Origin of the sequence: Serratia marcescens subsp. marcescens ATCC 13880 (assembly GCF_017299535.1) — a bacterium.
GTDB classification, from domain to species: domain Bacteria; phylum Pseudomonadota; class Gammaproteobacteria; order Enterobacterales; family Enterobacteriaceae; genus Serratia; species Serratia marcescens.
On record NZ_CP071238.1, the window covers coordinates 3577245 to 3633583 of the forward strand.

Genomic DNA, 56339 nt, shown 5'->3' on the forward strand with positions numbered 1-56339 from the left:
GCCCGCTGCTGCCCGCAGAGCATCAAAGCCTGCAGCAGCAGATCACCAAACTCAGCGCCGCGACCGGCGAAGCGCCGGCTAAAATCTGGCAAACACTGTTCGATCTGGCGGGCGTGAAAACCAACGATCCGCTGCCGGCGCGCCACTTCCAGCTGCTGAACCAGTTTTTACAGGTGAAGGTGGCGCTCAGCCCGCAGAACGCGCCGACGCTGAACAACCTGCTGGCGGCGCTCAAACAGCCGGCGGATAAGCAAGAACTGCAGCAGATGAACGACTATTGCCAGGCGCGCTTCAACTGCGGCGCTAATGCGCCGCTGACGCACCCGCAAATGAGCGACGCCATTCATCAGCTGTTTGCCCGCCGTCTGGATAAAGCCGGCCAGACGCAGCCGATCGCCAGCCACCCTGTCGAACCGCAGCCGCTGCTCAACCCGCTGATCGCCGCTCTGCCTCTGCCGCTGCAAAAAGCGCTCAGCAAGCCGGCCGTGGCGCTGATCCTGCTGCTGTTGGCGTTGGCGGTCGTGCTGGCGCTGGTGTTTTAACGCCTCAGGCGCAGCCGCAGTCCTCAGCAGCCGCCCGATCGCGCAGCGATCCCGGCTGTTCTCCGATGGCCAATGGATGGCCATCGCGCAGCCAGAAGTCCAGCCCGCCGATCAATTCCTTCACCCTGAATCCCAGTTTCGCCAGCTTGTAAGCGCCTTTGGTGGATCCGTTGCAGCCAATGCCGTCGCAGTAGGTCACATACACCTTTTGACGATCCAGATGCGCCGTGCCGGCTTCATCCATCAGGCGATGCGGCAAGCTGAACGCGCCGGGAATATGCCCGGCGGCGTACAGCGCCTCCGCGCGGGTATCGATCACCACTATCCCGTCCACGCCATTGCGCAGATCTTCCGCCACATCCCAGGCATCCGCATAGCGGCTCAGTTTGGCCGCCAGGTAGGCCAAACTCTCTTCCGGCGACGCCGGCGGAAAAGCCAGCACCAATGATTCTTTCGACATATCACTTACTCCCGTGCATCAAGACAGATGACAATAGTGCCCCATTTTGGTCTTATGATTGATACCCATTATCCACAGATGATAAGACCCATTATGCGGCACACGCTGATCACGCTGTTTCAGCAATCGCCCCAGGCCGTCGGCACACTGCGCGATCGTTTGTGCGCGGCATTGCGGCAAGCCATCCACCACGGCGCATTGAGCATTGGGCAACGCCTGCCCTCCAGCCGAGTGCTGGCTGGGGATCTGAGCCTCTCAAGGGTGACCGTCGAAGCAGCCTACGGCCAGTTGGAGGCGGAAGGATATTTGCAGCGCCGCGTCGGCCAGGGCACCTTTGTGGCGATTACCATCGCCAAATCACCGCCGCCGGCAGCCGGCTCCGGCTTGCCGCGCCTTTCGCAGCGCGGCCAACAGATCGTGCAAACCGGCGGCTGCCGCGATCCGCAGCAGCCACAGGCGTTTGCCGCCGGCTCGCCGGATCTGCGCGCGTTTCCGCTGGCCTTGTGGAAGCAGCTGACCGCGCAGCGCCTGCGGCTACAGGGGGAAAGCCTGCTGCGCTACGGCGACCCACAGGGCTATTTGCCGCTGCGTGAAGCGATTGCCGCCCACGTCAACCAAACGCGCGGCGTAATCTGCGATGCAAACCAGGTTATCGTGCTGACCAGTTCGCAGCAGGCGCTGCAGCTGATCGCCACGTTGCTGCTGGACAGCGGCGACAGCGTCTGGATGGAAGAACCGGGTTACGCCGGGGCGAGAAACGCCTTTATCAGCGCCGGCGCCGCCCTGACGCCGGTGGCGGTAGACGGCGACGGCCTGCGCGCTGAGCCCTCCTTGCCCAAGCCGCGTTTGATTTATCTGACGCCCTCGCACCAATACCCAACCGGCGCAGCGCTCAGCCTGGCGCGCCGATTGGCATTGCTGACGCTGGCGGAAAGACAGCAGGCCTGGATCATTGAGGACGATTACGACAGCGAGTTTCATTACGACGGCCTGCCGATACCGGCGATGCAGGGCCTGGATCGCCGTGGCCGGGTACTGTACCTCGGCACCTTCTCCAAATCGCTGTTCCCTTCGTTGCGGTTGGCGTACCTGATCGTACCGCCCACGCTGGTTGAAGCGTTCGTCACCGCGCGCACGGTGTATGACGGCCACAGCGCGCAGCTGATGCAGGCGGTCACCGCCGAATTCATCCGCCAGGGGCACTTCGCCGCGCATATCCGCTACATGCGCCAACTCTACCATAGCCGGCGCGATGTGTTGCTGGCGGCAGTGCGCGAAAAACTCGGCCACTTCGCCACACCCGCTCCCGCTGCCGTCGGCCTGCAGCTCAGCGTCTGGCTGCCGCCCGGCCAGGAGGCGGCGCTCAGCCGGCAGGCGCGGCGGCTCGGCGTCCTTACGCCCGGGTTAACTACGCAATACCAAACGGTTCAGGCCCAGCGCGACGGATGGCTGCTGGGCTTTTCGGCCCTGACGCCGGGCGAGATCCGCAGCGCCGTCGAGCGGCTGGCGCGGATCGCCGCGGCTTAGCCCTGCCCCGGAGAGACGCCGGCCGGCTTATTGCTCGGTCAGGCGCATCTCCGCCACCAGCGGCAGGTGATCGCTCACCGCCGGCCAGTGCACGCCGTTCCAATCGCCGCTGGCGTTCGGCACCGTCAGGCTGTCCAGATGCCAACGCTGCGCATTGCCGCTAAAGATGTAATCCACCTTGATTTCGGCGTTTTCCGCTGGCCAGCTGCGGCCGTCCTGCCCGTTGGGCATGATATCGTTCCAATAGCGGCTCAGCTCCAGCCAGGTGACGCTGCCCGGCACGTCGTTCATGTCGCCGAACAGCAGTTTGATGCCGCGCACTTCGATGGTGCGATCGTTCAGCTCCCGTACCTGATCCAGACGCATCGTCGGATCTTCCTTGGTATCGAGGTGGGTGTTGAACAGGGTGATCGGCGTCGGGAACTCCGGCACATCGACCTTGGCGCTGAAGGCGATGCGCTGCTCGCGCTGGCCGGACGGCAACGGATAGATCACGGCGTCGTGCAGCGGATACTTCGAGAGAAACGCCAGGCCGTATTCACCGCCGTCGAAATCGATCGCCCGGCCGAACACCGCCTGCATGCCGGTCAGCTTCGCCAGTTCCGCCGCCTGATCAACCCGCCCGCTGCGGGCGGTGAGTTTATCCACCTCCTGCAGCGCCACCACGTCGACGTTCATCGCGCGAATCGCCTTGGCGATGGCGGTCATGTCGCTGACCTTGCCGGCGGCGATATTGAAGCTGGCGACGCGGATCTTCGGCGCCTGTTCCAGTTCGTAGGTTTTGTTCTTCAGGCCGCCCAACGCGCTGGCCACCTCGCGGCTGTTGGCGTTGCTGTTGGCGTGCCCGGTATCGGCAGACGACCAGGCGCTGTGAGAGATACCCAGGGACAGTAAGGTGATAAGCAGAGCGTGACCGGTGTGCATGAATTCTCCTTGAGGGACAGATAAGTGTTATGTGGGCGCATCCCGGCCCACAGCTAACACCGATTTTGCCGCAGAAACCTGCGACTATTTCCTAGTTGCACCGCTATTTTTCGTTTCTGCGCGATACTTCGCATTCTGGCGGTTTACGCATTGCACCGTTGGACAAACGGCTGATTTCGTTTTAAAACCGGTAGATTGCCAACCGCGAGGAGTTCCAATGACCAGCCCGATTGCCGAACAGCTTACCGAACGTTTCTTCCGCTATCTGGCGGTGACCAGCCAGAGTAACGCCGCCGCAGCCACCCTGCCCAGCACGCCGGGGCAGCATGAGATGGCGCAACTGTTGGCGGACGAGCTGAGCCGGCTCGGCCTGGCCGACGTGCAAATCGACGAGCACGCCACCGTGAGCGCGCGCAAGCCCGGCACCCAACCCGGCGCGCCGCGCATCGGCTTCATCACGCATATCGACACCGTGGACGTTTGCCTCTCGCCCGAGATTCGCCCGCAGCGCCTGCGCTTCACCGGCGAAGATTTATGTCTGAACGCCGAGCAAGACATCTGGCTGCGGGTCGCCGAGCATCCGGAGATCCTGCCCTACCGGAACGAAGAGATCCTGTTCAGCGACGGCACCAGCGTGCTGGGTGCCGACAATAAGGCGGCGGTCACCGTGGTGATGACGCTGCTGGCCAACCTGACCGCGGCCGATCGCCACGGCGATATCGTGGTGGCGTTCGTGCCGGACGAAGAAATCGGCCTGCGCGGCGCCAAGGCGCTGGATCTGCAGCGCTTCCCCGTCGATTTCGCCTACACCATCGACTGCTGCGAACTGGGTGAAGTGGTATACGAGAATTTCAACGCGGCGGCGGCGGAGATCCGCATCGAGGGAGTGACCGCCCACCCGATGTCGGCGAAAAACGTGTTAATCAACCCGATACGCATCGCCAACGACATCATAAACCGATTCGACGTGCAGGATACCCCGGAGCACACCGAGGGGCGCGAGGGTTATTTCTGGTTCACCGATCTGGCCGCCAACGCCAATCAGGCGACGCTGAAGGTGTCGATTCGCGACTTCGATCGCGCGGCGTTCGAGACGCGCAAGGCCCGCCTTGAGGAGACGGTGCGCCAGGTGGCGGCCAACTATCCGCGCGCCAACGTCAGCTGCAGCGTCAGCGACATCTACAGCAACATCAGCAACGCCATCGGCGAGGACCGGCGCGCTATCGATCTGATCTTCGGCGCCCTCGCCGCCCACGGCATCCCGCCGAAGGTGATCCCGATGCGCGGCGGCACCGACGGCGCGGCGCTCTCCAGCCGCGGCATCCTGACGCCCAATTACTTCACCGGCGCGCATAACTTCCACTCGCGCTTCGAGTTTTTACCCGTCAGCGCCTTCGTGAAATCCTATCAGGTGACCCGCAGCATTTGCCTGCTGGCCGCGCGGCAAAGCGGCCAACCGGCTTAGCTCATCACCCAACCGAGCAACGCGGCCCATACCAACAACGGCAGCGAATAATAGTGGAAGCGCAACCAGATCATGCGCTCCCCCGCCATGCGCAGCGCAATCAGGTTGGCGAGCGATCCGATCGCCAACCCGAAGCCGCCGGCGTTGACCGCATAGGCCAGCTGAGCGCTGGAAGGCACATAGTTGAGCAACAGTATGGTGGCCGGCACGTTGCTGACGATCTGCGACAGCCCAACGCCCAACGCATACACGCCGCCCTCGCTCAGCCCGGCGATGGCGGCGAACGCCGGCTGAAGCGGCGGCAAACGGGTAAACAGGCCGACATCGATGAACATGGCGGCGAACACGAAAATCAGGCTCCAGTCGATCTGCAACAGCACCCGGCGCGCCAGCAGCAAGAAACCGGCGAACACCGCCAACAGCCCATACAACGGCAGATCGAAATCGAGACTCAGCAGGAAAACCGCATACAGCCCTACACAGCTCAGCAACAGCGGCCGCTGGTAGGGATACCCCTCGGTATTCGGCGCTTTCACAATGTCGCGCGCCGGGAAGCTTAACCAGGTCAGCGCCAGCAAGCTCAACATCATTGCGGCGCCAAACGGCGCCATCTGGCCGATGAAACCGAGGAAAGAGAGGCCGGAGCGGCTCCACAGCAGGATATTTTGCGGGTTGCCGATCGGCGTCAGCAACGAACCGGCGTTCACCGCCAGCGCCTGGAAGATGATCAAGCGGCCAACCGGCAGCGCCGACAGCTTTTTCAGCGTGATGGTGAGCGGAATGACGATAAACAGCGCCACATCGTTGGTAAGAAACGACGACAGCAGCGCGGCGGAAAACACCAGGAACAGCGCCAGCCGCCGTTCGCTGAGCAAGCGGTTGATAATCTTGCGGCCGACAAAATCGAAGTAGCCGCTGACCTCCACGCCTTTGGTCAGCAGCATCAGCCCCAACAGGGTGATGAGGGTACGGCCGTCGATGAAACCACCCAGCGCTGTCAGCGGTTGCGGATGAAAAGCGAACATCGCCACGCCGGCCAGCAACAATGCATGCAAGAAGCGATCTTTGATAAAGGGGTGGATAAACCGAGAAATGGCGGTTGAACTCATGGTGGCTGCGTGAACCTCACCGAAAAGAATGGGCAGACGTTAGCTCAGACGCGGCTTCAGCGCCAGCAAAATGCTATTTTACCTTTATCCGCTTTTCATTTGCCGCGCTTTACTTTATTTGTAGCGGCTTTCTCGTTTTCAAAGGACATGTTATGGCTTCCCTGTTCGCCAAAGGGGCGTTGCTGAGCGCCTTATGCGCCCTGCTCGCCGCCTGCGACGATGCCTCCTCCCGCCCGCAAATCGATATCGACGGCAAGACCATGGGCACCTTCTACAGCGTTAAGGTCAGCGGTGACGTCGCGATCGGCAAACAAGAGCTGCAGCGGCAGATCGACACGGTGCTCGAACGGGCCAACGACGATATCTCTACCTACCGCGCCGATTCGGTGCTGTCTCGGTTTAACCGCAGCGCCAGCCTCGGGCCGCAGCCGATCCCGCGCGGCATGGCGGACATCGTGTTGATGGCTCAACGCATCGGCCGCGATACCGGCGGCGCCATGGATATCACCGTCGGCCCGCTGGTGAACCTGTGGGGATTCGGCCCAGACAAACATCCGGTCAAGGTGCCGGAACAGGCGCAGATCGACGCGGCGAAGCAGCGCACCGGCCTGCAGCACCTGAAGCTGATCAGCGACAACCGCGGGGAGTGGCTGCAAAAAGATCTGCCGGACATGTATGTCGATCTCTCGACGCTGGGCGAAGGTTATGGCGCGGATGAGTTGGTGCGCCTGATGAACCGCAACGGCATTACCAACTACCTGGTATCGGTCGGCGGCGCGGTCTCTTCACGCGGCGTCAACGGCCAGGGCAAACCCTGGCGGGTGGCGATCCAAAAGCCGACCGATCGTGAAAATGCGGTGCAGGCGCTGGTTGATCTGCACGGTTACGGCATCAGCACCGCCGGCAGCTACCGCAACTACTTTGAACAAAACGGCCAGCGCTACTCCCATGTCATCGATCCGATCACCGGCACGCCGATCAACCACCGGCTGGTTTCCGCCACGGTGATCGCCCCGACCGCGCTCGAGGCCGACGGCTGGGATACCGGTCTGATGGTGCTGGGCACGGAGAAAGCGTTGCAGCTCGCGGAAGAGAAAGGGCTGGCGGTCTACCTGATCAGTAAAACCGACGACGGTTTCAGCGCCGTGATGACGCCGCAGTTCAAAGCGTTTTTGGTGCAGTGAGATAAAAAAAGCCCGGCACGCAATGGCCGGGCTTAGTCCTGTTCCGCGCCGATCACTTGGTCAGCGCGATGATGCCGAGGGTCAGACCGGCAACCGCCGCCGCGCCGCCGGCGATCGCGCCCGCGGTTTCCCAGTTATCCTGAGTGGTGCCCTTCATGCAGGTGTTGGTGTGCACCAGACGCCCCTGGTCATCGTAGACCGGCACGCAGGGAGAATCGGTGGCGCATCCGGCCAATACGGCCGACAGTAACCCAACCGCAATTAACTTTTTCATACTTCTTGCCTCAATGTTCGATCACTTTATAAAGCTACGCCGAGCGATAATCACGCTACCAGGCTATTGTATGCCCAACGCGTGTAATGGCGAGGTAATGATGTGTCAGGGGATGTGATTTGGGAAAACTCCGAGCGCCCGGCAAGTGGGCTTTGAGCAATAAAAAGCCCGCGAAAACGCGGGCTTGATGGCGAGGTGAGGCTCAGGCGGGATTATTTCGCCAGTTTGCGCATCACCAGGGTGGCGTTGGTGCCGCCGAAGCCGAAGCTGTTGGACATCACGGTGGTCAGCTCGCGCTGAGTCGGTTGAGTCACGATGTTCATGCCGACCGCCTGCTCATCCAGGGTTTCGATGTTGATGCTCGGTGCGATAAAGCCGTGCTCCAGCATCAACAGGCTGTAGATCGCTTCCTGCACGCCCGCGGCACCCAGCGAGTGACCGGTCATCGCCTTGGTGGAGGAGATAGCCGGGGTATTGTCGCCGAATACTTCGCGAATGGCGCCCAGTTCTTTCACGTCGCCCACCGGTGTGGAGGTGCCGTGCACGTTGATGTAGTCGATCGGCGCGTCCAGATCCTGCATCGCCATCTTCATGCAGCGCACTGCGCCTTCGCCCGAAGGCGCAACCATGTCGGCGCCGTCGGAAGTCGCGCCGTAGCCGACGATTTCTGCGTAGATATGTGCACCGCGCGCCAGCGCGTGCTCCAGTTCTTCAACCACCACCATGCCGCCGCCGCCGGCGATGACGAAACCGTCACGATCGGCGTCGTAGGTGCGGGAGGCTTTTTCCGGCGTGTCGTTGTACTTGGTGGACAGCGCGCCCATCGCATCGAACTCGCAGGCCATTTCCCAGCACAGCTCTTCGCCGCCGCCGGCGAACACGATGTCCTGTTTGCCCAGCTGGATTTGCTCAACCGCGTTGCCGATGCAGTGTGCGGAGGTCGCGCAAGCGGAGCTGATGGAGTAGTTCACGCCGTGGATTTTGAATGGCGTCGCCAGGCAGGCGGAAACGCCGGAAGCCATGGCTTTGGTGACCACGTACGGGCCAACCGCTTTCAAGCCGCGCGGGCTGCGCATCGCATCGGCGCCGAACACCTGGAAACGCGGAGAACCGCCGCCGGAACCGGCGATCAGGCCTACGCGCGGGTTGTTTTGATACTCTTCTTCCTTCAGGCCGGAAGACGCGATCGCTTCTTGCATCGCCAGGAAGGCATAAATGGAAGCGTCGCTCATGAAACGCACCGCCTTGCGGTCGATCAGGCCGGTCGTGTCGAGCTTAACTTGCCCCCATACGTGACTACGCATGCCGGAATCTTTCAGCTCCTGGGAGAAAGTGATCCCAGAACGTCCTTCCTGCAGGCTTGCCAGGACCTCCTGCTGGTTATTACCAATGCTGGAGACAACTCCCAGGCCAGTAATCACTGCACGTTTCATTCAATACCTCTTCCACTATTAACCTACGGGATTTTGCATCGCACTTTAGCGTACAGATGTAAGCCGAACAAGTCCGATCAGCGTTTTTCAGCTTTATTGTTGTCCAGTTTGCGCCGGGGCGCCAGCGCCGTTAGAATTCGCGGCATCCCTTGAATTTCGAGCCATTGACCGTGAACCACGCCCCCATCCAAACCGCAACGCTAACCTGGAACGAACAGGGTACACCTGTTTCGAAACAGTTTGATGACGTCTATTTTTCCAATCAGGATGGGCTGGAAGAAACCCGTTATGTCTTCCTGCACGGCAATCGGCTGCCGCAGCGTTTCGCCGTCCACCCGCGCTCGCTGTTTGTCGTGGCGGAAACCGGGTTTGGCACCGGGCTCAATTTCCTCACGCTGTGGCAGGCCTTCGCCGGCTTCCGTCAGGCCGAGCCGGACGCGACGCTGCAGCGTCTGCACTTTATCAGCTTCGAAAAATTCCCCCTGCAGCAGGCTGACCTGGCGGCGGCGCATGCGCGCTGGCCGGAGCTGGCGCCTTACGCCGACGAACTACGCGCCCAATGGCCGCTGCCGTTGCCGGGTTGCCATCGCCTGCTGTTAGCCGAAGGCCGCATTACGCTCGATCTGTGGTTCGGCGACGTCAACGATCTGCTGCCGCAGTTTGACGCCAGCATGAATAACCAGGTGGATGCCTGGTTCCTCGACGGCTTCGCGCCGGCAAAGAATCCCGACATGTGGACCGATCAACTGTTCGCCGCCATGGCGCGTTTCGCCCGGCCGGGAGGCAGCTTCGCCACCTTTACCGCCGCCGGCTTCGTGCGCCGCGGCTTGCAACAGGCCGGTTTTCAGGTCAACCGCTGCAAAGGCTTCGGCCAAAAGCGTGAGATGCTCGCCGGCGAGCTCCCGGCCGATGCGCAGCCTGCCGCACACCCAGCGCCCTGGTATCGACGCCCGGCGGCGGACAACACCGCCGACATCGCCCTGATCGGCGGCGGCGTCGCCAGCGCGCTCACTGCGCTGGCCTTGCTGCGGCGCGGCGCCACCGTCACGCTGTACTGCGCCGATGAACAGGCGGCCGAAGGCGCATCCGGCAACCGCCAGGGCGCGATTTATCCTTTGCTGAACGGCAGCGGCGACGCGCTGGAGAGTTTCTTCAGCGCCGCGTTTCCCTTCGCCCGCCGCCAATACGACGCCCTGTTGCAACAAGGCGTCGCCTTCGATCACCAGTGGTGCGGCGTCAGCCAGTTGGCCTATGACGAAAAGAGCAGCGCCAAGATCGCCAATATGCTGAAAACCGACTGGCCGCAGGCCTTGGCGATGGCGGCCGACCGCGAGACGCTCAGCGAACGCTGCGGCGTCGATACCGGCTTTGGCGGCATCACCTACCCGCTAGGCGGCTGGCTGTGCCCGGCCGAGCTGACGCGCGGCGCTATCGCGCTGGCGCAGCGCCAGGGCTTGGTCTGCCGCTACCGGCACGATGCAAAGATGCTGACGCAGGAAGAAAACGGCTGGCGCATCGATTTCGCCAACGGCGACTGCCGGCGCCATGCGACGGTGATCCTGGCCAACGGCCATCGGTTGGCCGAGCTGGCGCCGACGGAAGCCCTGCCGCTGTATTCGGTACGCGGGCAGGTGTCGCATATCCCGACCTCGCCGGCCCTCGGTCAACTGAAGCAGGTCTTGTGCTACGACGGCTACCTGACGCCGATTAATGCCAACAACGGCCAGCACTGCATTGGCGCCAGCTATCAGCGCGGCGACATCGCCACCGACTACCGCGAGCAGGAGCAACAGGAAAACCGCGAGCGCCTGCTGCGCTGCCTGCCGGAGCAGGCCTGGCCGCAGCAGGTGGACGTCAGCGCACGCCAGGCGCGCTGCGGCGTGCGCAGCGCCACCCGAGATCATCTGCCGATGGTCGGCGCGCTGCCGGACTATCAGGCCACGCTGACGCAGTATCAGGATTTGCAGCGGCAAAATCAGCGCGGCGAAACCGTCGCCGATGCGCCGGTCTATCCCGGCCTGTTCGCTATCGGCGGATTAGGCTCGCGCGGGCTGAGCTCGGCGCCGCTGGCGGCGGAAATTTTGGCGGCGCAGCTGTTCGGCGAGCCGTTGCCGGGCGATGCGCGCCTGCTGGCGGCGTTGAATCCGAATCGGATGTGGGTGCGGAAATTACTGAAGGGACGTGCGGTTTAATCAACCCGGAGGGGCGCGGCGATCGCGCCCCGGCATGGCGGTCAGGCGGCAGGGGTGGCAGCCTGATAGAGGTTTTCCCACATGCCGCGCACCAGGATCTGATCCGGCGGCGAAAGTTCACCGGCGGCGATCGCCTTGTGCAGGCTCTCCTCCACCCGCGCTTTCAGCGCTTCAGCGGTGTGTTCGCCCTGCTCTTCCGCTTCGGCCACCGCCAGCGTCAGATGACCGCGCAGGTAGCCACCGGCAAACAGTTCATCATCGCTGGCGTGCTCTACCATGTCATCAATCAGCGCCAAAATGCGCGCTTCAAATTCTGCGATCATCAAATTTCCTCATTAAATAACGGACTGTGGCGTCAGTTGAGATCTTCCGGGTACGGAAAATGCTCGGCCGCCAACGGTGGCGTATTGTAGAACGATTGCAGCGCCTGAATAAAGCGCGCAGGCCTTGTGGGTATTCCCTGCTCCAGCAGCGTCAATACCCGGTCGCGCACCTTGCGTTGGAACGCAATGCGATCCGGCTCGCAGTCGCCATTCAGGTTGTCGCAGCTGACGTTAAACGGGAAACCGGCCGCCACGCAGAACATCCATTCCAGCGCCTGCGGTTTTATCTCCACGGCTTCGAATTCGCTCTGGGTCTGCGCGTCGCGCCCGTCCGGGCAATACCAATAACCGAAGTCCACCAATTGACGGCGCGCTTCACCGGCGATGCACCAGTGCGAGATTTCGTGCAGGCCGCTGGCGTAGAAACCGTGGGCGAACACGATTCGGTGATACGGCAGTTCATCGTCGGCCGGCAGGTAAATGGGTTCGTCGTCGCCCTTCACCAGGCGAGTGTTGTAGTCATCGCTGAAGCAGCGATTGAAGATCTCGATCAGCTGTTCATAGCGATGACGGGTCTGCGTGTCTGACATAAAAACTCTATAACCACAAAAATAAAGAGGCCATTATACCCGATAAGACAGGGCGCGTAAGCAGCGCCCCCTTTTCATCTTTAACCGTGCATCAAGGCGGTCAACCACTGCTGAATTTCCGCGCCGTGATTGTCGTACAGCAACTTGAGGCTCATCACCAGCGAAACGATCACGATCATCGGCCGAATCAATTTCTGGCCGCGGGTCAGCACCATGTGCGCGCCCAGACGCGCCCCCAGCACCTGCCCCACCAACATCACCAGACCGATGCTCCACACCACCTTGCCGCCGATGATGAACAGCGCCAACCCGCCGACGTTGGAGGTAAAGTTCAGCACTTTGGCGTGCGCCGTGGACTTGGCGAGGTTGAAACCGCACAGCGTCACGTAGGCCAACGCGTAGAATGAACCGGCGCCGGGGCCGAAAAAGCCGTCGTAAAACCCGACGCAACCACCGGCCACCAGCCCGAACGGCAAGGCGCCAAGGCGGCGTTGACGATCTTCCTCCCCCAGTCGCGGCATCAACAAGAAATAGAGACCGATGCCGATCACCAGCAGCGGCAACATCTGCCGCAGCAAATCGGCGCGCATATGCTGCACCAAAATGGCGCCGGCGATCGAGCCGATCAGCGTCAGAAAAATCGTCAGCTTCTGGTCGTTGAGATTCACCGCTCGCCGACGAATGAAGTACAGACTGGCGGAGAAGGAGCCGCCGACCGACTGCAACTTATTGGTCGCCAGCGCCTGCGCCGGAGGAACCCCCACCGCCAGCAGGGCCGGCACCGTCAGCAACCCGCCGCCGCCGGCGATGGAGTCGATAAACCCCGCCAGCAGCGCTACCGCAAACAACACCCCGAGCATCTCGGGGCCAATGACGAACCAGTCCATGTGTTATTCCGCTGAGAAATGGTGATCCAGCAATGCCTGACAGGTCGGCGGTAACGGCGGCGGCACGGGTTTGCCCGGCTTCGCGTTCGGCTGATGCGGTACGAACCAGCTCGCCAGTTCGGCGCCGCAGCCGTCGCCCGGCGGCGGCGTATCCTGCTCCTGGCACTCCAGGCTGCCGGCCGGACAACGCAGACGCACGTGCATGTGCGCACGGTGGCCGAACCACGGCCGCACCTTGTGCAACCAGGCCCGATCGGCGCCGGCATCCAGGCACAGGCGCTGCTTGATCGCCGGATTGACGAAGATGCGCGTCACCTCCGCATCCTGTGCCGCCAGCTTAATCAGCGACTCAATTTGCGGTTGCCATTGGCGCGCCACCACCTGCTTGCCGTCGCCCGACACCAGGTCGATCGGCTGCGGCTTCAGCAATTGCTGCGCGCTCCAGCGTTGGCGCGGCAACTGCAGCCAGATGTCAACATCGAGCCCCGACTGGTGGCTGGCGTGGCCGCTGCTGAAGCGCCCGCCGGCCGGCATCGCCATGTCGCCGATCAGCACCGTGCCCAGCGCTTTCTGATTCGCCTGGCTGCTGAGACGCTGAATGAACGCCAGCAGATCCGGGTGGCCGAAATAGCGGCGCTGGTCGGTACGCATCACCTGGTAGTTCGGTGAGTTCAGCGGCAGCGGCTGCGCGCCGATGACGCAACCGTTGGCGAAACCGCCCACCGCCTGCGGCGCGCCGGCCACCGGATGGTCGATTTTCTGCCACGGCGTCAGCGCCATGGCGGAAGCAGAGGCCGTCAGGGCCAGCAGGCCCAACATCCAGTTTTTCATGGCGATTACCAGCGCGGCACGTCGGAAACCACATCACCGTTTTGCGCACGCTGGCGCAGCAGGTGATCCATCAACACGATCGCCATCATCGCTTCGGCGATCGGCACGGCGCGGATGCCCACGCACGGATCGTGGCGACCGCGGGTCACCATTTCCACCGCTTCGCCCTGGCGATTGATGGTGCGCCCCGGCACCATGATGCTGGAGGTCGGTTTCAGCGCCAGATGCGCGATCACCGGTTGGCCGCTGCTGATGCCGCCGAGAATGCCGCCGGCATGGTTGCTCTGGAAGCCTTCCGGGGTGATTTCATCGCGGTTTTCGCTGCCGCGTTTGGTCACCACGGCGAACCCGTCGCCGATCTCCACGCCTTTCACCGCGTTGATGCTCATCAGCGCGTGCGCCAGATCGGCGTCGAGGCGGTCAAACACCGGCTCACCCAGGCCAACCGGCACGTTTTCAGCGATCACGCTGACCTTGGCGCCGATGGAGTCGCCCTCTTTTTTCAGCGCGCGCATCAGTTCGTCCAGCGCTTCCAGCTTGTCCGGATCCGGGCAGAAGAACGGGTTCTGCTCGACCTGATCCCAGTCTTTCAGCTCACAGGTCACGTCGCCGATCTGCGCCAGATAGCCGCGCACCTGCACGCCGAACTTCTGCTGCAGGTATTTCTTGGCGATAGCGCCCGCCGCAACGCGCATGGCGGTTTCACGCGCCGAAGAGCGGCCGCCGCCGCGATAGTCGCGCAGACCGTATTTCTGTTCGTAGGTGTAGTCGGCATGCCCCGGACGGAACACGTCTTTGATGGCGCTGTAGTCTTGCGAGCGCTGATCGGTGTTTTCAATGATCAGACCGATGCTGGTGCCGGTGGTCACGCCTTCGAATACGCCGGAGAGAATGCGCACCTGATCCGGTTCGCGACGCTGGGTGGTGTAACGCGAGGTGCCCGGACGACGGCGGTCCAGATCGTGTTGCAAATCGGCTTCGGTAAGCGGGATGCCTGGCGGCACGCCGTCGACGATACAACCCAGCGCCACCCCGTGAGATTCACCGAAGGTGGTGACGCGGAAAATCTGCCCAATACTGTTTCCTGCCATCACGGCTCCTTACCGTTAGTCTTTTATCGTTATGAGGCCCGCCATACGGGCCTTGGAAATGCGGCTTAGCTGCGATAGAGGCTGAAGTGTTCCTTGCAATCCACCAGTTGCTGCTTGGTCAGCATGAACACGCCGTCGCCGCCGTTTTCGAATTCCAGCCAGGTGAACGGGATGTCCGGATATTGTTCCATCAGATGTACCATGCTGTTGCCCACTTCACAAATCAGCACGCCGTCGTCGGTCAGGTAGTCCGGCGCGCAGGCCAGAATGCGGCGCACCAGCTTCAGGCCATCGCTGCCCGCCGCCAGGCCCAGTTCCGGCTCGAAGCGGAACTCCTGCGGCAGATCCGACATGTCTTCCGCATCGACGTACGGCGGGTTGGTGACGATCAGATCGTACTGGATCGCGGGAACGTCGCGGAACAGATCGGAACGGATCGGGATCACCTGATGTTCGACGCCGTGCGCCTGAATATTGCGCTCGGTTACCGCCAGCACTTCGCTGGAGATGTCCACCGCGTCCACTTCCGCTTCCGGGAAAGCGTAGCCGCAGGCGATGGCGATGCAGCCGCTGCCGGTGCACATGTCGAGGATATGGCGCGGCGGGTGCGGGATCAGCGCGCTGAAACGATCGTTGATCAGCTCGCCGATCGGCGAACGCGGCACCAGCACGCGCTCGTCGACGTAGAATTCCATGCCGCAGAACCAGGCCTTGTTGGTCAGGTAAGCGACCGGGATGCGTTCGTTGACGCGGCGGATCACGCGCTCAACGATGCGATGGCGCTCGCTGGAAGTCAGACGGGCGGTGTGCATGTCCTCCGGAATGTCCAACGGCAGGAACAGGCTTGGCAGCACCAATTGCACCGCTTCGTCCCACGGATTATCGGTTCCGTGACCATAATAGATATTGGCGGCGTTGAAGCGGCTTACCGTCCAGCGCAGCATATCTTGAATGGTGTGCAGTTCGTTCACTGCTTCGTCGACGAAAATTTTGTCCAATTTGCCCTCCGGCAGGCGCTGTGTTTCATGATTTAGCCGCATAGTTTGCCATGAAGCCCGCGACAAATCACGCTTGCCCCTCGCGCTTTTCACTCTGGCCCGAGTTTTGCGTCGACAGCGCTCATTCACAAGGTAAACTAGCGAAATAAACGATTTCCGGTGAATGAAGCATGAAGAACAAGCCCCCTCTGAGCAAAGACGAACAACAGCTCTTCAGAGAGTCGGTGGCGGGCGCGAAAAAGCTGCGCCAGGACACCATCGTCCACCGCCCGCCGAAGCCCAAGGTCAAACAGATTGCGCCGCAGCGATTGCTGCAGGAGCAGGTCGATGCCAGCTATTATTTTTCAGATGAATACCAGCCGCAACTGGAAGAGGAAGGCCCGACGCGCTACGTGCGCCCCGGCAGCAGCCCGTATGAGCTGAAGAAGCTGCGACGCGGCGATTATTCGCCGGAACTGTTTCTTGATTTGCACGGCCTGACCCAGCTGCAGGCCAAGCAGGAGCTGGGGGCGCTGATCGCCGCCTGCAAACGCGAGCACGTGCACTGCGCCTGCGTGATGCACGGGCACGGCAAGCACATCCTCAAACAGCAAACGCCGCTGTGGCTGGCGCAGCATCCCGACGTGCTGGCGTTCCACCAGGCGCCGAAGGAATGGGGCGGCAACGCCGCCATCCTGCTGTTGGTGGAACTGGCCGAGTAGTTCCTGCAAAAACGACTCAGGGCGATGTCAGACATCGCCCTGAGTTTATTCCGCACCGCATCCGCGGTTCACACTTTGGCCATCACCTGCGACGGGCTGACCTGCCATTCAAACTTGCCGTAGCTGCCGTCGGCCGGCAGATCGACGTTGGCAATCGCCGAGGTCGCGAACATCGGCGGGCACTCGCCCGGGCACAGTTCAGCCACCAGATACCCCACCAGCGGCAGGTGCGACACGATCAGCACCGAGTTCACCCCTTGCATCGCCAGCGCCTGCAGATAGCTGCCGACCTGTTCGGCGTTGCCGCCCGGCGTCAGCTCGGGCAGCACTTCTTCGCCCTCCGGCAGCGTCAAGGCTTCACGCACCGTCGCCAGCGTCTGTTCGGCCCGCAGATAGGGGCTGACCAGCACGCGTTCAATATCCACAGACTTGGTGTTCAACCAGGCCGCCATCTGACGGGACTCGTCGCGGCCGCACAGGGTAAGGGGCCTTACCGCATCGCTGGCTGCCTCGAGCGCCGCCTCTCCGTGACGCATAATCAAAACTTGCATATTGCACCGCTGTTGTTGACAAAGTAACGCTATACAGAAACGCCGTGCGTGCTGTACCGCCGAGTTTTCCAACCCAAAGCCAAAGCTTTAAAACGATAACGCGCCGTCTCTTTATGGCGGCCGGGCATTTTGCCTGAAAGTTTGCCTAAAGAAAATGCTGTTTTTTACAGCAACCCTCCCCGGGCAAACCTCGATTGCTCACAGAACAATCAATTCAACGGGTTAAATTTTAACCTTGCCGCCATGAAATTTATTGATGACGGTCAAGCTAACTTACCGCTGCCTGCGCCTTGCTGTACAGCCTCACCGGCTGACGCTGTTGCAAGGAGTGATGGCGATCACAACGCGGCCCTGTTGCAACTATAGTGCAAATCGGGCCGTCCTGCGTTCAGCTCCCCTGCGGGTAAAAACGCTCGCCCTGCTGCGCCATGCGCTGCAAGCGTTCGCACGGCGCAAAGTGCTCGCCGTGCTGCTGGCGCAGGTATTCCAACGTTTTCACCACTTTTTCGGCGCCGAGCTCGTCCATATAGCGGAACGGGCCGCCGAGGAACGGCGGGAAGCCGATGCCGAACACCGCACCGATATCGCCGTCGCGCGCGCTGCGGATAACGCCTTCATCCAGGCAGCGCGCCGCTTCGTTCAGCATCATCATCACGCAGCGCTGGGCGACGGTCGCCGGCAGCATGTGCGACTTCGGCGTGACGCCGAGCAACGTATACAATGAGGTATCCGCACGTTTACGCCGCTGCCGCTGCTGCCCTTCGCTCGGGTAGAGATAGAAGCCGCGGCCGTTCTTGCGCCCTTTACGCCCGTCCTTCAGCACCGCATCGAACGCAGCCGGCGCGGCGAAACGCGGCCCCAGCGCCTCGACCAGCACGGGAATGATTTTGGTGCCAACGTCGATGCCCACTTCATCCAGCAGGGTAATCGGGCCGACCGGGAAACCGAAGTCCACCAGCGCCTTGTCCAGCGACTCCATCGGCTCGCCTTCCAGCAGGCAGCGCGCCGCTTCGTTGATGTACGGCGCCAGGATGCGGTTGACGTAAAAACCGGCGCTGTCGCCCACCACGATGGCGGTCTTGCCCTGCTTGTGCGCCAGCGCCACGGTGGTGGCGATGGTCTCTTCGCTGGTGCCGGCGTGCGGGATCACTTCCACCAGCGGCATTTTATCCACCGGGCTGAAGTAGTGCAGACCAATCACCTGCTGCGGCCGCTGGGCCTTTTCGGCGATGTGGCCGATAGGCAGCGAAGAGGTGTTGGAGGCGAACACGGTATGCGGCGCGCAGTTCGCTTCGACCTCGGCCACCATCTGCTGTTTCAGCGCCAGATCCTCAAACACCGCCTCGACCACGATATCCGCCTGCTCAAAGCCGGTGTAATCGGTAGAGCCGGAGATCAGCATCATCTGTTTTTGCCGCTCCGCCGGGCGCATGCGCTTGCTGCGTACCCGTTTGCCGAGCACATCCCAGCTGTATTTCAGCGCGTGATTGATGCCGGTTTCATTGATGTCTTTGATGCGAACCGGCAAACCGCCGCGCGTGGCGGTGACACAGGCGATACCGCCGCCCATCAGGCCGCCGCCGAGAATGCCGACGCGATGCAGGGCATGCGGCTGAGCGTTGCCGCCCCGCTCTTTTTTCAGCGCGGTGGAGGCGAAGAACAGGCTGCGCAACGCCGCCGACTGCGGCGTCATCGCCAGCTCGCCAAAGGCGCGCGCTTCGGCCTCATAGCCGCTGGCGCTGCCGTGATCCAGCCCGGTGCGCACCACCTGAATAATGCGCTCCGCCGCCGGGTAGTTGCCGTGGGTTTTCGCCAACGTTTTCTTGCGCACGATGCTGAACAGCAGATTTCTGCCCAGCGGGCCGTTGAGCAGGCGATCCTGCCACGGCAGCTCGCGCTGATGTTTCCAGCCCTGTTTCACCCGCTCGATGGCGGTCTGCAACAGGATCGACTGCGGCACGGCGTCGTCCACCAGCCCCATGCGCAGCGCCTGGCGGGCGCGAATGTGCTTGCCGGTCAGGATCATGTCCAGCGCCTTGGCGGCGCCGATCAGGCGCGGCAGGCGCTGAGTGCCGCCAGAGCCCGGCAGCAGGCCCAGCTGCACTTCCGGCAGACCGAGCGCGGTTTTGTCATCCAGCGAACAGACGCGGCCGTGGCAGGCCAGCGCCAACTCCAGGCCGCCGCCAAGGCAGGCGCCGTGGATGGCGGCCACCACCGGCACCGGGAAGGCGGCGATCTGCGCCAGCGTGCTCTGCCCTTTCTTGGCCAGCGTTTCCGCCTCTTTGGCGCTGGTGCAGGCGGCGATCATGGTGATGTCGGCGCCGGCGATAAACGAGTCCGGCTTGCCGGAAACGATCACCAGCCCTTCCAGCGCGGTATGCTGCTGCGCCCGGATCAGCACGTCATTCACCTGTTCGACGAACTCGGCCTTGAGCGTATTGACCTTGTCGCCCGGCACGTCGATGGTGATCACGCCGATATTGTCGGGGCGAATCGTCAGCTGAAAGGCCGACGGTTTGGCCCGCTGTTCGTGCAATGCGTTTTCGGCACTCATTATTCCACCTCCACGATCATCGCGGCACCTAACCCGCCGGCGGCGCAGGCGGTGGTCAGGCCCAACCCGCCGCCTCGGCGTTTCAGCTCGCGCAGCGTCTGGGTGATCATGCGCGCGCCGGTGGCGGCGAACGGGTGGCCATAGGCGATGGAACCGCCCAAGACGTTGAATTTGTCCATGTCCACCTCGCCGATCGCCTGGCTGCGGCCAAGCTTCTCGCGGGCGAACGCTTCGCTGGCGAACATCTTCAGGTTAGCCAGCGTTTGCGCGGCGAAAGCTTCATGCATGTCGATGAGCGTCAGATCGGCCAGACCGATGCCGGCGCGATCCAGCGCCAGCGGCGTAGCGTAAGAAGGCCCCAGCAGCATGTCTTCCCACACGTCGATGGCGGCGAAGGCGAAACTGCGCAGATAGCCGAGCGGCTGCAGCCCCAGCGCTTTGGCGCGCGATTCGCTCATCATCAATACCGCCGCCGCGCCGTCGGTCAGCGGCGTGCTGTTGGCCGCGGTGACGCTGCCATGCTTGCGATCGAACGCCGGTTTCAGCTTGGCGTAAGAAGCCAGGCTGGAGTCTTTGCGGATATTGTTGTCTTCGGAAAGCTGGGCGCGGTAAGGCGGCACGTAGGCGGTCATCACCTCGTCGCGCAGCCACCCCTCCCGCCAGGCTCTGGCCGCCAGTTCGTGGGAACGGTGCGCCAGCGCATCCTGCGCTTCGCGGGTGATGCCGTGGCTTTTCGCCATCTGCTCAGCGGTATCGCCCATGCGCAGACCGGTGGAATACTCCGCCACCGCCGGCGGCACCGGCATCAGATCGCGGAATTTCAGCCGGCTGAACAGTTTGAGACGCTGCGACAGCGTGCGCGCCTTGTTGACGTCCACCAGCGTGCGCGCCAACGCCTTGCTGACCCCGATCGGCAAGACGGAAGAAGAGTCCGCCCCGCCGGCGATGCCGACGCTGATGCTGCCGGCCATGATGCTCTCCGCCACGTTGGCGATCGCCTGGAAGCTGGTGGCGCAGGCGCGCGACACGCTGTAAGCGTCGGTATGAACGCTCATGCCGGTGCCAAGCACGATTTCACGCGCGATGTTCGGCGCCTCGGGCATTTGCACCACCTGGCCGAACACCAGCTGTTCGATCAGTTGCGGATCGATGCCGCTGCGCGCCAATAGCTCGCTCACCGCCGTTTTCCCTAAATCCACCGCCGGAATGCCGTGATAGGCAGTCGCCTGTTTGGCAAAGGGGGTACGCAGTCCATTCACAATCGCAATGCGGTCACCATGACGGGTCACCAACGGCAGTGCCTTACTCATAAATGCTCCCGAAGAAAATAACGTCAGCGCAATGGGCAGAAAGAGGTCTGACCTGATGAGGTCATTGTTAACCAAACGGTTACATTTGGCAAACCGGCAGAGATCAAAACTGCGAGCAGGCGCACTTTCTATGGGGAACGAGGCGGAGAAGGAAATCCCCGGCGCGCAGCAGGCGGCGCCGGGGGTAAAGCGGGGATTAACGCAGGCCGAGCTGGAAGATCAGGGTTTCCGCCTGGCAGGCGAAGGTGAAATCGGCCTCCAACTGCACGCCGCCGTCAACCGGTTTAATGCTACTGCTGATGTCACAAGGATCGGACTCGACCGCGCGCGCCTTTTCGCTCAGGGCCGCCAGCATCGCCTCCGCATCTTGTTGATTACCGAACACCTGGCTGTAGGACGCGGTGCAATCGGTGTTATCCATCACGGTGCCGACATCCACGCAGCAACACGCGGCGGTTTCCTGGGCGCTGCATTTATTAATTGCATCTGACATGATTGGTTCTCCTCAAGGGCCTCTGTTATCAGCCCAAATTGCCGTTTCACTCACCGGCACAAAGCCACAAAATTCTGCGGGTATTTTACGCTTCCACGCCGGCAATCACTAGCACTTACTTTTACTGGGTGTTTTAAGTGATGGAAATCACAAATAAAAATGAGCATCTGCTAAGGAACGGTAAGAATTTTGTTATTTACCGCTGGCTTTTTGTTAAGCAGATCTCTTTTTTGATATCAGATTGGAAATATTTCAAAAACAAACTTGCAACAATTTCACAGGTCAGACCTATACTTCAGCCACTGGTCTGATTTGTCTGAACGATAACGGACCCTACAATCCCGCGCTCCTTGTTACTTCGTGTAACAATAGTTTAAATAATAAACACATAATGAGGTTTTGGTCATGAGCCAGAAAAACCTATTGACTAAATCAGCTCTCGCAGCTGCAGTGGCAATTATTTCTTCAAACGTGTCTGCCGCAGGATTCCAGCTGAATGAGTTCTCATCAGCTGGTTTAGGACGTTCGTATTCTGGCGAAGGCGCCATGGCGGATACGGCGGCTTCCGCAAGCCGCAACCCGGCGTTGTTGATGATGTATACCCGCCCCGAGCTGTCCATCGGCGCAGTCTTCATCGACCCGGACGTTGACATCACCGGCAAATCGCCTTCCGGCGCCAGCCTGGACTCCAAAAATATCGCCCCTGTCGCCTGGGTGCCGAACCTGCATTATGTTCACCCGATTAACGATCAGTTCGCCGTAGGCGGCTCGGTCACCAGCAACTTCGGTTTGGCGACCGAATTCAACGACGGTTATACCGCCGGCGCTTACGGCGGTAAGACCGATCTGACTACCGTTAACCTCAACCTGAGCGGCGCCTACCGTCTGAATCAACACTTCAGCTTCGGTCTGGGCTTCGATGCGGTGTACGCCAAAGCCAAACTGGAACGTTACGCCGGTGAATTGCCGAAACTGCTTGCAGGTCAAGGCCTGCAAACCGGTAGATTAACGCCTCAGCAAGCCGGAATGATCGCTCAAATCCCTGGCGATACCCAGATTTCTCACCTGAAAGGCGATAAATGGGGTTACGGCTGGAACGCCGGCATCCTGTACGAAGTGGATGAAAACAACCGTTACGGCTTCACCTATCGCTCTGAAGTCAAAATCAAGTTCGACGGCGATTACAAGAGCAGCCTGCCAGCACAATTCAACCCTCTGACTCAATCTCTGGGCTTAGGCTTGCCTTGGGGCACCAGCGGCAGCACCATCCCGGGTTCTCTGGATCTGAACCTGCCGGAAATGTGGGAGCTGTCCGGTTACAACAAAGTGGCGCCGCAGTGGGCCATTCACTACAGCCTGGCCTATACCAGCTGGAGCCAGTTCCAGGAGTTGAGAGCCACCGGCAACAATGGTCAGACGCTGTTCGAGAAGCATGAAGGCTTCCGCGATGCCTACCGTATCGCGCTGGGCACCACCTACTTCTACGACGACAACTGGACCTTCCGGACCGGTATCGCCTTCGATGACAGCCCGGTGCCCGCCCAAAACCGTTCGATCTCCATTCCCGATCAGGACCGTTTCTGGCTGAGTGCCGGTACTACCTATGCGTTCAACAAAGACGCCTCGGTTGATGTCGGCGTGTCCTACATGCACGGCCAGAAAGTCACCATCAACGAAGGCCCTTACACCTTCAACTCGGTGGGTAAAGCCTGGCTGTACGGCGCCAACTTCAACTACCGCTTCTAATTTCGCCTGAGATGGATGCCAAAGCGCCCCCTGGGGCGCTTTTTCTTTGCCTGCCGCTTGCCGCCGGCATAAAAAAAAAACCCGCCTGACGGCGGGTTTTCATTGGCATAATGCCCAGGATTACTGCGAGTCGATCTCGTCCAGTTCGCCCTGAATCGCCTTGGCGTTCGGGTTCTCTTCCGGCTTGAGCGAGCCGCCGTTGGCGATGAAATCGTGGCGCTGGAAGTAAGCCTCGCGCACCATGACATAAGGATCGGAAGAGTTGCGCAGCAGGCCGTCGGAATCCAGCAGTTGAGCGCGGGTTTCGATACCCTCGACCACCCATTTGCCCGCCGACATCCAGAAGGTCAGGTAGCTCAGCATCGGATACAGCGTATCCGCAAAGTCGCCGCCTTCGTCACGCAGCGTGAAGCTGCCGTAGCCCGGCAACATCACGTACGGGCCGTAACCCACATCGTAATGACCCAGCGTGCTGCCGAAGCGGTTCGGTTCTTCGCGCGCCAGTTTCGGGTTGGCCATGCCGGCCACATCGATCAGACCGCCCATCCCAAGCAGGGTGTTCAGGAAGAAACGGTTGAAGTGGATCATCCCGCGGTAGGGATCGCCCTTCAGGAAGGCGTTGACCATGCTGGCCGGCTCTTCCAGGTTGGAGGTGAAGTTGCTGATGCCGTTACGCGCCGGCATCGGCACGTAGTCGCGCCAGGCCACCGCGACCGGACGCAGAATATAAGGATCCAGGACGTTGTAGTTGAAGTCGAACATCGTCCGGTTAAATCCTTCCAGAGGATCGGAACGCCCTTGCGGCTCATTGTCTGGCGCGCTGGCACAGCCCACCAGTAATGCCGCTGCGAATGCCACCCCAGTCAGGCGAAAGTTCATATTTTTCTCCATAAAAACACGTTCGGTCTTATTTTTCAGGGACCTGCTTGTTTATCTGAACGCTAACCTGCTCTTTGCCGCTGAATGTCTGCAGCGAGCTTTCGCCGAACCAGTCCCCCGGCTGCGGCGTGGCCAATCCGTCCTGTGAGAGGCGCACACGCACCTGCACCTGATGCTGTGCCGAGAGTAGACGCTCGGGCATCATGGCGTTGCTGTCGTCCAGAGAGAAAGACAGCGGAAAACGGCTCAACGGCAATTGTTTTACCGCGACCGGCACCGGGCTGACGCCGTCGGTCACCGAGATAACCAGCGTCCCCTGCGGCGGCATGGCTTTCGCCGCCTGCGGTGACAGTGAAACAGTCACATTCAGTTTAACAGTTTCTCCGCCGGCCTGGGCTTTTGCTTGTGCAATACTGCGCTTTATCACTTCCGCGCGCGGATCGTTGGCCGGCAGCAGCTGCAGCATCACTTGCCAGGCGCCGATCGCCTGTTTGAAATCGCCCTGTTCGAAGGCATTGAACGCCAGCAGGCTCAGCACCCGCGGATCGCTGTGGTTTTCCGCGATCATGCGCCGCAACAGCTGCGTCGCCTGCTTGTTATCCTCCGGATCGTTGGATCGCGTCAAGACCTCGGCATAGCCGAGCCGCACTTCCAGACTATTCGGATCCAATTGATAAGCATGAGCAAAGGCCTGCGTGGCGGTAGTGGCATTGTTCAACGCCATGCCGACGCGCCCCAGCATCATCCAGTCGTTGATATTGCGATCGTCCTGCTGCAGCGCGGTGCGCAGCCCCAACCCGAGACGGGCAATCTCTTCCATGCTCAGCGGTTTGGCGCGCTCATTGGCGACGCGCTCGCGCAATTCCGGCATTTGCGCCTGCACCAGGCGCCAGTCCAGCACCTGCGCCAGCCCGCCGGTTTTCAGATAAAAGCCAACGGTCACCGCCAGCAATAACAGCACGCCCGGCACCAGCGCCCAGCGGTTGATCGGCTTCGCCTGCGCCATCTGCTCGGCCGGGATATCGTTCAACAGGTTCTGTTGCAGCTCTTTGACCAGTTCCGGACGCTCGGCTACCACGCCCTGCTGCTCATCCTGCTCCAACTCGCTGAGGCGATCCTGATAAAACGCCTTGTTCAACGCATCGCGCGTGGCGGCGCTCTGCTTGCCGTGGCGCATCGCCGGCACCACCAGCAACGCGGCGGCGCCGGCCAGCAACACGCAAATAATCAGCCAAAAAGCCATTAGGGTTTCTTCCTGTCAGTCTCTTGCAACAGCGCCGCCAGGCGCTGCCGTTCCCGTTCGGAGAATGCATCGTCCACCGCCGCGTCGGGCTTGCGACGGGTGCGCAGGATCACCACCGCCCCGCCGATCAATACGAACAGCAGCGGGCCGATCCACAAGATCAGCGTCGCCGGCGTTACCGGCGGCTCGTAGGTGACGAAGTTGCCATAACGCGCCACCATGTAATCGATGATCTGCTGCTTGCTTTGCCCCTGCATCATCAGCTCGTACACCTTGGTGCGCATGTCGGCGGCGATAATGGCGTTGGAATCGGCAATGCTGTTGTTCTGGCATTTCGGGCAGCGCAGCTGTTCGGTCAACTCGCGATACTGCTGCTCCTGCTCGACGGAGTTGAAGCGATAGGTATCGATCGCCGCGGCGGCGCTCCAGCTAAGCAGCGCGGCGCACAGCAGAACAATCAACCTCATGCCTCACCCCCGTACTTTTTATACAGCGGCAGCACTTCCTGCTGCCAGACGCGCTCATTCATGTCGCCGGCGTGGCGATAGCGAATGATCCCCTGGCCGTCGATAAGGAAGGTCTCAGGCGCGCCGTACACCCCGAGATCCAACCCCAGCATGCCGTCACCGTCGTACAGGCTGAGCGCATAGGGATTGCCCAGGGAATTCAGCCAGGCCACCGCCTTGGCGCGATCGTCTTTATAGTTCAGGCCGACCACCCGTACGCCGCGCGCCGCCAGCGTATTGAGATACTGATGTTCCGCGCGGCAGGTCGGGCACCAGGTGGCCCAGACGTTGAGCAAGATCGGCTTGCCGTCGCGCAGCACCGCCTGATCGTAGGTTTTGCCGGGCTGATCCAGCGATTCCAGCTTGAAGGTCGGCACCGGTTTGCCGATCAGCGCCGACTCCAGCATGGTCGGATCTTCGCCGCCGGCGTTGCGCGTCAGTTGCACCATCAGGGCCGCCACCAGCAGCAGGAAGAGCACCAACGGGATAAACAGCAGCTTACGCTTCATGATTGCGCCTCCAGCTTGCCTTCGCGCTTGAGCTTTTTGCTCATGCGATAACGCGGGTCGAGAATGCACAGCAGGCCGCCGATCGCCATAAAGACGCCGCCGAACCAGATCCAGCGCACGAAGGGTTTGTAATACAGACGCACCGCCCAGGATCCGTCTTCCAGCTCCTCGCCCAGCGCCGCGTACAGATCGCGGCTGAACCCGCCGTCGATCGCCGCCTCGGTCATCATGCTGCGCGCCACGCTGTAGTAGCGTTTCTCCGCATGCAGCGTCGCCTCCGACTTGCCGTTGCGCGTCACGTCGATGATGCCGACGCCGCCGCTGTAGTTCGGGCCGCGAATGTCGTGCACGTCGCGGAACACGAAGTGATAATTGTGGATATCCACGCTGTCGCCGGCCTTCATCCGCACGTCGCGCTCCACGCTGTAGTTCTGGCTGAAGGCGATGCCGATCACCGTCACCGCCACGCCGAGGTGGCCGAGCACCATGCCCCAATGGCTGCGAGACAGCTGCCGCAGACCGCGCCAGAAACCGTGGCGGTGGGTGGCGCGCTCATGCAGCTCCATCAGCGTCAGGATGATCACCCACAGCGCCATGATCAGGCCCACCACCGTCATGCCGGCGATGCTGTCCTGCAGCAGCCACGGCAGCAGAATCGACAGCACCAGCGTCACCAGCAGCGCCACGCCGAGGCGGCGCCACAGCTTGCGCGGCTCATCGCGGCGCCAGCGCACCAGCGGCCCGATACCCAACAGCAGCGCCAATGGCGCCATCAGCCAGGTGAACATGGTGTTGAAGAACGGCTCGCCGATCGAAATGCTGCCCAGCCCCAACTGTTTGTGCACCAGCGGCAGCAGCGTGCCCAACAGCACCACCAGCATGGCGGCGATCAGCAACACGTTATTGCCCAGCAGGAAGGTCTCGCGCGAGAAAGTCTCGTGCTGCACCCGGCTGCGCACCTGGCCGCCCTTGACCGCGTACAGCAGCAGCGAACCGCCGATGACGATCACCAGATAGGCGAGAATAAACATGCCGCGCGCCGGATCGGAGGCGAAGGAGTGCACCGAGACCAGCACGCCGGAGCGCACCAGGAAGGTGCCCAGCAGGCACAGCGAGAAGGCGGTGATCGCCAGCAGCACCGTCCAGGCTTTGAACGTGCCGCGTTTTTCGGTCACCGCCAGCGAATGCATCAGCGCGGTGCCGGCCAGCCACGGCATAAAGGAGGCGTTCTCTACCGGATCCCAGAACCACCAACCGCCCCAGCCCAACTCATAGTAGGCCCAGGCCGATCCGAGCACGATGCCCAGCGTGAGGAACACCCAGGCGGCGGTAGTCCACGGGCGTGACCAGCGCGCCCAGGCGGTGTCGAGCCGGCCGGCCATCAGCGAGGCGATGGCGAACGCGAAGGCGACCGAGAAGCCGACATAGCCCATGTACAGCAGCGGCGGGTGGAAGATCAGGCCGATATCCTGCAGCAGCGGGTTGAGATCGCTGCCGTCGATCGGGAAGTTCGGCAGCGTACGGGTGAACGGATTGGAGGTCATGATGATGAACAGCAGGAAACCGGCGGTGATCATGCCCATCACCGACAGCACCCGCGCCACCGCGTCCTGCGGCATCGCCCGGCTGCACAATGCCACCGCCAGCGACCAGCAGCTCAGCAGCAGCACCCACAGCAGCAGCGAACCTTCGTGCGCCCCCCAGGTGGCGGCGATGCGGTAATACACCGGCAGTTGGGTATTGGAGTTGGTGGCCACGTAGGCGACGGTAAAGTCATTGACCACGAAGGCATGCACCAGGCACAGGAACGCCAGCGCAATCGCGGCGAACATGCCATAGGTCAGCGGGCGGGCCACCGCCATCATGCGGCTGTCCTGTCGCGCCGCGCCCCACTGCGGGTAAATGCTCAGCAGCAGCGCGATCGCCAGCGCCAGGCACAGCAGAAAACTGCCCAGTTCTGGCATCATGACTTGGCGCCCTCCGCCTGCGGCGCGTTATACGCTTCCGCCGGCCCTTTGTGATTCTCTTTCATCGCGTCGGCCACTTCCGGCGGTGTGTATTTCTCGTCGTGCTTGGCCAGCACTTCACGCGCGTTGACCACGTTGCCCTCGCCCAGCACGCCCTGCGCCACCACACCCTGCCCTTCGCGGAACAGGTCCGGCAGAATGCCGGTGTAGGTCACGCCGATCGCGCCGCGCGCGTCGTAAATCTTGAAGCTGACCTGCAGCGTATTGGGATCGCGTTTCACCGAGCCCGGCATCACCATGCCGCCGATGCGCAGCCGTTGGCCGACCTCGGGCTTCTCATGATTTTCGCCCTTGCCCTGCAGGATCTCACCCGGGGTATAGAACAGATCGATGTTGGAGCGCAGCGCGTACAGCATCAGGGTCGCGGTCAGCGCAATCCCGATCAGCACAACGATCGCCAGATAAAGGCGGCTTTTACGACGTGGATTCACAATGATTTCTCCCGCGGTGCGGCGGATTTTTGTTTTGATTGTTGCGCATGGCGAATGCGCCGCTCGCGCGCCTGACGTCGGCCGATCTCGGCGAGCAACTGCCGCCGCTGCCAGACGGTGTGCGCCACCAGCCCCAACAGCGAAATCAGCGTGGCGGCGACCGCCAGCCAGACATAGAAGGCATAACCGCCCATGGCGAAAAACGCCGGCCAGGAATCGAATGCGGCATTCATGACTGACGCTCCTTGTTCACCAGCCCGGCGACCCACGGGCGCTGGCGCTCCTGGAACAGGATCAGATTGCGCAGGCGCATCAGCGTCAGCGTGACGAACAACAGCAGGTAGCCGAGGATCGCCCAGCGCAGCGGGGTGCGCATGCTGGGCGCGATGGATTGCTGCATGTTGGTCGAGCCCTGATGCAGCGTGTTCCACCATTCGACGGAGAAATGGATGATCGGAATGTTCACCACGCCCACCAGCACCAGAATGCCGGCGGCCCGGCCCGCCAGGCGGCGGTCTTCGAAAGCGTTATACAGCGCGATGACGCCCATATAAAGGAACAGCAGCACCAGCTCGGAGGTCAGCCGCGCATCCCATACCCACCAGGTGCCCCACATCGGCTTGCCCCAGGCGGAGCCGGTCACCAGCGCGATAAAGGTGAACACCGCGCCGATCGGCGCCATCGCCGCCACCACGGTATCGGACATTTTCATCTGCCACACCAGGCCGATAAACGCCGCCACCGCCATCGAGGCATAGATGCCCATCGACCACATGGCCGCCGGCACGTGAATATAAATGATGCGGAAGCTGTCGCCCTGCTGATAATCCTTCGGCGCGAAGCCAAAGCCCCATGCCCAGCCAAGCAGCAGGCAGGCCGCCGCCGCCAGCCCCAGCCAGGGGATAAAGCGGCCGCAGACATGATACAGCCGTTCAGGCCGCGCCAGTTGATGTAACCATTTCCACATTGTCGTCAGTGCTCACGGTAATTTTTATGCGTCGGCCGCCTCGAGCTTTCGAAACGGCGAAAATCTTCTGCGGGGTACGCTCTTGCCGGCCTTGCCCCGTCTGTTCATTCAATTTGTTAGCTAGTGCACGCTCACTCGCAGCGCCGCTGCGGCGGCAAACGGCGCCAATGTCACGCTGCCCGCCAGCATCGCGCCGAGTATCGCCAGGTAACCGTCGATCGGCATGCCCATCGCGGCGGCGTCGATCGCGCCGGTGGCGAAGATCAGCACCGGGATATACAGCGGCAGCACCAGCAGGCTGAGCAGCACGCCCCCTTTGCGCAGGCCGACGGTCAGCCCCACGCCAATAGCGCCGATCAGGCTCAGCGTCGGCGTGCCGAGCAGCAGCGTACCCGCCACCGCCAGCCAGGTTTGCATATCAAGCGACAACAGCAGCGCCACCAGCGGCGACAGGATCAGCAGCGGCAATCCCGTCACGACCCAGTGAGCACACACTTTGCCCAGCACCGTCATCGGCAGCGGCGTCGGCAGCAGCAACAGCTGCTCCAGCGAGCCATCGAGAAAATCGTCGCGAAACAGCCGCTCCAGCGACAGCAGCGAGGCCAACAGCGCCGCCACCCATACGATGCCCGGCGCAATGCGCGCCAGCAGCTGCGGCTCCGGGCCAATCCCCAACGGGAACAGCGTGATCACAATCAGGAAAAACCACAGCGGGTTGACGATCTCCGAACCTTTACGGCAGGCGATTTTCAGTTCGCGACGCACCAGGGTCAAAAACATCACAAACTCCCCGCGTCGTGTTCCGCCAAACGAATTTTGCCCACCGTTTGGCTGACGCCGGCCAAATCCTGATGGGTGGTCAACAATACCATGCCGCCCCGCTGCGCATGTTGCTCAAAAAGGCTAATCAACTCGGCCACGCCCTGTTTATCGATCGCCGTTAGCGGCTCATCGAGGATCCACAGCGGCGCCGCGCTGAGCCACAGGCGCGCCAACGCCACGCGCCGCTGCTGCCCGGCGGAAAGCTGCGCCACCGGCAGATCTTCGTAGCCCACCAACCCCACCTGCTCCAGCGCGCGCCAGATAGCCTGATGCTCGGCCGCGCCGCGCACCGCCTGATAAAACTGCAGGTTTTCGAAGGGTGTCAATACGGCTTTTATGCCCGGTTGATGGCCGATAAACAGCAAATCTTGCTGGTAATCCGCGCGAGCGCGCAGCGTGTCACGCCCGCGCCAGCACACCTCACCGCCGTCCGGCCGCGCCAGACCGGCGAGGATGCGCAGCAAACTGGTCTTGCCCGCGCCGTTCGGCCCCTCTACCTGAATGATATCGCCCGGCTGAACTGAAAAGCTTAGCTCGCTAAACAGGATGCGCTCATCGCGCACGCAACTCAGACTTTTGGCTTCCAGCATCGGGGAACTCATATTTTTCTTTGGGATAGCGAATCATAGCATAAGCCTTTCCCCACACGCAGCCTGCGGCGGGCGCGCCGAGGGGCCAATATGGCGAGCAGGATCAAGAATGCGTGGAAAAAACCGGCGGATTTTAACTCTTGTTACCTTTTTCTGTATTTCGCCGCATTTAGGCCGGGCAACTACGCTTAATGACGTGACCTCACCCTTATTGAGCAGGAGCGACAGCATGAACGAACAGCAACGCCAGGAGCACGAGCCGGATGAGACAATGCAGGTAGAGAGCGAAGAGCAGGAACAGGGCAAACGCGAAATCGAAGTCAGGGAAGAGAATCTGCCGTCGCGCGCGGCGGCGGTGCATGAACAGATCCGAATGGAAGGCGAAAAAGAGCTGGAGCGCGATGGGCTGGCGCTGCTGTGGTCGGCGATCGCCGCCGGGCTGTCGATGGGCGCCTCACTGGCGGCGAAAGGCATTTTCCACGCCCGCTTGCCGGACGATCCCAGCCGCTTTTTCATCGAAAACCTCGGCTACACCTTCGGTTTTATCATTGTCATCATGGCGCGCCAGCAGCTGTTTACCGAAAACACCGTCACGGCGGTCTTGCCCATCATGCACAAACCCACGCCGCGCAACCTGCTGATCCTGCTGCGCCTGTGGGGCGTGGTGCTGCTCGGCAACCTGATCGGCACCGCGCTGGCGGCGCTGGCGTTTACCCATATGCCGCTGTTCGACGCCGAAACGCGCCGCGCCTTCATCAGCCTGGGCGAAGAGGTGATGCGCCATACGCCGGGAGAAATGTTCGCCAACGGCATCCTGGCCGGCTGGATCATCGCCACCATGGTATGGATGTTCCCGGCCGCCGGCGCGGCGAAAATCTGGGTGATCGTGTTGATGACCTACCTGGTGGCGATTTGCGATCTGACCCATATCGTGGTCGGTTCGGTAGAGATCCTCTATCTGGTGTTCAACGGCGCGATTGGGTGGCAGGAATTCGTCTATCCGTTCGCCCTGCCGACGCTGGCGGGCAACATCATCGGCGGCACCTTTATCTTTGCGTTGATAAGCCATGCGCAGATCCGCAACGATTTGAGCGCCCAAAAACGGGCGGCGCGTCAGCAACAGGAAAAACGGCGCCACGGCGGGGAAAAACCGTGATCGCCGTCGGTTAGGCGAGGAAATTTCGGCGCTAACTGGCGAGGTATTGAGCAAACGCGCCGCTAAGCGCTTATTCTGCGGGTAAAAAAAGGTATAATGCCCCGGCAGCTTCGGTTGCCAGCCCGCAGCGTCCCCGTAGTTAAACGGATATAACAAGCCCCTCCTAAGGGCTAGTTACTGGTTCGATTCCAGTCGGGGACACCATTATTTATTATCAAGCCATTCCCCATCATCGGCACCCGCAATCCCCCTTCTCCACGCCTCAGACCCGATTTCCTCCGCGCGTTATGATTGGCATTAATTGAAAAACTTGATATCCGTCGGCGTAGAAATCGTCGCCGCCTCACCTTTGGCCTTCAACTCCCCCGTCTCATCATCGAAATCGAACAGCGTAACGGTATTGGTGAACACGTTCGTGACATAAAGATGGTTGCCAGTGGCATCGAAAGCGAGCGCACGCGGCTCAATGCCGCCGGCCTCGTAGCGCGTCGTCTCCCCTGGCAGCCCATCCCCACCAATTTTTAATACCAGCAAATGGTTATCGGCACCGCGATTGGTGGCAATAAGATATCTGCCGCTCGGGCTGAGGATAATGGCTCCGCCGCTTTTCGCCTCCGCGGAATCCTGCCCGCCGTTCAGTTTCACTTTTCCTTGTAGCGTCAATCGATGGTCGCTGACGGTAAACGCCTCGATTTCACCCGCCATTTCGGTGATGACATAGGCATACTCGCCTTTCGGCGAGAACACCATGTGCCTTGGGCCGGCGCCTGGCGCAAAGCTGACATCGCGCGATGCATCCGCCTGCAACGGCTGTGCGCTATCCGAGCGATAGCGATAGGCGTGCAGCTTGTCCCCGCCGAGATCCGCCGCATACAGATATTTACCATCGCGGCTGAAGGTGGTTGAGTGCGCATGGCCCCCTTCCTGGCGCCCCTGCACGGCGCCAGAACCTGATATAAACGGATAATGCTGCACCCGTTCACCCAGTTTGCCGTCACTGCCAATTGGCAATACCGTCATCCCCGCGCCGCCTTTGGCGACGGAGTAGTTGGCGACAAACAGAAACTTGCCATCCGGACTGAGGGTGGCGTGCGTCGGCTGCTGGCCCGCACTGTTCACCGTATTCAGCACCCGCACGCTGCCAGCGTCGTCTATTGCCAAGGCGGTCACCGTTCCCGCGTTCTCCTCATTGGTGGCATAGGCGAAACGGCCATCGCGAGATTTTACGATCCACGATGGGCTTTTCATTTTAACCACGTCGAGCAGCGTTAACGTGCCGTCGCCATTAACCGTCAGGCGATAGAGCCCTTCACTGGGTCTTGCCGGTTTCTGCACCGCAGGCGCATCCGGAATATGGGTCCAGGTACCGACTAACGCTATTTGCTGATGTTCCCGATTATTGGCCATCGCATTTCCTGAAAACATGAGAAAAATTAACACCGCAGTTAATTGAATGGCCTGCCGGCCTAAGCCGGCAACGATTGTTCGGCCTAGTGCAGACAATATAGAAGATAGCATAAAGCGAGCTTGACGCCGCTTATTAATCGAGTCGAGAGGTTTTTCTCTATTCATGATGTTTTCTTGCCTCATCACTATGTCACAGGAATAAGTATATCGACATTGACAACCTTCCCATTTAAATCCTCTTGCCTATATAACTCTATAAAAAAGCTCTCCCGCATTTTGACATTGATAGCAGGCAGATAAGCGTCATACATTACATCGAAAAAGTCAATATATTCTGACAACTCCCCCGTAAAGGGAATGACAATATATTTACCCATAGGGATATAGAAGTTAAAAATGGAATGAAAAACCTCTTGACCCTTACTGTTGGAATGCCATTTATTACTCCTTTTCTTTTCCACATTACATTCCCCCCGCTGCTTGCTTAACCATTTCTCATTGGTCTGGGCAATGTCGCCGGCATCTCTGAATTTTCTTATAGAATGAAAAATCAGCGATTTGTAATGCTTTAACATCTCAATGTCATCCGGCATGACCGTGTGGTAGAAATAGGGTTTCTTATCGTTGCCATACGGGGGGATCTGCGTGGAAAAATCCCACCCCCGGCTGTTTCTAAAGCTGTTGGGCGTTTCGCCAAAGAAACGTTTGAATGCCCGCGTGTAACATTGCTGAGAGGCAAACCCGGATGCCAGGGCGACATCCAATATGTTCCCCTGGTGCTGTTTGAGCAGAATAGCAGAGCGACTCAGTTTTCTATTCCTTATATAAGTCCCTAGCGTTATACCAAAATAATGCTTAAACAGCCGTTGCAAATGCCATTTAGAGTAACCTGAGATAATGGAAACCTTTTCAACTGACAGCCCCTCGACAATATTCTTTTCCATATATTCCAATACCTGCAAAAGAATATCTTTTCTGTAATCCATATGTGCTCCTTGCTTTTATAAGATTCGCGTCCTTTTTATTAAAATCGTTAACCAACCAAACCAAGTCATTAAGATTAATCCTAAAAAAAACCAGCCTGTCAATTCATTTTTTTCGGCATAGGAAAAACTATCGCATAAATAACTGAAAATGATCATGTTATATAAATCTCTCCGCAAGAAACCCATAAAACAAAATCAACTCGCGTAAAGTGCACTCATCAAAGATGCACTTGCCACGCCAGGTAAAATCACACTTTTTGCTAATTGTTTTACCTTAAAGTGTTTTTTACAGCCAGATTTCATGGACGAATAGGAATTTCATCATCACAAATGAAAACGCATTTTATATGCTTGGCCCGCCGATAAAACGTACTGCGGAAGAGATATAAAAGTATGACCGGCAGTCAAAGAAGACGGGAGGGATAAGCTCAAGGCTGAACATCGGTCTCAATAATCTCGCGTCGCAATAGCGCGTTTCTTTTTTATCGTTCCTGCGCAGAGAAAACGGATATCTTAACAAACCTTGCTCGATGCCCTATTTTACAAACCGCACCCATTGGGAACCCTATCTACGCCCATGAATCGCCCATCTCTCCCCCAGCAAAATACCGAGCCGACTCGCCCGCGCCTTGTTGTCAGAACGGCCGGCGGCCGCAAACAAAAAGCCCGGCTCGCGAGGCAGGGCTTTTCATTAACGGCCTGATTAATCAGCCAGGTTGTCGATCTCTGCGGACCTGTGCTTGCGCAACAGGTACAGCAGCAAAGACACCCGCCGCTCGGTGCGCTCCGGAGTATCCGGCGGCAGGTTATAGCGCAGGGTATAACGCTCGTTGTTCTCGTTGCAGAAATCGATGACGAGCACGGGAGCTGAGGCCCCCGCTACTTTTCGATAATTCAGCGAGATGCACGACAGGTTTTTTTTCATCTCAACTTACCGCGCGACAGTGCGGCGGGTTGATTCGGCAATCCGCCCCACGCCGGCGCTCAACGCAGCGCCCAACAGCAGCACCAACAACGAACCCCACGCGGCGCGAGACAGCTGTTTGGCCGCTTCATCGGCCGCTTCACGCGCTTTCTGTTCGGCCTCGGCCTTGAGTTTTTCCACTTTCTGCACCGCCTGCTGGTAAGCCTGAGCGTAGTTATCGACGATTTGGCTCGCTTCATCGCGGCTCTTGCCGGTGCGCGCCGCAACGATATTCACCAACGCATCCTTGTCGGCCGCGCTCAACGTCGGCTCACCGGACTGCTTGACGCGGTCGAACCACTGCTTAAGCTCAGAGGCGGCCTGCGCCGGATCGGCAGCCGCGTCCATGGCCGATTGTTTGCCATCGGCGGTCGCTCTATCGGCCTTCTGTTCTAACCGAGACGGATCCAGTTCCGGTTTGCCGGTCTGCTTGAGCGTGGCGTTCAACTGATTTTCCAGGCTTCCCCAGTCAAGGCTGATGCCCTTTTTATCCAGCTGCTGCTTGAGGCCTTCGCCCACGTTTGGCGCTGCCGCCGCCAGGCCGCTGCCCGCCAGCGAAAGCCCTTTGCCCACCGCGCTGCCCGCCAGCCCCACCACGCCGCTCGCCAATGAAACCATCAGCCAGGTGGTCAGCAAGGTGGTGATCGCCCAGCTCAGCAAACCATGCAAGCCACCGCGATTCGGTGCGGCGCGGCCGGCGACGAACGCGCCTGCGGCCAGCGATGCCAACGTTGAAACCAGCAGCCAGATCCCGGTGCCGGTGCCAAAGCCGCTCAGCGGGTTGCCCTGTTGCATCATATCCACGGCCTGAGCGCCAATAGCCGTGCCCAGCACGCTGAAGGTCAGATAAGTCACCAGCGCCACGGCACTCCCGGCCAATATCGAGCCCCATGACACCTGAAACGCTAAGCGATTTGATTCATAGACAGTGGTCATCGTTGTTCCTTATATTTTCTGGACAAGTGATTGCACGCACGGCGGATAACCGCGCAGACAAATTCAGTCTGCCGCGCGGCGTTGTCGGCCGTCCCGGTTCATTTGCATCAGAATGCCTAGTGCATTCACACCCTGCGAATACGCACGTTATGCACTAAGCTGCTCAGCGAGTAGCGTAACCCGCGGCCCCCTTAAGCGGCCGTCCCCCTTCTGTCTAGCGGAGAACACATGAGCCAATCCGTTTTGGCCAGCGAAACCCACCGCGGCCACCTGCAGCAAATCATCTCCGGCTTGTCCGACGGCGTGATCCTGACGGATACCGATCAAACCTTGCTATGGGCCAACGAGGCCGCGTTGGCCATGCATGGCGTGAGTCATCAGAAAGCTCTGGGGGCCGATGCCGGCGAGTACGCGGCGCGTTTTGCCCTGCGCTATCGCAACAATCATCCGCTGGTTTTGGAACAGTACCCGCTGAACCGGGTTGCCAAAGGCGAAACCTTCACCGATGTGGTGGTGGAGGTTCGGCAGGTCGACGATCCGGACAGCTTCTGGGTGCACCGCCTGCGGAGCCTGATTATCACCGATGCGCAGGGGCAGCCGGAGCTACTGGCGCTGATCCTGAGCGACGCGACGGAGTGGGCCAGCGCCGAACAGCGTTTTGAAAAAACCTTCAACGCCAATCCGGCGCCGGCGGTCATTTGTCGGCTCAGCGACCTGCGCTACGTCAAGGTCAACCAGGGGTTCCTTGATATGACGGGTTATCAGCGTGAACAGGTCATGGGGCGTTCGGTTTATGAACTCGACGTTTTGGAACAGGCGGAGCACAAAGAGCTGGCGGTGCAGCGCCTGGGGGAAGGCGCCACCATCCCGCAGATGGAGGCCGAGCTGAAACTGCCCGGCGGAGGAAGCAAGCTGGTGGTGGTTGCCGGCCAACCGCTGGATATCAATGAAGACGACTGCATGCTGTTCACGTTTACCGATCTCGAACCCCGACGCCAGGCGGAATCGGCGCTGCGAGAAAGTGAAGAGCGGTTCGCCAAGGCATTTCGCCTGAGCCCAGTGCCGACGTTGTTATGTACCGCGCACGAACGGCGCGTGCTGGATGTCAACGAAGCCTTCACCCGCGCCACCGAGTACGCCGCCGAAGACTTGATCGGCAAGACGGTCGGAGAGATCCCGTTTATTGACGATCCGGAGGCGAACCGCCGTTTGTTTGCCGCCCTGGAAAAAAGCGGCAACGTCGAAGGGCTGGACATCCGGGTGCGCAAGAAGGGGAGCGAGTCGATTGACTGTGTGGCCTCGGCGGATGCCGTCAGCATCCACAATGCGCCCTGTTATCTGCTGGTGCTCATGGACATTACCGAACGCAAACGCTCGGAGCTGGAGCTGGTAAGCGCCATCGAAGAAGTGATGCAGGACGCCTCCTGGTTCAGCCAAACCCTGATCGAAAAACTGGCCAACGTGAAAAGCATCAACCGGCCCGACCAGGCTGGATTCACCGCCAGCGATCTCACGCCACGCGAGCGCGATGTGCTGGAATTGATTTGCGAGGGGCTGCCGGACAAGAAAATCGCGGCGCGTCTCAATCTGGCGCTCAACACCATCCGCAATCATGTCGCGACGGTCTATTCCAAACTCGGCGTGCACAGCCGCAGCGAAGCCATCGTCTGGGCCAGAGAGCGCAGGCTGTTTACCGGCGGAGCGGCCTCCAGGAACGGCAAGTAGCCTGCAAATGCACTACCCAAACAGATGCAAACGCCCCTTATAGGCCAAAAGTGAAGTGCATAACATGGCGGTGCAAATGCAGGCTTTCGCTCTGTGCGAACGCCAAACGGATCGAACCTTAGGAGCACATCATAATGAACAGCGAAAAAGCCAATGGCATGATGGACAAAGTGGCGGGCAAAGCGCAGGAAATCGCAGGTGACGTCAGCGGTAACGAACGTTGGCAGGCCGAAGGCGTTACGCGCCAGGCAGTGGGCGCGCTGCAAGAAAAATACGGCGACGCCCTGAGCTGCGCCGGCAGTATGATGAAGAAAAACCCCCTCGCCGCGTTGGCACTCGTTGCCGGCGCAGGTTTGTTGGCCGGCCTGCTGCTGCGCCGCCGTTGATACGCGCCGGCGAGCAAACCGCTTTTCCCTGAATGTCGCGCCCGGAGGGTAACCACCGGGCGCAGTTCTATCGGCCTGAGGGGGCGCAGTATTATCGATTGATGCCTCCGCTCGTTTGCCGCTGGGATTAACGCGAATTCTGTGTCGCCATGCGACAAATTATTGCGGCGAAAACGTTATATCCCGCAGGGAACATGAGCCTTTATCGTTCAGGCTGCGCACACCGTCTTTACTCGCTGCTTAACGGCACGTCTTTTTATTATATTCGTCCTATTGCTGATTATCATAACCCTCTCACTCAGTGCGCCCACTGCCTGTTATTTCCGGTTGTTATGCAAGCAAGTTAATTTCCCTTCAACATAACGATATCTCTCAGCGTAAAAACTGAATATATCAATCAGTCTGGGTTTATCCTCCGCGCCATTAAATGTTAATATTGCCGTATTATGCGCATGGAGAAATAGCATGTTCCCCAGTAAAAAACATTCGCAGCGGGCAACCCCGCTGACCAGCTATCAATTTTCCCGGCTGCATACTTTCGAATGCGTCGCCCGTCATTTATCTTTTGCGCTGGCGGCGCAAGAATTGTCGATCACCCCCAGCGCCGTGAGCCACCGCATTAATTTGCTCGAAAAGGAATTGGGTTTTCTGCTATTCCAACGCTTTCATCGCCGAATTACGCTGACGCCGGAGGGCGAGCGCATGCAATGGGCGCTGGACAGTTCCTTCAACACCTTGAATCAGGAAATCCTGGACATTAAAAATCGCGAGTTGACGGGGACCTTGACCCTCTACTCGCACCCGTCCCTGGTGCAATGTCTGCTGCTGCCGCGCATCGGCGACTTTATCGCCCAACACCCTACCATTCACCTCAATATTCTGACCGGGCAGGAAATCATCAACCTGGCCAACCGCGGCGTGGATCTGGCGATGTACTTCGGCAAACTGCCCTCGGGGCGGCATCTGGACGAAGCTTTTATGCAGGAATCAATGGTGCCGATCTGCACGCCGCAGTACGCCGCCGCATATAACCTGTATGATGCGCCGGAAAACCTGGCCCATTGCACGCTGCTGCACGATCGCTACAACTCCGGCGAAGATGAGTGGCAAACCTGGTCGCAACACTTTGCGCTGGGGCTGGATACCGACAGTAAAAGCATGGAGTTCGACCGTTCCGACTTGCAGTGCTGGCCGCCACGCGGCACCTTGGCGTCGCCATGGGGCGGCTCAATCTGGTGCAGGACTGGATCAAAAGCGGCGAGCTGATCATTCCGTTCACCGACATGACCGTGCCCTGCGAGCACTGCTATTTTATCTCGACCATTTCCGAACGGCAGTGGCCCAAGATCCTCGCGTTTAAGCAGTGGATCATGAAAATCTCCCCTCTGGTCTGATGGCCGGAGGGTTAGCGCTCTATTTTGGGAGAATAAGAAAAATGCAGCGCGCAGGCGTAGAGCCGGCCAGCCTTTGAATAAGAGATATATTTGCGGTTTTTATCCCAGGCCAGCAGGGTATTATTGGCAAAATAATAAACCTCCAATTGCATCCCATTAGCCAACCTCGCCCAACCCCGGCTTCTTATTACGGTAAAATCACCGTTATCGCTGAGCGTAATCAGCGGCACGCCCCAGGCATAGCGGGATATTTGCAGCTGAATAATGAATTGGCTTTCGCAGCTTATTTGGTAGTTCTGTACATCAACATCCATAATTTATATTTTTGGTGCCACCCTTCGGTCAACATAAATAAGATATGAACAACTCACTACGATTAACCCCAGTACGATCAGCACGGCACCCAATACAAATTCAATTTGCAATGGTTCGCCGAGAATGACGGCCCCCGCCAGGATGCCGAATACCGGCGTCATAAAGGTGAGAATGCCCAGCGAGGAAGCCTGATAACGGCGCAACAGTGAAAACCAGATCAGGTAGCTGAAAAACGACACGATCACCGTTTGGAACAACAGGCTGCTCCAGGCCACGGGGCTCAGGACGACGTGCAAATTGTCCGTCGCCAGCGCCAGCAGCGACAGCAGTACACAGGCGCCCGTCAACTGGAACAGCAGCGTCTGTTTGGCCGGGCACTCCGCCAGGCGCGTGGTACGGATCACCAGGGTAGAACCGCCCCAGGCGATCCCCGCCAGCAGGCCATAGAAATCGCCTTTCAGCCGATCGGCCCCGCCGCTTCCCTCGGCCATGCCCGATATGGCCAGAACCACGCCGCCAAAGGCGATGAGCATGCCCAGCCACTGCACCGGCGACAGGCGCTCCTGACGGATCAGGAAATGCAGGCCAAGGGCGGAAAACAGCGGCGCGGTGTACAAAAACACCGCCATATGCGAGGCGCTGGTATAGCGCAACCCTTCGGAGACAAAAAAGAACTCCAGTGCGAACAATGCCCCTACGCTCAAACCGGCGCTCAGCGTGGCGCGATCCCAGGTGAAACACTCGCCGCGGCAACGCGCCAGCAGGTATACCCCCAACGCGGCGAGACCCGAGCGAATGGCAATTTGCAGTACCGCCGACACATCCGCCTCGGCAGCCTTGATCGCCACCTGCTGCATTCCCCAGATGGCGCAAAGCACCACCATGGCGGCCGCAGCCCTGCCGTCAATACCGATTCTTGCATTCATAATAGGATTCTCGCCGCCGTTGAAATAATCACAGGCTGCCGTCGCGTTATTCTTTATACACCACGATTTCCTGATAAAGCTTAATAACTTCGCCATCGCTGTCGACGGAGTCGGTATATTCAGTTTGCTGCGCTAAATGAATCACCCTCCATCCTTTACGCGCCAGTTCCGGGATCGTCAGGCGCCCCACGCCGCGGCAGGTAAACAGGGTGTCGTCAGATAACCTGAGCTTACTAACCTCCGCATAATCATAGGCTTGAGAATGGCAAACGTGCGATTCCGCCGCCATCGCCGGTAATGAAAATACCCCCGCCAACAACATTAACAGATTTCTCATGGCGACCTCCCAATCGCTTATTCCTGCTGACCGATTACGCAGAAAAAGGCTAACGTTAATACGGCGGTGACAGGCTGAAATTAATTATCTCTTGCACGGATAAAATTACAGGCTGACGCCGATGACTGACAAATGAAAAATATAAACCTTGGCGTTAGATGAATTCATCCGAATTGAAAGGCATGAAAAACGGCCCTTTTCACCGCACGAAATGGTCAAAAACCGGCCAACAATTAGCAAGAAAAGTAATTATTTATGTCACCGTTTATGTTACAAATGCCGCCCGCCGCTAAAACACCAAAAAAACCGTCAAAATGCGTGAAAACGCAGCGTTCTGCGCAAAACATCGGCATGGCGGCGCTGATGGGGGCGGTCATACATAAAACAGGGATAACACATGGCAATGAAATTGCGCGTATTGACTCAAGCGGTGGCGCTGGGTCTGGCGATCGGCAGCGCGTCGTTCGCCGCTCAGGCGGAAATCACCCTGCTGAAGCAGGATCCGCAGGCTGGCGATCCGCTCAGCCGCCTGAACTTCACCGTTGGCGGCAGTATCCGTCCGCAGTTCAACAACATGACGGGTGACGGTGACAAGGGCTCTTACAAGCGTAACGGCTTCGACGGCGGCACCCGCTTCCGTTTCGCGGCGGACTACTACCTGTTCGACGATATCAGCTGGATCAGCTACTACGAGCTGGGCGTGAACATTCCGGCGCTGTTCGACTGGGATCACCACTATGCCGACGGCGCGAGAAACACCAGCCGCCGCATGCTGTACACCGGCCTGAAAAGCAACACCTGGGGCCAGATGACCTTCGGTCAGCAGAACAGCGTTTACTATGATGTGGTTGGCGCCAAAACCGATATCTGGGACTACGACATGCTGGCCCAGGCACCGGGCAACGGCATCAACGGCGACTACGACGGCTCTTACCGCTCACGCAAAATGCTGAAGTACAAGAACCGCTTCGGCGATGCGGACGTTTACGCTTCGTACCTGTTCAGCGACAGCGACTATCTGCCGGGCAACGGCCTGCGCTACAAGCGCAAAGGCGGCGGCTCACTGGGTGTGGATTACCACATTACGCAGGACCTGACCTGGGGCACCGCCTGGAACTACACCCGCGCCGAAATGCGCAATCCGTCCACCAGCGGCAGCAAGAGCTATGACCAGAACATTTTCGGTACCGCCATCAGCTGGAAACCGGACAACTGGACCCTCACCTTCGGCGGCGGTTACTACAACGACTTCCTGACCACCAAGAAAGCCGACATCAATAATTACTTCGCCGGCGACGCATGGGGTATCGAATACCTGGCCGGTTATACCGTGCCGGTTGGCCAGTACGCGGTGAAATCGGTGATGCCGTACTTCATGGGCGACCGCCTGGAATACATCACCGGCCGCAACTACCAGCGCATCGACAACGGCCTCGGGGTTACCGTGCAGTTTGACTACGGTTTCCGCGTTGACGTGGAGCATGTGCTGACATCGAGCACCGACAACCTCGGCGATATGACCGTGGTGCGTCTGCGCTACGATTTCTGATTGCTCAGAATGCAAAAAAGGCCGCGCAAGCGGCCTTTTTCGTTTATTGACGCAGCGTCAGAAGCCGCCGCGCGCCGAGCGCCCGACCGCTTCGCCCAGTTGCCATACCGCCATGGCGTAATGGGTGCTGTGGTTATAGCGGGTGATGACGTAGAAGTTCGGCAGGCCGTACCAATACTGGTAGCCGGTGCCGACATCCAGCCGCAGCAGACTGGCTTCCTGATTATCGCCGAGCGAGCCCTGCGGGCTTAGGCCGGCTTCCGCCAGCGCGGCGATCGAGTAGCGCGTCTTGAAGCCGTTTTCCAGCCCCGGCGCCTGGCCGTTGGCCTGAATGGCGACCGGCTCGCCTTTGGACCAGCCGTGTGCTTTGAAGTAATTGGCCACGCTGCCGATGGCATCGACCGGATCCCACAGGTTGATATGCCCATCGCCGTTGAAGTCGACCGCGTAGCTTTTGAAGGAAGAAGGCATGAACTGCCCATAGCCCATCGCGCCGGCAAAGGAGCCGCGCAATTCGAGCGGATCGTCGCCTTCAGTGCGCGACATCAGCAGGAAGGTTTCCAACTCACCGGCGAAGTAATCGGCGCGGCGCGGGTAGTTGAAGGCCAGCGTCGCCAGCGCGTCAATAATGCGGGTTTTACCCATTACGCGGCCCCAGCGGGTCTCCACGCCGATAATCCCCACGATGATCTCCGGCGGCACGCCGTATACCTGCCAGGCGCGCTGCAGCGCATCCTGATATTGATTCCAGAACACTACGCCGTTTTGCACGTTATCCGGGGTGATGAACTTGTTGCGATAGCGCAGCCAGGAACCGTTCGGCCCGGTTGGGCCCTGGGTAGACGGCGTCGGCGCCTGCCTGTCCATCAGCCGCAGCACCGAATCCAATCGCCGAGCCTGCGCCAGCACGTCGTGCAACTGCTGCCGGTCAAACCCGTGTTCCTGCACCATCTTATCGATAAAGCGCGCGGTATTCGGGTTATTGGCGAAATCCCCTCCCAGCGGCGCGCCGCTGTGCGCCGGGCTCAGCAAAAAGCCGCCCTTTACCGGGGTGCTCTGCGGCGTAGCGGTGGTACTGGGTTTCGGCGTGCTGCTACAGGCAGCAAGCAAGGTAATCAGCGGTAAAAGCGCAACCAGGTGACGCATCGGATATCCATATAGCCATGCAAGAGATAAGTGGGAGTTATGTTAATGCATTGTTCAACGCGAACAAACAGGATTATGCCGCCAATTACCGCGCCAGGTAGCCAAACGTGCCAAATTGTGACGTTTTGCACGGTGAAAGGACGCCCGGTGCGGCCGCGTGGAATCTCAACCGCGACTAAATGAGAAAAGTTATCACCTTGACGCCCCCGTTTGCCCCGTTAAAATGCCCGGCTGCTTGCCATCCGGCCGCCGCCGGGCGGTCAATGATTACGACAACGGACTGTGATGGAATCTCTCGGACAACTCGCCAAAGACCTTTACCGCGGGCGCATCTCGCGCAAACCCTTTGTTTTCTCGCTGGCGATCTTCGCCGTTGGCATCGTGCTGTTGTCGTTTCTGTCGACCTATCTGGATAAAAACCATTTTCGCGCCCATGCGCACGGCGACACCGAGGAATTCGTCTCGGTGCTGCTGTATCTGCTGTGCATCATGGTGTGGGCGCTGTTCTGTTTTGGCCTGGTGGCGTGGTTTATGGCCAAAACCGCGTTTCGGCTCAACGATATCGGCCTGCCCGGCTGGATGTTGGCCGTAACATGCTACGTTTGCTCGGTGCTCAACAACTACGCCCCCGGTCCGGTGGCGCGCTGGCTGCCGCTGTTCAGTCTGGCCGTCATGATCTGCGTCCTGCTGTTGCCGCCCGACGGGCTGCGCCGCAAGCCGGACGGCAACGCTGACGATTAACGCAGCTGCACCACCTTGTTCGCTGCCGGTTCGGCCGCCGTCAGCCTGCCGCTAACTTGGCTGATGCCGCCGCCGCTGTTGTGGGACACCACGGCGATCGGCAAACGCCGCAATTGCCGGGTCAACTCCGGCGTGATATAGCCGATGTGGGTGTTCTGTTGCTGTTTCCGCCAGCGGTCGGCCGCCCTGCGACGGGAGAAATACTGGTTGTATTTGGCCCAGGCGATCAGAGTGACGGCATTGAACAACGCCACAATGATATACAGCGAGATCACTTCCAGCAGCGACAGAGCGGAGCCCACCCCGTGCTGATCCATTACCGACATCAGGCCGCGACTGAACAGATAAAGGAAACCGCACCAGGCGAAAAGCGTCAGCAGGCTGTCAACCATACGCGGCAGCAGGCCGCGCTCGGAATAAATCAGGACGTCCGTCATTCTTTGATCCTCCCAATGCCCCGGTCGGGGCTTATCCAGCGCGCACGCCCGCGCCGAGCTTTCAACATCACTTTGGAAAACGCCACCAGCGTGGTCAGCAAGCTGAGTAGCCAATACACCAGCGGATACCAGATGATCCAGAACAGCGAGCGGCCGAAGCCCTTCTCATAACGCTTCTCCAGCAGCAGACTGACGGTGAACTGCAGCAAGCACACCACGCCCAGCACCAGGCCGGTAAACGCCGGCGTCAGCAGCGAGTGAATGCGGATGCCCTCCGGCAGCGGCACCGCCAGTCCGACCAGAAAAATCAGCACGCTGACCAGGTAAGTGAACGCCCACAGCGTGGAGAGGCAATACTCGGCGAACAACAGCCACATATGCCGGTGCTCCCAGGCCCACAGGTTGCGCAGATTCTTTAAAAACACCTCGGCCCCGCCCTGCGCCCAGCGCAGGCGCTGCTTCCATAGCCCGCGCAAGGTCTCCGGCATCAGGATCCAACACAGCGCTCGCGGTTCGAAGAAGATAGCCCAGTGCTTCAGCTGCAGCTTCCAGCTGATGTCGATGTCTTCGGTGATCATGTCCTGACTCCAGTAACCGACATCGGTGAGCGCTTGCTTACGAAACGCCGCGACCACGCCGGAAATGGTGAACAGGCGGCCATAAACGCGCTGCGTGCGCTTGATAAGGCCGATGATCGACGAAAACTCACCGACCTGGATGCGGCCGATCAGCGTGGAGCGCGTGCGGATGCGCGGGTTGCCGGTCACCGCGCCGACATGCGGATTGGCCAACAGCGGCGCCACCAAATAGGCTGCCGCATCGCGATCCAGCAGCGCATCGCCGTCGATGCACACCAGATACTCGCTGCGCGCCGCCGCTGCGCCCGCCTGCAGCGCGATCGCCTTGCCCTGATTTTGCGCCAGATGGATCACTCGCAGCCGGGGGAACTCCAGCGTCAACTGGTCCAACACCTCGGCGGTGTCATCGCTGGAGCCGTCGTTGATGGCGATCACTTCGATATTGTCATAGCGCTGCGCCATCGCCGCCGAAATGGTTTCACGCGCGTTCAACCCTTCGTTGAAACAGGGGATCAGCACGCTGATCGATGGGTTGCCCGGCAGCGCCGGCGCGGGCATGTCCGGGCTCCAGCGCCAATGCCGCTCGCGATGCAGCCAGAAATAGATGCCGCCGGCGATCCAGATGCCGGACATGAACAACGGCCAGAAGAACACGAAGTTGAGCAGCATTTCGCCGGTAAACAGCAGGACGATGCCGAAAGGCACGCTCAACACCAGACACAGGATAAATAAGGCAATTAAACGATCGGTCATGGCAGTGGGAACCAGGCTGAGGACAACACCGGGCGAACGGCATCCAGCTTAGGCCGATCGTCGAGGAAGTTGTCGGGGTAATAACCAAAGCTCTGAGCGCCATTGCGCTGCAGGCGACGCATCCATTCGGCCAGCAGTTGACCGTCATCCAGGCTGACCCGGCGCTCCTTGCGCCAGTCGACAGCCTGCAACTCAAACACCGTTTTATCGAGCGCGCCGGGGTAAGCGGCCACTTTGCCCACCAGTTGATCCAGCCAGCGGCCGCTGTCGGTGCGCGGCACGTTTTCCATCAGCGGCATCGCCATCGGCGCCACCCAGTCGTAGGCCTGCAGGAAATCCGCCAGATTCTGGCCGAACCAGGCTTCACTGGCGGGATCGAGCACCGGCATCGCATAGATGTTGCGCGCGGTTTGCACCTGCGGGCCGCGGATCGCCCGCACCCGCTCGGTCAGCGACTGGGTAAAGTCGATCAGCGCCCGGCTCTTGAAGCGCGTCCAGCGCGCCATCGCCTGCGGATCCTGGCGTATCGCCGCCACCGAACCGGCGAAGCCGGCCTGCCGGTAGGCCGCAACGGCGTCGGGGCCGGCATCTTCGAAGTCCGACAGCAGGGCATCGTCGTGGAACAGGATCCCTTTGAAGGTGGCGTGGGCCGCCAGATCCTCGTAGATCTCACCGATGCGCTGACGCGCCACCGGGCTGAACGGCGACAGGCGACGATACTGCTTGTCGTCTACCGACAGCTGCCCGCTTTGCGGATCGAGGCGCTGCACGCGCGGCACGTCAGGCCCCAGCTCGAACGCCAGCACCGGCATCCAGGCATACACGGCCACGCCGGTGCGCGAAGAGAGCTGCCAGGAGACTCGGTTGAACAGGTCGGCCTTCATCGGCAGCCAGCGGTTGGGGAAATAGAGCTCGCGCACGTTGCCGTCGCCTTTTGGATCGGCGAACGCCTGCAGGAAAACGGTATTGATGCGCAGGTCGTAGATGCGCTGGATCAGCTTGTCGAGGTTTTTGGCCTGCTGCTGCGGATCGGGATCGTAGAGGTAGTCGAGATCGACGTGCGCCACCCGCATGATCTGTCGGTTCTGTATCTGCGTCAGTTGCTGGGCGAAGCTCGTCAGCGACGGGTTGCCGGCCACCAGCATGCGCGGCACGTTCTCAGGCGCGTTGACGTCTCCCAGCCCGTTCTCCAGCGTCAGCGCCATGCGGTAACCGTGCTTGCGCGCGATGTCCAGCGCCACGCCGCCGGCCGCACCGTACGGCCAGACCCACACGCGCGGCGCCTTACCGGTGGCGGCGGTGATGCGCCGGGTGATCAACGCCACGTCCTTCTCGATGCGTTGGCGGTATTCCGTCTCGCTTTCGTAGCGGCCCTGTTTGGCGTCGTACAGCCGATTGGCGACCGCCGGTTCGGTATTGCCCTGCGGGTTGGCGATGCCGCCGTAATGCGAAGCGTAGGTATGCGCGCCAATCTCCACCAGCCCGGAGTCCGACACTTCCCGCACCTGCTGCCAGGTGAGGAAGCGATCGCGCGGCGTCATCAGGCCGCCGAAATCGACCGGCTTGCCGACCGGCGCATCCAGCCAAACGCCGACCGGCGCCAGCACCGCCGGCCAGTTGTAGGCCTTCAGCAGCGGGAATACCCGGCTGTAGAAGCTGCGGTAGCCGTCGTCGAAGGTCAGCAGCACCGCCTTGTTCGGCAACGCCGGGCCGCCGTTTTGCGCCTGCAGGATCTGCTCGACCGACACCGGCTGGTAGCCGTTTTGTTTCAGCCAGGCGAACTGTTCGTTGAGCGCGCTGGTGCGCACCGACATGTAGCGCTGGTCCGCCGCGCCGTCTTCTACGTCGTGATACGCCAGCACCGCGTAACGGTTGGCCGGCCACGGCCGTTCCATCGGCCCCACGGGGCGCTCCGCCGGCGGCGTGAAGCGCGGCACGTCCGCCTGACTGCAGGCGGTGGTCAGCAAGGCGGCCAACACGAGAAGTGAAGATCGAATAAGCATGATGATTCCTTTAAAAACGATAATTCAGATCAAACGTCACGCCGATGTTCCGCTCGCGTTTGCCGTCGTACGGATGCTTCTCAAACTGCAGCATCGCGCCGGCGTCCAACACTCCGTTCCAGCTGACGCGCTGGCCGTAACCCAGCTGGGTGATCGGCTTGCGCGCATAGTCCCGCTGCCAATAGCTGCCGGCGCCGGCCTGGAACTGCTGACTCCACTCGGTCTGATAATGGCGATACAGGGTGTGATCGAGCGTTAACGACGGCAGCAGCGTGAAGTCGCGCTTCGGGTTGTAATACGGCACGTTCTCCTGGCTGTTGCGGCTGCCGGACAGCGTCAGGTTCATGTCCAGCCGATAGCGGGCGCCGGCGAGCAGCCGTTGCCGCCCTTCCAGGCCGTACTCCAGCCGGTTGTTGCCGTCCGAGAAGTGCGAAGGCGCCACGCTGGCGCGCAGCTCGCGGCTTTCGTTCTGCTGCCAACGCAGCCACAGGTTGCCGCCGTTGGCGCTGATGCCGTTGGTCAACGCGCGCAGCGGCGTCTCGGCCGACAGGCGCGCCACCGAACCGCCGAGGCGCCATTGATCATTCAGGTCATACCAGGATGAGAGGCGCAGGCCGAGCTCATTGCCGTGGCCGTAGTTGCGGTTGGCCACCTCGGCCTCCAGCCACAGATCGCGCGAGCGCCACTCGGCGCCGGCGCTGAGATCGCGGTTGATGCCCTTGCCCTCGTCGAATTGGCCGGTGTTGAATCCCCAGCCGGTGAACAACCGCCAGTTGTCGTCGATCGGCGGTGAATAGAGCGCGGCGTGAATGCCGAAATCGTGGCTGCCGCTGACCGGCCCGTCGGAATCAATGCCCTGATTGCCGCTGATGCGCAGTTCAGACATATGGTGAATGCGGCGCGAACGTTCAAGCTGCTGAGCGGCGACGCTTTCCGGCGCGCGCTGGATGACGTCGTCGGCCAGCAAATCCAGTTGGCGCCACTCCTGCAACGCCTGCGCGACATAGCCCTGCTGGATCTCCAACGGCAGGCTGCGCGGCTCCAGCCCTTCCACCTGCTTCAACTCCTCCTCGGCGCGACGCGGCCAGCCGCGCGCCAAATAAACGCTGGCCAAGGAGATGCGCAAACCCTGATTGCCCGGCGCCGTTCGCGCCAGATGGGTCAACTGCCGTTCGGCCTCGGCCAGATCGCGTTGATAAACCCGCGACTGCGCCAGCAGCGATTGGCCGACCAGCCAGTCATCGTTGTAGGCCAGCGTCGGCAGTTGGTACAGGCGGGTCGCGTAGGGATAGCGCTGGCTGACGCGCTGCGCCAGCAACGCCGCCTGATCGATGCGTTCGTTCTCCGCCTGCGCGTAAAACAGATCGGTTTCGTCTTCGGCTGTCACCGCCTGCGGCGCGGCGGCGTTCAGGCGGCCGAAAATGGCCTGCGCCTTGTCCGGCTGCTGCAGATAGAGGTAAGCGGACGCCGCCCAGCGCTGGGCATAATCCGGCACCGTGCGCCCTTCCGCCTGCAAGGTTTGATATTCGCTCACCACTTCGGCCATTCGATAACGCGCCAACAGCGCGCCCAGGCGATCGACGCGCGCCTGTTGGTAGCTGTCCTGCGCCTCCGGCAGCGGCCGCCACTGCGCCAGCAGTTGGTCATAGCGCGCCAGCGCGCGGTCGGCGATGACGAAACGTTCTTGTTCGCCGCGAGCATCGATAAACGACAGCCGCACCAGCTCGGCGGCTTCATCCGCCTGCAGGCGCCGCTGCTGCGCGGGCGGCAATGCCAGCCCCTGGCTTTCACGCAGCGCCGGATCCGCGACCCGATTCGCCGCCAGCAGCGTCACGTAATAAGCCTGAATACCGGTGTCGGACGGCGCCAGCGCGCGGGCATGAGTGGCGTTTTCCAGCGCCGCCCAGCTGCGGCCGGCGGCCTGGTCCACATAGGCGCGCGTCAGATACCACGTCGCCGGCTCCAGCAGTTTCTCCGCGTTGGACGCCTCCGTTTGCGCCTGCGCATCCTGCCCGGCATCAGCCAGCGTCATCACATAGCCACGCTGTAAGCCGCCGTCGGCGGGAGCGAGCTGCAACGCCGTACGCCACAGTCGCAGCGATGGTTGCCACTGCTTCAGGTTACGATAGGCGCGGGCCGCCGTCGCCAGACTGGCGCTATCCCGCTGCAGCGCGGTGCCGTCGGCACGCCAAAGCGCGACGACCTCTTCATCGTGGCCGGCCCACCCGGCCACCTGGATATAATCGGCTCGCTGCTGCAGGCTCAACCCCTCCTGAGCGCGCCGCTGCGATAAATACGCCAGCACCGGCGCAGTATCGCCCGATCTGGCCTGACGGATCAGCGCGTCATAGCGTTCATCCGCCAGCGCGGTGGCCGGCAGGGATAAACCGATAAACAGCAATGACGCCGCATATTTGGTAGCGTGGCGTTCGGTAAAACGTAATGAACGCGAGTTAACTTTAGGCACGAGGTATTCCTTTAATCCGTGAGCTGCTGTCCTGGCAAAGTAGAAATGCGAGCAGGCACCCGAAAAGTCGGCTAGAGCCGTCGGGTAATAAGCATGGAGTAATGAATATTTCTGTCTGGCGCACGCTTAAATAGAATCGAATGCGCCTTTGCCTAAAAAGAGTATTTTATAAATCCGACAATGAATACCGCAGCCAGGTGATATCTGCCTGAAACTGGAATTTCACAATTAACAATAAGTGAAATAATAAAAATTAAAACAATACAAATCAATAAGATGAGATTTGTTTATGACCAATATTCTTATTTTCACTCTTTCGTGTGAAATTATATAAAAACCAGTGTGATATTTGATTTTAATTCTCATTATCACCGGCCAACAGGAATATTAATCCAAACATCCAATTAAATAATCTGCCTTCTTGGAAAAATAATAAGACTATTGTTAACACGAAAATTAAATTTGCCTGCTAATAATTATTCAGTTCAATTTAAATTCCCCACGTATACATTCATGCTGGCTATCTCCCGGACATGCCGTCACAATAGCGCCTCATTCTGGTTTCAATCAGGGATTGCCATGTACAGCCACTACCCCGCCCATTACACCTTCGATAGCGACAGCGATGCCTGGCAGATCGGTTTCCACGACTTCCCCGAGTGGCAATCTGCCTGCTATAAACGCGAAGACATTGAGCTGGAAGCGCAGGAAAGCCTGCTGGCCGCCATCGCCGCCGCGATGGATGAAGGGCTGCCCCTGCCCGCCCCTTCTCCTCTGCAAACCGATGACTTGAGGATACATCTGCCGGCTCTGGTGACGCTGAAGATCGAACTGCACAACGCGATGCTGCGCAAAAACACCGGCAAAGCGGCGCTGGCGCGCAAGCTGGGATTCAACGGCGGGCAAATGGAGCGGTTGCTGAATATCGGCTACGCCTCGAAGATTGAAGCGTTGGAGCAGGCGTTGTATCTGCTGGGCTACGAAGTGCGCGTGACAATAAGCGAAGTTTGTCAATAAGTTAGCGATATGTAAGCGAAATATTATCCAAGGGGGCTAAATTTTCCCCGTTTTGCGCCGATATGATGGCTACCTAATCACTTGTCGCAACAACGAAGGCTAAAAATGGAGTGGAGTCGCCGTCATATTTGGGCCGTTATTCTGCTGTCTTGTCTCGTTTTTTGGGTCATTTTGGCGACCGGCATCAACGCCGTCGCCTGAGCGCCCGCCGCCGTATTGCAATACCCGATTTTAAAGCCCGCCACAGCGGGCTTTCTGTTCACGACGTATCGCTAACTGGAATGCGTGGTAAAGCTCTTACAAGAAAAGTCAAGCAAATTCTCAGTGTGCCCCGTATTGTTTTTCATCGCCCCTTCCTCGTCTGCCAATAAAATAAACCCTTGTTGTTTATCTTCAAAAGTAACGGGGACGACCGCCACACCAAACTTTCTCATATCCGCGTTTTTTTTAATCAGATCATGACCTATATTGATAAATGGAAACACACCGTCCAAATCCGCTTGCCTTATTCGCATACCTAAATAATGTTGCCCAACCAAGTTGTCTTTCAACGGTGTCCATTCATCCCCAATATTAGGTAGCTGGCGGTCTATACTGCGTCTGACATGCGGTTTCAAGCATGAAATGTGAATGTGCAATTGCCCTTGAGTACGGCCTCGCTGCGAGTTTATTGTTAAAGCATAAGCTTCTCGTGGTAATGAAGAGCCATAAACTTCTTCCAGAACATGTCGATTCTGCCAAGCCAACGCAAAATAATTTGGCGTATCAGCTAATAACAGTTCCGGACTTTCGACTCCCGCCATTTTCAACGTTGGCACGAGCAAATAATGATAGCGGCTTTCAAGATCGCGTACGATGGCATAGCCACGAGCGACACCTTCATCCATTGAAACTTTATCGCAGGGAAATGGTGTTCCTAAATATTGATAGTTAAACACACATAGATTATTCACTACGCGCCACAAAGCATTACTGGCAAAAGCAGACGGCGGTGCCGCTATCAAAAAGATCACCGATACTTTAAAAAAAAACCTTAATAACAACAAATTAAAAATCCTTTTCGATTGTAGCCAGCCTACGTTACAACGATATCCTAGCGTCGAAACTTACTATAGGTAAACATAAATAAAAAGCGTTATAAAACAGCCCGCACTGTTTAAAAAACAGCCGAAAATTGTGATCAAAAACACAGTATTGAAATCAGACCAGTATTGAGAGTACATTAGCGCCGATCCTGTCGCGGTTCGGATTTTACCTCACGGAGCATGAGGCGCGACAACCGGACAGCCCGCGCTCGAGGACGTTGTTCTTTCGCTTGGAAGAATCCGCCCGACAAGCAGGTTGCCCATAAAATACTCAGCACAACAATCGGGATCATTGCTGGCGAGGACTCCAGACAGGAGTTGTTCAGTGAAATATTTTTTGATGGGCGTGTCATTCATGCTGGTTGCCTGGGTTGGCACCTTCATGTTGATGGTTGCCTGACAGCAGCCAGACCAGGAACACAGCCAAAGGGACGCGCAAGCGTCCCTTTGTCGTTTCGGCGAGCGATCATTTGCCCGGCATCATGCGGCGCAGGGTGTCGTCCTTGCGCAGGTAGTGGTGATACAGCGCCGCCAGCGCATGCGCGCCAATGATAAAGTAGCCAACGTTTGCCAGCGTCTCATGCACCGTTTTGACCAGCCTGCGCATCACCGGATCCGGCGTCACCCATTGCGGGACCGGCCACCCCAGTAAAGTCCACGATTTCCCGCCGTAGGCCAGGGTTAACACGCCCAGCAGCGGCAACATCAGGAAGACCACGTACAGCAGCCAATGGAAGATCTTGGCACCCACTTCCTGCCATTCCTCCAGCGGCGGCGTGGTCGGCGGCACAGCGTGGAAAGCGCGCATGGCCAACCGAATCAGCATCAGGGCAAAAACCGATACCCCAAAGTTAAAGTGCAGATTTTTGACCAGCGGCGCCCACGCCTCCGGCACCGAATCCTTCAGCAACATCGCCGAATAGGTGAGGATCACCATCAGCAACGTCAGCCAATGTAAAACGATTTGCGATCGCGCGTAGCGGTTGCTCATACACTCTATCCAAAAAATAAAATTCAGCGTAGTCGAGCATAATGGGGAAATAATGAAGAAAACCTTGGGACGGTAAAAAATAAGGCCGGGCGAACGCCCGGCCTGACAGGATTATTTGGCGCCGCCGGCTTTGCCCGGCTTCAGCAGCCCGTCCGCGCGGAACATCGCCTTGATGCCGCGCACCGCCTGGCGGATACGGTCCTGATTCTCGATCAGCGCGAAACGCACGTGGGTATCGCCGTAGTCGCCGAAGCCGATGCCCGGCGAGACGCAGACCTTGGCTTCCGCCAGCAGGCGTTTGGCAAACTCCAGCGAGCCGAGGTGGGCATAAGGCTCGGGAATTTTCGCCCACACGTACATCGACGCCTTCGGGTTTTCCACCATCCAGCCCGCCTCGTGCAGCCCCTTCACCAACACGTTGCGGCGCTGCCGATACTGCTCGGCGATATCGCGCACGCACTGCTGATCGCCCTCCAGCGCGGCGATGGCCGCCACCTGCAGCGGCGTAAAGGTGCCGTAGTCGTGATAACTCTTGATGCGCGCCAGCGCACTGACCAGCTCAGGGTTGCCGACCATGAAACCAATGCGCCAGCCGGCCATGTTGTAGCTTTTCGACAGGGTGAAGAACTCCACCGCAATGTCTTTCGCCCCCGGCACCTGCATGATCGACGGCGCTTTCCAGCCGTCATAGACGATATCGGCATAGGCCAGATCGTGGATCACCAGCACGTTGTACTGTTTGGCCAGCGCCACCACCCGCTCGAAGAAATCCAGCTCCACGCACTGCGCGGTCGGGTTGGACGGGAAGCCGAGGATCATCATTTTCGGGCGCGGAATGGTTTCCCGAATGGCGCGCTCCAGCTCACCGAAGAAATCCACGCCGTCCACCAGCGGCACCGAACGCACCTGGGCGCCGGCGATCACCGCGCCGTAAATGTGGATCGGGTAGCTGGGATTCGGCACCAGCACGGTATCGCCGTGATCGAGGGTCGCCAGCATCAGGTGCGCCAGCCCCTCTTTCGAACCGATGGTGACGATGGCTTCGCTTTCCGGATCGATATCCACCTGATAACGATCGGCATACCAGCGCGAAATGGCGCGGCGCAGGCGCGGAATGCCGCGCGAGGTGGAATAACCGTGGGTGTCGTCGCGCTGGGCGACGGCGCACAGTTTTTCCACGATGTGCGGCGGCGTCGGGCCGTCGGGGTTCCCCATGCTGAAATCGATAATATCCTCGCCGCGACGGCGTGCGGCCATCTTCAGTTCGGCGGTGATGTTGAATACGTAAGGGGGAAGACGTTCAATGCGCGTAAAACGGCGCTGTGGACTGTTATCAGCCATAGGGGATTCCTCGATAGACGTTAGCGCCCGGACCGTCCGAGCGACGCTGGCCAGCGAACTGACCGAATATCGAACATAGCGCAGCGCCGACGAGCTTGTCGATACCCGGCGCGATATTTTTATTTGCCGCCCTGAAACTCCGCCGCCAGCAGCCCGAACAGCCAGTCGTCGCACCACTGCTCCGCCAGACGGTAGTTGTCGCGCAACGTGCCCTCCAGCTGAAAACCGCACGACTCCAGCAGGCCGCGCGAGGCAAGGTTGCCGGCGGTCACGGTGGCGGTCAGCTTGTGAAAACCGCAGGCGTTCACCGCAAAATCCAGCACTGCCCGCAGCGACTCCTTGCCATAGCCCTTGCCCTGGCCGGCAGGCAAACTCCCGTATCCCACCTCCGCCTGCCGATACGGCGCCCAGTGCGGGCGAAAGCCGGTAATGCCCACCGCCTCTCCGCTGCGCTTCTCACGCATCACCAGGCACAACCACTGCTCGCCGTGTTTGTCCCAGGCCGGCAGGCGCTCTTCGAACCGTGCGCGGATCTCCGCT

At 59.8% G+C, this 56339-nt stretch carries 55 protein-coding genes, 1 tRNA gene and 1 pseudogene (2 of these 57 cut by a window edge); 16 read left to right on the forward strand and 41 right to left on the reverse strand.

Annotated features, from left to right (window positions below):
* On the forward strand, positions 1–542 hold the 3' portion of the coding sequence (gene flk / locus J0F90_RS17080) for a flagella biosynthesis regulator Flk (protein ID WP_033639759.1). Its footprint begins 487 nt before the window's first position; 542 of the gene's 1029 nt are visible here — the last part of the coding sequence; its start codon lies beyond the left edge, outside the window; the stop codon is at positions 540–542.
* A gap of 4 nt (positions 543–546) precedes the next feature.
* On the opposite strand, the gene J0F90_RS17085 is transcribed toward flk, so the two are convergent.
* Positions 547–1002 carry a rhodanese-like domain-containing protein gene (locus J0F90_RS17085; RefSeq protein WP_033639758.1) on the reverse strand — a complete coding sequence of 152 codons (456 nt, stop codon included), beginning with the start codon at positions 1000–1002 and terminating at the stop codon, positions 547–549.
* Positions 1003–1095: 93 nt separating this feature from the next.
* Between J0F90_RS17085 and pdxR the strand changes: the two genes are divergently transcribed.
* The gene (pdxR, locus tag J0F90_RS17090; RefSeq protein ID WP_195757901.1) at positions 1096–2529 is read left to right on the forward strand and encodes a MocR-like pyridoxine biosynthesis transcription factor PdxR; all 1434 of its coding nucleotides are present in this window, start codon (positions 1096–1098) and stop codon (positions 2527–2529) included.
* Positions 2530–2556: 27 nt separating this feature from the next.
* Here the strand turns inward: pdxR and J0F90_RS17095 are convergent, their stop codons facing one another.
* Positions 2557–3453, reverse strand: coding sequence for an endonuclease/exonuclease/phosphatase family protein (locus tag J0F90_RS17095; protein WP_016926861.1), 897 nt, complete (start codon positions 3451–3453; stop codon positions 2557–2559).
* A gap of 217 nt (positions 3454–3670) precedes the next feature.
* Between J0F90_RS17095 and pepT the strand changes: the two genes are divergently transcribed.
* Entirely contained in the window at positions 3671–4918 is a 1248-nt protein-coding gene (gene pepT / locus J0F90_RS17100) for a peptidase T (protein WP_033639756.1), read from the forward strand.
* Here pepT and J0F90_RS17105 read toward each other — a convergent pair.
* The gene (locus tag J0F90_RS17105) at positions 4915–6027 is read right to left on the reverse strand and encodes an SLC13 family permease (RefSeq protein WP_033639755.1); all 1113 of its coding nucleotides are present in this window, start codon (positions 6025–6027) and stop codon (positions 4915–4917) included. The genes pepT and J0F90_RS17105 overlap by 4 nt on opposite strands.
* Positions 6028–6179: 152 nt before the next feature.
* Here J0F90_RS17105 and apbE point away from each other — a divergent pair, with 152 nt between their 5' ends.
* Positions 6180–7211, forward strand: coding sequence for an FAD:protein FMN transferase ApbE (apbE, locus tag J0F90_RS17110; protein WP_033639753.1), 1032 nt, complete (start codon positions 6180–6182; stop codon positions 7209–7211).
* Positions 7212–7263: 52 nt separating this feature from the next.
* On the opposite strand, the gene J0F90_RS17115 is transcribed toward apbE, so the two are convergent.
* Both J0F90_RS17115 and fabB read right to left on the reverse strand, forming a co-directional pair.
* Positions 7264–7485 (reverse strand): putative periplasmic lipoprotein, encoded by a 222-nt coding sequence (locus J0F90_RS17115; protein WP_004936201.1) that lies wholly within the window; start codon positions 7483–7485, stop codon positions 7264–7266.
* Between the two features lie 212 nt (positions 7486–7697).
* Positions 7698–8918, reverse strand: a complete 1221-nt coding sequence (gene fabB, locus J0F90_RS17120; protein WP_004936203.1) for a beta-ketoacyl-ACP synthase I — start codon at positions 8916–8918, stop codon at positions 7698–7700.
* Positions 8919–9088: 170 nt separating this feature from the next.
* Between fabB and mnmC the strand changes: the two genes are divergently transcribed.
* A complete protein-coding gene (gene mnmC, locus J0F90_RS17125) occupies positions 9089–11110 on the forward strand; it encodes a bifunctional tRNA (5-methylaminomethyl-2-thiouridine)(34)-methyltransferase MnmC2/FAD-dependent 5-carboxymethylaminomethyl-2-thiouridine(34) oxidoreductase MnmC1 (RefSeq protein ID WP_033641381.1) in 2022 nt (673 codons plus the stop codon).
* Between the two features lie 41 nt (positions 11111–11151).
* On the opposite strand, the gene J0F90_RS17130 is transcribed toward mnmC, so the two are convergent.
* The 6 genes from J0F90_RS17130 to prmB all read right to left on the reverse strand — a co-directional run bounded on the left by J0F90_RS17130 (position 11152) and on the right by prmB (position 15830).
* A complete protein-coding gene (locus J0F90_RS17130; RefSeq protein ID WP_016926855.1) occupies positions 11152–11433 on the reverse strand; it encodes a YfcL family protein in 282 nt (93 codons plus the stop codon).
* 32 nt (positions 11434–11465) lie between these two features.
* Positions 11466–12023, reverse strand: coding sequence for an elongation factor P hydroxylase (locus tag J0F90_RS17135; protein ID WP_016926854.1), 558 nt, complete (start codon positions 12021–12023; stop codon positions 11466–11468).
* A gap of 80 nt (positions 12024–12103) precedes the next feature.
* The gene (locus J0F90_RS17140; protein ID WP_016926853.1) at positions 12104–12910 is read right to left on the reverse strand and encodes a sulfite exporter TauE/SafE family protein; all 807 of its coding nucleotides are present in this window, start codon (positions 12908–12910) and stop codon (positions 12104–12106) included.
* Between the two features lie 3 nt (positions 12911–12913).
* Positions 12914–13741, reverse strand: coding sequence for a penicillin-insensitive murein endopeptidase (gene mepA / locus J0F90_RS17145; RefSeq protein ID WP_033639752.1), 828 nt, complete (start codon positions 13739–13741; stop codon positions 12914–12916).
* 5 nt (positions 13742–13746) lie between these two features.
* A complete protein-coding gene (aroC, locus tag J0F90_RS17150) occupies positions 13747–14832 on the reverse strand; it encodes a chorismate synthase (RefSeq protein ID WP_004936219.1) in 1086 nt (361 codons plus the stop codon).
* Positions 14833–14897: 65 nt separating this feature from the next.
* Positions 14898–15830, reverse strand: coding sequence for a 50S ribosomal protein L3 N(5)-glutamine methyltransferase (gene prmB / locus J0F90_RS17155; RefSeq protein ID WP_028127753.1), 933 nt, complete (start codon positions 15828–15830; stop codon positions 14898–14900).
* A gap of 170 nt (positions 15831–16000) precedes the next feature.
* On the opposite strand from prmB, the gene smrB reads away from it, so the two are divergent.
* Entirely contained in the window at positions 16001–16531 is a 531-nt protein-coding gene (gene smrB, locus J0F90_RS17160) for an endonuclease SmrB (RefSeq protein WP_004936226.1), read from the forward strand.
* A 68-nt stretch (positions 16532–16599) separates the two neighbouring features.
* Here the strand turns inward: smrB and sixA are convergent, their stop codons facing one another.
* From sixA to J0F90_RS17180, 4 genes are all read right to left on the reverse strand, one after another.
* Positions 16600–17082 carry a phosphohistidine phosphatase SixA gene (gene sixA, locus J0F90_RS17165; protein ID WP_033639751.1) on the reverse strand — a complete coding sequence of 161 codons (483 nt, stop codon included), beginning with the start codon at positions 17080–17082 and terminating at the stop codon, positions 16600–16602.
* A 388-nt stretch (positions 17083–17470) separates the two neighbouring features.
* Positions 17471–19636 carry a fatty acid oxidation complex subunit alpha FadJ gene (fadJ, locus tag J0F90_RS17170; protein WP_033639750.1) on the reverse strand — a complete coding sequence of 722 codons (2166 nt, stop codon included), beginning with the start codon at positions 19634–19636 and terminating at the stop codon, positions 17471–17473.
* On the reverse strand, positions 19636–20946 hold the full coding sequence (fadI, locus tag J0F90_RS17175) for an acetyl-CoA C-acyltransferase FadI (protein WP_033639749.1): 1311 nt from the start codon (positions 20944–20946) through the stop codon (positions 19636–19638). The genes fadJ and fadI overlap by 1 nt, the downstream gene beginning before the upstream one ends.
* Before the next feature lie 196 nt (positions 20947–21142).
* Positions 21143–21439, reverse strand: coding sequence for a YfcZ/YiiS family protein (locus J0F90_RS17180; RefSeq protein WP_072270911.1), 297 nt, complete (start codon positions 21437–21439; stop codon positions 21143–21145).
* Positions 21440–21844: 405 nt separating this feature from the next.
* Between J0F90_RS17180 and fadL the strand changes: the two genes are divergently transcribed.
* Positions 21845–23185: a long-chain fatty acid transporter FadL gene (fadL, locus tag J0F90_RS17185; protein ID WP_033639747.1), complete on the forward strand. Its 1341-nt coding sequence runs from the start codon at positions 21845–21847 to the stop codon at positions 23183–23185.
* Between the two features lie 120 nt (positions 23186–23305).
* On the opposite strand, the gene mlaA is transcribed toward fadL, so the two are convergent.
* From mlaA to ccmA, 10 genes are all read right to left on the reverse strand, one after another.
* A complete protein-coding gene (mlaA, locus tag J0F90_RS17190; protein WP_033639746.1) occupies positions 23306–24064 on the reverse strand; it encodes a phospholipid-binding lipoprotein MlaA in 759 nt (252 codons plus the stop codon).
* Positions 24065–24092: 28 nt separating this feature from the next.
* On the reverse strand, positions 24093–25307 hold the full coding sequence (gene ccmI / locus J0F90_RS17195; protein ID WP_033639745.1) for a c-type cytochrome biogenesis protein CcmI: 1215 nt from the start codon (positions 25305–25307) through the stop codon (positions 24093–24095).
* Entirely contained in the window at positions 25307–25774 is a 468-nt protein-coding gene (locus J0F90_RS17200) for a cytochrome c-type biogenesis protein (RefSeq protein WP_015378622.1), read from the reverse strand. The genes ccmI and J0F90_RS17200 overlap by 1 nt, the downstream gene beginning before the upstream one ends.
* Positions 25771–26322, reverse strand: a complete 552-nt coding sequence (locus J0F90_RS17205; protein WP_033639744.1) for a DsbE family thiol:disulfide interchange protein — start codon at positions 26320–26322, stop codon at positions 25771–25773. The genes J0F90_RS17200 and J0F90_RS17205 overlap by 4 nt, the downstream gene beginning before the upstream one ends.
* Complete coding sequence (locus J0F90_RS17210; RefSeq protein ID WP_033639743.1) at positions 26319–28289, reverse strand: heme lyase CcmF/NrfE family subunit; 1971 nt, start codon at positions 28287–28289, stop codon at positions 26319–26321. The genes J0F90_RS17205 and J0F90_RS17210 overlap by 4 nt, the downstream gene beginning before the upstream one ends.
* Complete coding sequence (ccmE, locus tag J0F90_RS17215; RefSeq protein ID WP_004936264.1) at positions 28286–28780, reverse strand: cytochrome c maturation protein CcmE; 495 nt, start codon at positions 28778–28780, stop codon at positions 28286–28288. The genes J0F90_RS17210 and ccmE overlap by 4 nt, the downstream gene beginning before the upstream one ends.
* A complete protein-coding gene (gene ccmD / locus J0F90_RS17220) occupies positions 28777–29013 on the reverse strand; it encodes a heme exporter protein CcmD (RefSeq protein WP_016926840.1) in 237 nt (78 codons plus the stop codon). Before ccmD ends, ccmE begins: the two co-directional genes overlap by 4 nt.
* Positions 29010–29747, reverse strand: coding sequence for a heme ABC transporter permease (locus J0F90_RS17225; RefSeq protein WP_004936270.1), 738 nt, complete (start codon positions 29745–29747; stop codon positions 29010–29012). The genes ccmD and J0F90_RS17225 overlap by 4 nt, the downstream gene beginning before the upstream one ends.
* 120 nt (positions 29748–29867) lie before the next feature.
* Positions 29868–30527: a heme exporter protein CcmB gene (gene ccmB, locus J0F90_RS17230; RefSeq protein ID WP_016926839.1), complete on the reverse strand. Its 660-nt coding sequence runs from the start codon at positions 30525–30527 to the stop codon at positions 29868–29870.
* Entirely contained in the window at positions 30527–31159 is a 633-nt protein-coding gene (ccmA, locus tag J0F90_RS17235) for a cytochrome c biogenesis heme-transporting ATPase CcmA (protein ID WP_033639741.1), read from the reverse strand. The genes ccmB and ccmA overlap by 1 nt, the downstream gene beginning before the upstream one ends.
* A gap of 229 nt (positions 31160–31388) precedes the next feature.
* Here ccmA and J0F90_RS17240 point away from each other — a divergent pair, with 229 nt between their 5' ends.
* Both J0F90_RS17240 and J0F90_RS17245 read left to right on the forward strand, forming a co-directional pair.
* Complete coding sequence (locus J0F90_RS17240) at positions 31389–32315, forward strand: formate/nitrite transporter family protein (RefSeq protein WP_033639739.1); 927 nt, start codon at positions 31389–31391, stop codon at positions 32313–32315.
* A 129-nt stretch (positions 32316–32444) separates the two neighbouring features.
* Positions 32445–32519, forward strand: a tRNA-Arg gene (locus J0F90_RS17245).
* 93 nt (positions 32520–32612) lie between these two features.
* On the opposite strand, the gene J0F90_RS17250 is transcribed toward J0F90_RS17245, so the two are convergent.
* The 4 genes from J0F90_RS17250 to J0F90_RS17265 form a co-directional block, all read right to left on the reverse strand.
* Positions 32613–33887: a lactonase family protein gene (locus J0F90_RS17250; protein ID WP_227944594.1), complete on the reverse strand. Its 1275-nt coding sequence runs from the start codon at positions 33885–33887 to the stop codon at positions 32613–32615.
* Positions 33888–33907: 20 nt separating this feature from the next.
* The gene (locus J0F90_RS17255; RefSeq protein ID WP_033639736.1) at positions 33908–34708 is read right to left on the reverse strand and encodes a helix-turn-helix domain-containing protein; all 801 of its coding nucleotides are present in this window, start codon (positions 34706–34708) and stop codon (positions 33908–33910) included.
* A gap of 703 nt (positions 34709–35411) precedes the next feature.
* Entirely contained in the window at positions 35412–35633 is a 222-nt protein-coding gene (locus J0F90_RS17260; RefSeq protein WP_004936288.1) for a hypothetical protein, read from the reverse strand.
* Between the two features lie 6 nt (positions 35634–35639).
* Positions 35640–36608 carry a DUF4013 domain-containing protein gene (locus tag J0F90_RS17265; RefSeq protein WP_028127757.1) on the reverse strand — a complete coding sequence of 323 codons (969 nt, stop codon included), beginning with the start codon at positions 36606–36608 and terminating at the stop codon, positions 35640–35642.
* A gap of 228 nt (positions 36609–36836) precedes the next feature.
* Between J0F90_RS17265 and J0F90_RS17270 the strand changes: the two genes are divergently transcribed.
* From J0F90_RS17270 to dsdC, 3 genes and pseudogenes are all read left to right on the forward strand, one after another.
* Positions 36837–38333, forward strand: coding sequence for a helix-turn-helix transcriptional regulator (locus tag J0F90_RS17270; RefSeq protein WP_033639735.1), 1497 nt, complete (start codon positions 36837–36839; stop codon positions 38331–38333).
* A 134-nt stretch (positions 38334–38467) separates the two neighbouring features.
* Entirely contained in the window at positions 38468–38719 is a 252-nt protein-coding gene (locus tag J0F90_RS17275) for a CsbD family protein (protein WP_025303738.1), read from the forward strand.
* Between the two features lie 465 nt (positions 38720–39184).
* Positions 39185–40113: pseudogene (dsdC, locus tag J0F90_RS17280) on the forward strand (DNA-binding transcriptional regulator DsdC).
* 11 nt (positions 40114–40124) lie between these two features.
* Here the strand turns inward: dsdC and J0F90_RS17285 are convergent.
* Genes J0F90_RS17285 through J0F90_RS17295 form a run of 3 tightly spaced genes read right to left on the reverse strand, consistent with a single transcriptional unit; the run spans position 40125 to position 41691 of the window.
* Positions 40125–40427 (reverse strand): hypothetical protein, encoded by a 303-nt coding sequence (locus J0F90_RS17285; RefSeq protein WP_033639734.1) that lies wholly within the window; start codon positions 40425–40427, stop codon positions 40125–40127.
* A 3-nt stretch (positions 40428–40430) separates the two neighbouring features.
* The gene (locus J0F90_RS17290) at positions 40431–41354 is read right to left on the reverse strand and encodes a DMT family transporter (RefSeq protein WP_033639733.1); all 924 of its coding nucleotides are present in this window, start codon (positions 41352–41354) and stop codon (positions 40431–40433) included.
* Between the two features lie 46 nt (positions 41355–41400).
* The gene (locus tag J0F90_RS17295; protein ID WP_033639731.1) at positions 41401–41691 is read right to left on the reverse strand and encodes a hypothetical protein; all 291 of its coding nucleotides are present in this window, start codon (positions 41689–41691) and stop codon (positions 41401–41403) included.
* A gap of 397 nt (positions 41692–42088) precedes the next feature.
* On the opposite strand from J0F90_RS17295, the gene J0F90_RS17300 reads away from it, so the two are divergent.
* The gene (locus tag J0F90_RS17300; protein ID WP_028127761.1) at positions 42089–43240 is read left to right on the forward strand and encodes a porin; all 1152 of its coding nucleotides are present in this window, start codon (positions 42089–42091) and stop codon (positions 43238–43240) included.
* 57 nt (positions 43241–43297) lie between these two features.
* On the opposite strand, the gene mltB is transcribed toward J0F90_RS17300, so the two are convergent.
* The gene (gene mltB / locus J0F90_RS17305; RefSeq protein ID WP_033639730.1) at positions 43298–44386 is read right to left on the reverse strand and encodes a lytic murein transglycosylase B; all 1089 of its coding nucleotides are present in this window, start codon (positions 44384–44386) and stop codon (positions 43298–43300) included.
* A 285-nt stretch (positions 44387–44671) separates the two neighbouring features.
* On the opposite strand from mltB, the gene J0F90_RS17310 reads away from it, so the two are divergent.
* Complete coding sequence (locus J0F90_RS17310) at positions 44672–45127, forward strand: DUF805 domain-containing protein (protein WP_033639729.1); 456 nt, start codon at positions 44672–44674, stop codon at positions 45125–45127.
* Here the strand turns inward: J0F90_RS17310 and pgaD are convergent.
* Genes pgaD through pgaA form a run of 4 tightly spaced genes read right to left on the reverse strand, consistent with a single transcriptional unit; the run spans position 45124 to position 51365 of the window.
* The gene (pgaD, locus tag J0F90_RS17315) at positions 45124–45564 is read right to left on the reverse strand and encodes a poly-beta-1,6-N-acetyl-D-glucosamine biosynthesis protein PgaD (RefSeq protein ID WP_016926824.1); all 441 of its coding nucleotides are present in this window, start codon (positions 45562–45564) and stop codon (positions 45124–45126) included. The two genes, J0F90_RS17310 and pgaD, sit on opposite strands and share 4 nt — an antisense overlap.
* Positions 45561–46895, reverse strand: coding sequence for a poly-beta-1,6-N-acetyl-D-glucosamine synthase (pgaC, locus tag J0F90_RS17320; protein ID WP_016926823.1), 1335 nt, complete (start codon positions 46893–46895; stop codon positions 45561–45563). Before pgaC ends, pgaD begins: the two co-directional genes overlap by 4 nt.
* The gene (gene pgaB, locus J0F90_RS17325) at positions 46892–48898 is read right to left on the reverse strand and encodes a poly-beta-1,6-N-acetyl-D-glucosamine N-deacetylase PgaB (protein WP_033639728.1); all 2007 of its coding nucleotides are present in this window, start codon (positions 48896–48898) and stop codon (positions 46892–46894) included. Before pgaB ends, pgaC begins: the two co-directional genes overlap by 4 nt.
* A 10-nt stretch (positions 48899–48908) precedes the next feature.
* A complete protein-coding gene (pgaA, locus tag J0F90_RS17330; RefSeq protein ID WP_072009654.1) occupies positions 48909–51365 on the reverse strand; it encodes a poly-beta-1,6 N-acetyl-D-glucosamine export porin PgaA in 2457 nt (818 codons plus the stop codon).
* A gap of 579 nt (positions 51366–51944) precedes the next feature.
* On the opposite strand from pgaA, the gene J0F90_RS17335 reads away from it, so the two are divergent.
* Positions 51945–52382: a type II toxin-antitoxin system HicB family antitoxin gene (locus tag J0F90_RS17335; protein ID WP_033639727.1), complete on the forward strand. Its 438-nt coding sequence runs from the start codon at positions 51945–51947 to the stop codon at positions 52380–52382.
* Positions 52383–52654: 272 nt separating this feature from the next.
* Here J0F90_RS17335 and J0F90_RS17340 read toward each other — a convergent pair whose 3' ends face one another.
* Complete coding sequence (locus J0F90_RS17340) at positions 52655–53428, reverse strand: CDP-diacylglycerol diphosphatase (RefSeq protein WP_033639726.1); 774 nt, start codon at positions 53426–53428, stop codon at positions 52655–52657.
* Between the two features lie 364 nt (positions 53429–53792).
* Between J0F90_RS17340 and ypdK the strand changes: the two genes are divergently transcribed.
* Complete coding sequence (ypdK, locus tag J0F90_RS17345) at positions 53793–53867, forward strand: membrane protein YpdK (protein ID WP_099782600.1); 75 nt, start codon at positions 53793–53795, stop codon at positions 53865–53867.
* Positions 53868–53933: 66 nt separating this feature from the next.
* Here the strand turns inward: ypdK and J0F90_RS17350 are convergent, their stop codons facing one another.
* The 3 genes from J0F90_RS17350 to J0F90_RS17360 all read right to left on the reverse strand — a co-directional run.
* A complete protein-coding gene (locus J0F90_RS17350) occupies positions 53934–54458 on the reverse strand; it encodes a cytochrome b (protein ID WP_033639725.1) in 525 nt (174 codons plus the stop codon).
* Positions 54459–54569: 111 nt separating this feature from the next.
* Complete coding sequence (gene alaC / locus J0F90_RS17355) at positions 54570–55799, reverse strand: alanine transaminase (protein WP_033639724.1); 1230 nt, start codon at positions 55797–55799, stop codon at positions 54570–54572.
* A 119-nt stretch (positions 55800–55918) separates the two neighbouring features.
* Positions 55919–56339: the 3' portion of a GNAT family N-acetyltransferase gene (locus J0F90_RS17360; RefSeq protein WP_033639723.1), read on the reverse strand. 119 nt of this gene lie beyond the right edge of the window; 421 of the gene's 540 nt are visible here — the last part of the coding sequence; its start codon lies beyond the right edge, outside the window; its stop codon occupies positions 55919–55921.

Excerpts from the sequence above, each read along its gene's own strand:
- J0F90_RS17225 (WP_004936270.1), bottom strand. The coding sequence starts at position 29,747 with ATGTGGAAATGGTTACATCAACTGGCGCGGCCTGAACGGCTGTATCAT.
- mepA (WP_033639752.1), bottom strand. The coding sequence starts at position 13,741 with ATGAAAAACTGGATGTTGGGCCTGCTGGCCCTGACGGCCTCTGCTTCC.
- pgaD (WP_016926824.1), bottom strand. The coding sequence starts at position 45,564 with ATGACGGACGTCCTGATTTATTCCGAGCGCGGCCTGCTGCCGCGTATG.
- J0F90_RS17085 (WP_033639758.1), bottom strand. The coding sequence starts at position 1,002 with ATGTCGAAAGAATCATTGGTGCTGGCTTTTCCGCCGGCGTCGCCGGAA.
- ccmD (WP_016926840.1), bottom strand. The coding sequence starts at position 29,013 with ATGAATGCCGCATTCGATTCCTGGCCGGCGTTTTTCGCCATGGGCGGT.
- pepT (WP_033639756.1), top strand. The coding sequence starts at position 3,671 with ATGACCAGCCCGATTGCCGAACAGCTTACCGAACGTTTCTTCCGCTAT.
- alaC (WP_033639724.1), bottom strand. The coding sequence starts at position 55,799 with ATGGCTGATAACAGTCCACAGCGCCGTTTTACGCGCATTGAACGTCTT.
- fadL (WP_033639747.1), top strand. The coding sequence starts at position 21,845 with ATGAGCCAGAAAAACCTATTGACTAAATCAGCTCTCGCAGCTGCAGTG.
- J0F90_RS17270 (WP_033639735.1), top strand. The coding sequence starts at position 36,837 with ATGAGCCAATCCGTTTTGGCCAGCGAAACCCACCGCGGCCACCTGCAG.
- J0F90_RS17300 (WP_028127761.1), top strand. The coding sequence starts at position 42,089 with ATGGCAATGAAATTGCGCGTATTGACTCAAGCGGTGGCGCTGGGTCTG.
- mlaA (WP_033639746.1), bottom strand. The coding sequence starts at position 24,064 with ATGAACTTTCGCCTGACTGGGGTGGCATTCGCAGCGGCATTACTGGTG.
- J0F90_RS17295 (WP_033639731.1), bottom strand. The coding sequence starts at position 41,691 with ATGAGAAATCTGTTAATGTTGTTGGCGGGGGTATTTTCATTACCGGCG.
- J0F90_RS17140 (WP_016926853.1), bottom strand. The coding sequence starts at position 12,910 with ATGGACTGGTTCGTCATTGGCCCCGAGATGCTCGGGGTGTTGTTTGCG.
- J0F90_RS17275 (WP_025303738.1), top strand. The coding sequence starts at position 38,468 with ATGAACAGCGAAAAAGCCAATGGCATGATGGACAAAGTGGCGGGCAAA.
- J0F90_RS17265 (WP_028127757.1), bottom strand. The coding sequence starts at position 36,608 with ATGACCACTGTCTATGAATCAAATCGCTTAGCGTTTCAGGTGTCATGG.
- J0F90_RS17200 (WP_015378622.1), bottom strand. The coding sequence starts at position 25,774 with ATGAGGTTGATTGTTCTGCTGTGCGCCGCGCTGCTTAGCTGGAGCGCC.
- J0F90_RS17180 (WP_072270911.1), bottom strand. The coding sequence starts at position 21,439 with ATGTCAGATGCAATTAATAAATGCAGCGCCCAGGAAACCGCCGCGTGT.
- fabB (WP_004936203.1), bottom strand. The coding sequence starts at position 8,918 with ATGAAACGTGCAGTGATTACTGGCCTGGGAGTTGTCTCCAGCATTGGT.
- pgaB (WP_033639728.1), bottom strand. The coding sequence starts at position 48,898 with ATGCTTATTCGATCTTCACTTCTCGTGTTGGCCGCCTTGCTGACCACC.
- J0F90_RS17350 (WP_033639725.1), bottom strand. The coding sequence starts at position 54,458 with ATGAGCAACCGCTACGCGCGATCGCAAATCGTTTTACATTGGCTGACG.
- ccmI (WP_033639745.1), bottom strand. The coding sequence starts at position 25,307 with ATGGCTTTTTGGCTGATTATTTGCGTGTTGCTGGCCGGCGCCGCCGCG.
- J0F90_RS17115 (WP_004936201.1), bottom strand. The coding sequence starts at position 7,485 with ATGAAAAAGTTAATTGCGGTTGGGTTACTGTCGGCCGTATTGGCCGGA.
- J0F90_RS17240 (WP_033639739.1), top strand. The coding sequence starts at position 31,389 with ATGAACGAACAGCAACGCCAGGAGCACGAGCCGGATGAGACAATGCAG.
- J0F90_RS17135 (WP_016926854.1), bottom strand. The coding sequence starts at position 12,023 with ATGTCAGACACGCAGACCCGTCATCGCTATGAACAGCTGATCGAGATC.
- J0F90_RS17335 (WP_033639727.1), top strand. The coding sequence starts at position 51,945 with ATGTACAGCCACTACCCCGCCCATTACACCTTCGATAGCGACAGCGAT.
- J0F90_RS17260 (WP_004936288.1), bottom strand. The coding sequence starts at position 35,633 with ATGAAAAAAAACCTGTCGTGCATCTCGCTGAATTATCGAAAAGTAGCG.
- J0F90_RS17310 (WP_033639729.1), top strand. The coding sequence starts at position 44,672 with ATGGAATCTCTCGGACAACTCGCCAAAGACCTTTACCGCGGGCGCATC.
- pgaC (WP_016926823.1), bottom strand. The coding sequence starts at position 46,895 with ATGACCGATCGTTTAATTGCCTTATTTATCCTGTGTCTGGTGTTGAGC.
- apbE (WP_033639753.1), top strand. The coding sequence starts at position 6,180 with ATGGCTTCCCTGTTCGCCAAAGGGGCGTTGCTGAGCGCCTTATGCGCC.
- J0F90_RS17210 (WP_033639743.1), bottom strand. The coding sequence starts at position 28,289 with ATGATGCCAGAACTGGGCAGTTTTCTGCTGTGCCTGGCGCTGGCGATC.
- J0F90_RS17205 (WP_033639744.1), bottom strand. The coding sequence starts at position 26,322 with ATGAAGCGTAAGCTGCTGTTTATCCCGTTGGTGCTCTTCCTGCTGCTG.
- J0F90_RS17130 (WP_016926855.1), bottom strand. The coding sequence starts at position 11,433 with ATGATCGCAGAATTTGAAGCGCGCATTTTGGCGCTGATTGATGACATG.
- J0F90_RS17105 (WP_033639755.1), bottom strand. The coding sequence starts at position 6,027 with ATGAGTTCAACCGCCATTTCTCGGTTTATCCACCCCTTTATCAAAGAT.
- mltB (WP_033639730.1), bottom strand. The coding sequence starts at position 44,386 with ATGCGTCACCTGGTTGCGCTTTTACCGCTGATTACCTTGCTTGCTGCC.
- sixA (WP_033639751.1), bottom strand. The coding sequence starts at position 17,082 with ATGCAAGTTTTGATTATGCGTCACGGAGAGGCGGCGCTCGAGGCAGCC.
- pdxR (WP_195757901.1), top strand. The coding sequence starts at position 1,096 with ATGCGGCACACGCTGATCACGCTGTTTCAGCAATCGCCCCAGGCCGTC.
- J0F90_RS17255 (WP_033639736.1), bottom strand. The coding sequence starts at position 34,708 with ATGGATTACAGAAAAGATATTCTTTTGCAGGTATTGGAATATATGGAA.
- J0F90_RS17290 (WP_033639733.1), bottom strand. The coding sequence starts at position 41,354 with ATGAATGCAAGAATCGGTATTGACGGCAGGGCTGCGGCCGCCATGGTG.
- aroC (WP_004936219.1), bottom strand. The coding sequence starts at position 14,832 with ATGGCAGGAAACAGTATTGGGCAGATTTTCCGCGTCACCACCTTCGGT.
- ccmA (WP_033639741.1), bottom strand. The coding sequence starts at position 31,159 with ATGCTGGAAGCCAAAAGTCTGAGTTGCGTGCGCGATGAGCGCATCCTG.
- fadJ (WP_033639750.1), bottom strand. The coding sequence starts at position 19,636 with ATGAGTGCCGAAAACGCATTGCACGAACAGCGGGCCAAACCGTCGGCC.
- J0F90_RS17250 (WP_227944594.1), bottom strand. The coding sequence starts at position 33,887 with ATGAATAGAGAAAAACCTCTCGACTCGATTAATAAGCGGCGTCAAGCT.
- fadI (WP_033639749.1), bottom strand. The coding sequence starts at position 20,946 with ATGAGTAAGGCACTGCCGTTGGTGACCCGTCATGGTGACCGCATTGCG.
- ccmB (WP_016926839.1), bottom strand. The coding sequence starts at position 30,527 with ATGTTTTTGACCCTGGTGCGTCGCGAACTGAAAATCGCCTGCCGTAAA.
- J0F90_RS17095 (WP_016926861.1), bottom strand. The coding sequence starts at position 3,453 with ATGCACACCGGTCACGCTCTGCTTATCACCTTACTGTCCCTGGGTATC.
- J0F90_RS17285 (WP_033639734.1), bottom strand. The coding sequence starts at position 40,427 with ATGGATGTTGATGTACAGAACTACCAAATAAGCTGCGAAAGCCAATTC.
- smrB (WP_004936226.1), top strand. The coding sequence starts at position 16,001 with ATGAAGAACAAGCCCCCTCTGAGCAAAGACGAACAACAGCTCTTCAGA.